The sequence below is a fragment of the Brevibacterium renqingii genome (assembly GCF_017808105.1).
Lineage (GTDB): Bacteria > Actinomycetota > Actinomycetes > Actinomycetales > Brevibacteriaceae > Brevibacterium > Brevibacterium renqingii.
On the sequence record NZ_JADBHF010000001.1, the window covers coordinates 1 to 57296 of the forward strand.

Below are 57296 nucleotides of genomic sequence, written 5' to 3' on the forward strand. Positions count from 1 at the left end.
GACCGGATGAGTTTCGCGGGCAAAACCATGTGAGGCATCGACTACTTTTCGCGGGCATATTGACATGAGGCATTACGTGGCGGTCGCCGCCTCAGCCCACCGCCGCAGTCTGCCGGATGGCGCGGGCCGACCAGCGCCGGTCGGCGTATCCGACCTCGATCGGGTGGTCGAAGGCGGCGGAGACCTGCTCCGAGGTGAGCACCTCGTCGATGGCCCCTGCTGCGGTCAGCCGCCCCTGGCAGATGAGCGCGGCGTGCGAGGTCGTCTCCGGAATCTCCTCGAGGTGGTGGGTGACCAGCAGCGTCGCGAGCTGGGGCGAACGCACGGACAGGGAGTCGATGGTCTCGAGGAGCTGTTCGCGGGCGGCCACGTCGAGGCCGGTGGTCGGTTCGTCGAAGAGCAGCAGCTGCGGATCGGCGATGAGCGCGCGGGCCACGAGCGCCCGACCCCGCTCCCCCTGGGACAGCACTTTCCAGCCCGCTTCGGCACGGGAGTTCAGCCCCACCTCGGCGATGAGAGCGTCGGCCTGCGCGATCTCGGCGGGCTCGGGTTCCCAGCGCAGCGGACGTTCGATGGTGCCGGTCAGTCCGGTGAGGACGACCTCGCGCACGCTCAGATCCGACCGCAGCGGATGACGCGGATTCACATGCCCGATGAGTCGTCGCAGCGCGGCGAGTTCGACCCGTCCCATCCGCTGTCCGAGGACATCGACGGTCCCCGAGGTCGGAAACACCTGCGCCGAGGCGAAGCTGAGCAGGGTCGACTTCCCCGCACCGTTGGGACCGATGAGCACCCAGTGCTCGCCGGCTCGCACATGCAGGTCGATGCCATGGAGGATCTGCGTCTGCCCGCGCCGGAATGTCACATCGCTGATCTCCAGGACCGCTTCGCCCACCTTGCCCGTCTCCGTTCTCGAGTCGATCACGCTTCGAGTCTAGGAGCCGGAGCCGTCCTGCTCCCTCTCGTCCGGACACTGTCGTTCCACATCATGGATCAGCACTGTGGATCAGCGGTCATTCGCCACGGTCCATAATGGAGTCATGCACAACGGCGCCGACCCCGACGAGGACCTCCGCGAAGAGCATCGCATCAGGATGCGCGGGAGGATCCTGCGCCGCTCCGCCTCGTTCAACGTCGCTCATGCCGTCGATTCGCTCGAACCCGGCACCGGCGCCCAGAGCATCCAACGCGCACTGACGCTGCTCAACCTCGTCGGCCTCATCGCCGGCGAACGCCGCGAGGGCGCGAGTCTGTCCGAGCTCGCCTCGATCAGCGGCCGTCCCAAGGCCAGCGTCCACCGGATGCTGCAGGCACTCATCGCCATGGGCTATGTCGAACGCCTCGAAGAGGGCGGCTACCGGCTGGGCGTGCAGTCGCAGATCCTCGGTCAGCTCGCACAGAAGTCCGTCGACCCCCTGGTCACCGAGTCCGAGTCGAGCCTGCTGCGTCTGGCCGAGCTCAGCCAGGACACCGTGTTCCTCACCCTGCGCACGGGCAGCTATTCGATCTGCGCCCGCCGCGAGGAGGGCTTCGGCGAGATCTTCAACAACGCCCTGTCCGTCGGCGACCGCCATCCGCTGGGCATCGGAGCAGGTTCTCTGGCGATCCTGTCCGAACTCTCCCCCGCCGAGGTGGACGCGCAGTTCGCCGCCAACGCTGAGATCCTGGCCGAACGGTACCCGAAGGTCTCGATCGAAGCGCTGCGCGACATCATCGAGCAGGCCCGCATCGACGGCTTCGTCCATAATCCCGGCCTGTTCGCCCAGGGCTCGTGGGCGGTGGCCGTGCCCCTGCGGATCCGCGGGTCCCGTCCTCGCGCGGCCCTGTCGATCGCCTCGATCGCCGACCGGGTCACCGGGCCCCGGGTCGAGCGCCTCGTAGCGCTGCTGCGGCGTGAGGCCAAGGCCATCGCCGAGGCGCTGAGCGAACACCCGAACCCCTGATGTCCCTAGGCGTCCAGACCGGCGCGGATCCGGCGGAGCGCATCGTCGAATGAGTCCTCGGTGGCTTCGGCGGCCGCTGACGCGTCTTCTGCGTCCACGGCTTCAATGAGTCGGCGCTGGTGCTTGAGCAGAGGAGCCTGGGCGTCGGCGGCGATCTCCTGCCTGGCGCCGACGAGTTTGTAAGCGCGGCAGCGCAGCCACAGGGTGCGGATCGTCTCGACGAGGACGGGATTTCCGGAGGCGGAGTAGATCGTCGCCAGCAGCTCCTCGTCGTGATCGAGGTAGCCTGCAGCATCTCCCGCCGCGAGGGCAGTCTCCATGGCCGCGAACTCTTCGTCCAGCCTGACCCGTCCTGCAGCGTCGAGCTTCTGCACGCCGTGCACGGTCGCTTCGACTTCGAGGATGCGGCGCACCGAATAGATCTGCAGCAGCTCCGCGGCGGTGAACGTCTTGACGACGGCGCCGCGGTGCGGACTGGTCTCGACGAGTCCGACCTCCTCGAGCCGGGCGAGCGATTCACGGACGGGCATGACACTCGTGCCCAGGGATGCGGCGAGCTGACGGATCCGCAGCCGCTGTCCGCTGGGGTACTCACCATTGAGGATGCTCGCCTGCATCGCCTCGAACACCTGGTCGCCGATGCGCGGGCCGACCTCCGCCTGGGTCTCGCTCATGACCGTCAGTCTAGCCTCGCGCCTGCGCTGGCTCCGGTGTGCGCTCCGCCCCGTAACCGGGATCAGCCCACCGCGGGCCGGCCTCGCAATCGCGGCACTCAGCGCAGCACGACCGTCCTCTTGCCGGAACGGGACCTGAATGTAACGCAGGGGCGGATCCACCTCGATATCGCGGACGATTTCGAGGTGGATCCGCCCCTGGGAGACGCGGCTCGGAAGTTCACGGCCGCGCGGTCTCGCCTACCTGCTCGAGACGCGTCCGAACAGGTTCGCGATCGGTGCCAGCAGCAGCGGCCTGGCGGCGAACCAGCCGGCCACCACCACGACCATCGCCACGAGGAACCAGATGAGACCGGCCCATCCCAGCGCATTCGTCCCGGCGAACATATAGCCGAGGTTCTGCCGCATCCCGGTCGCGAATACGAGGAACACATGGACGAGGATGAACATGACGAAGAACAGCATCGTCGGGAAGTGGAGCGCCCGAGCCAAGGGAGCCGGGTAGAACTTGTTGAGCTTGGCGGCGTCCTTCGGCCACCACTCGCTCATCCGCAGTCCCGTGATCGCAGCCACAGGGGCGGCGATGAACACGATGATGAAGTACATCAGCTGCTGCAGCGAGTTGTAATTCACCCACGCATCTTCCATCGGCCATTCGAGCGTCATGTACTGCAGCATCGCCGAGGCCGCGTTCGGGAAGACCTCCCAGCTGGTCGGCACGATGCGCGCCCAGTGCCCGGAGACGAAGAGCAGCACCACGAACACCACACCGTTGGCCAGCCACAGCAGGTCGAGCCCGGTATGCAGCCAGAGGTTGATGCTGACCTTCTTCCCGCCCTTCTTCGGGGTGTAGAACGCCGGCGGCTTCTGCTGGTGTCTCACCTGCAGACCCGAACGGATGATGAGCACCATGAAGAAGATGTTGAGGAAGTGCGTCCACCTCGCCCAGGCCGGGAATCCGGGGTCGACGAAGTCGGGCTGCTCATACTCGCCCGGGTAGCGTTCGAGGAACTCCGGAACGCCCGGCAGCGTCGTCACCCCACGTGCGGCGAGCACGATGATCCCGGCTGCGACGATGAGGCCGCCCAGGGACAGACCGACGAGCTTGGACCACTGGCCCAGCGACTTCGAACCGATCATGACCGGTTCCTTCTTCGCTGCGGGCTTCGCCGAGGCGGCTCCGCCCGAGCTCGTCGGCGCGGCCTTCGCGGCCGGTGCCGATTTCGCAGCCGGCTTGTCCGCGGTTCGGGCCGCTGGCTTCTCCGCTTCCTTTGCGGCGGGCTTGGCCATCGGCTTGCGCTGAGCGGGCCTGTCGGTGGCCTTGGCTGCGGGCTTGCCCATGGGCTTGCGCTGCGCGGGCTTCTTCTGCGCGTCGTCGGGCTTCTTCTCCGAGCTCGCGGCAGCGGCAGCACCTGCACCGGCTGCGACACCGGCACCTGCGGCTGCCGCTCCGGCTCCGACGCCGCCGATTCCGGTGCGCCGTCCCTGCGGCTTCTTCTCAGCTGCTGAGCTGCCGGAGGTCGTGGCTGCGGGCTTGGTGCCGTCAGTCGGTTCGGCGGTATCGGCTGGCTTGCCTGCGTCGGATGATGCGGTTTCAGCCGCTGGCTCGGAGGCCTGCGCACCGGTTGCCCCAACCGTGGAGGGCTTGACAGCCGATGCCGGGGCGAACCCTTCCGGCGGCCAGGGGTCACCGCCGGCCACACGCGGAAGACCACGGCGCAGCGGGACATCGGACAGCTCACCCGATCCGCTCGCGGCGACGGCCGCGGAGGGAGCGGCGGGCTCCTCAGCGGCAGATGCAGCGGAGGCCTCCCCTCCGCTCGTCTCGACAGGAGCAGATTCGGCAGAGACCGCAGCGGAAGTGCCCGGCGCCTTGGCTCCGGCGGGTGCGAAGCCCTCCGGCGGCCAGGGCTCTCCGCCGGCCACGCGCGGAAGTCCACGGCGCAGCGGAACCTCGCTCGCGGCCGAGGGCGCGGCCGCTGCGGCAGGTTCGGCTGCGGCAGCCGACTCGTCTTCGTCTGCGGCGGCACCTGCAGCGGCGCCGACGGCGACTCCCGCCCCGGCGGCTGCGGCAACCGGTGCAGCGGACGACGAGTCCTCGACCGCGCCCTCCGCTTCGGAAGAGTCTTCTGCCTCGACGGCAGGTGCCTCCGCCGATCCGCTCTCGGACGGTGCGGGAGCGCCGGCAGTCGCGCCGACGGCTTTCACTCCGGCGGGCGCGAGGCCCTCCGGCGGCCACGGCTCTCCGCCCTCCACACGCGGCAGACCACGGCGCAGAGGCACCTCGGCAGCGGCGGGCTCAGCGAATTCGACAGGCTCAGCGGAGTCCGCGATGTCCTCGGTCACATCAGGGGCGACGGTCTCCGTCGGCCCCTCGTCGACGACCTCGGCGGAGGAACCTGCATCCAGTTCCTCCGTGCCCGGCGAGGCACCCTCTTCCAAGGGTTCGCCGATGGTGCCCTCTGCCGGCCAGGGATCACCACCTGCGACCCGGGGCAGACCCGAGCGCAGTGAACTGGAATAGGTGGCCATATCAGGACTTGTTCTCTCTCAGGGACTCGATCGCCTGCGGAACGACCTTGAACAGGTCTCCCACGACACCGAAGTCGGCGATATCGAAGATCGGGGCCTCGCCGTCCTTGTTGACCGCGACGATGGTCTTCGAGGTCTGCATGCCGGCCTTGTGCTGGATGGCACCGGAGATGCCGAGTGCCACGTACAGCTGCGGGGAGACCGACACACCGGTCTGTCCGACCTGATGCGACTGGGCGATGTAGCCGGCATCGACTGCCGCGCGCGAGGCACCGAGGGCGGCACCGAGGACATCGGCGAACTCGCCCACGAGCTCGAAGGATTCCTCCGAGCCGACGCCGCGGCCGCCGGAGACGACCTTCTGCGCGCCGCGCAGCTCGGGCCGCGAGGAGGTCTCGACGATGGCCTCGAACGAATCGACCGATGCCGCGCGCTTGCCGGAGTCAGCGACCTCGAGGGCCTGGACGTTCGCCGTCTGCGCCTGAGCGCGGGTCTCGATCGAACCGAGGCGCACCGTGACGACGGGGGCGCCGAAGGTCGGGGCCGAGGAGGCTGTGTAGCCACCGCCGTAGACGGAATGATCGGCCACGATGCCTTCGGAGTCACGCTCGACGCCGACGGCGTCGACGCACACGGCCGAACCGCTGCGCACGGCGAAGCGGCCGGCGATGTCACGGCCGTCGAGGGTGTTGGGCACGAGCACGGCGTCGGGAGCGGTGAGTTCGGCGGCGGCGGCCACGGCGTCGACGGCGGAGGTGCCGAGGTTGTCCCCGGCCGACTCGACGGTCAGCGACGCGACGGCGCCGAGTTCGGCGGCCTTCTGCCCCGCGACATCGGCACCGCCGGAAGCGGCGAGCACGAGAGCGACGGGCGAGCCGATCTCCGAGGCGCCGCCGAGCAGCTCGGCGGCCGGCTTCTCCAGCTGACCTTCGGCATCGGCGGTGAGGACGACGAGAATGGAGTCCTGTGGGAATTCTGACATGACGATTCTCCTTAGGCCAGACGGTTCTTGGTGAGGTATTCGGCGAGTTCGACTCCGCCATTGCCTTCGTCGACGACCTTCTCGCCGGCCTCGCGCGGCGGCTTCTCGGCGACGGTGACCATGATCGAGCGAGCCACGGACTGGTCCTCGGCGTCGATGCCCAGATCGCTGAGAGAAATAACTTCGAAGGGCTTCTTCTTCGCGGCCATGATGCCCTTGAAGTTCGGGAAGCGAGCCTCGGGCAGGGCTTCGGTGATCGAGATGACGGCGGGCAGTTCGGCCGAGACCTGCTGCTGGCCGCCTTCGATCGGACGCGTGCCGGCGACCTTGCCGTCGGACAGCTCCACTGTCGACAGTCCGGTCACATGCGGGTAGTCGAGGTGCTCGGCGAGCATCGCCGGCATCATGCCGCCGTTGCCGTCGGTGGAGACGTTGCCGGTGACGATGAGATCGAATCCGCTGCGGCGGAGGGCCGCGGCCAGCACCTCGGCGGTGAGTCCGAGGTCCGCACCGGCCAGTGACTCATCGGCCACGTGCACGGCATCGTCGGCCCCCATTGCCAGACCCTTACGGATCGTGGCTGTCGCGGTGTCGGGCGACATCGAGATGACGGTCACCTCGGTCCCGCTGTCGCTGTCCTTGTGGGCCAGCGCGACTTCGAGCGCGCGCTCACCGATCTCATCGAGGACGGCTTCCGAGGCGCCGCGATCGGCCAGCCCGGTTTCCAAGTTCAGTTTCCGGTCACCGTAGGTATCCGGGACCTCTTTGACCAACACCGCGATCTTCAAGGATGACTCCTTAGTTTCGTGAAGCAGCTGCACCTGCAATGAGACTTCCGTCTCATAATCTACAGGTGGCTGATTGTCGTCCGTTAACCGGGTCCGTCTGAATCCGGCCATGTATCCAGTCACCAATGGTACGTGGTATGCACCACAGACATCTTCGCTACTTTACGAACGATCGACAGAATTTGTCCAATGCTCCGGATCCTCTCCCCGCGCCGCGTCCCGGATGGCTCCCCGCGCCGAGGCGGGGCCCTAGAATGGAGGCCAACCGACCGACCCTCCCGGCACACTGCGTCCGGGCAGGCAGGACGCCGACATCAACGATGAAGGAGCGCCCCGTGGCATTCGACCTCGACGACATCGACCGCAGCATCATCGCTGCCCTCGTCGAGGATTCCCGGCTGAGCGTGCGCCAGCTGGCCGAGCGCGTCCACATCTCCCGGTCGGCCGCGCACAAGCGCTTCACCGCTCTCATCGAATCCGGGGCGATCAGGAAATTCACCGCCGAGGTCGACCGTGAGGCGCTCGGCATGAGCGTGACCGCGGTCGTCGTCGTCAAAATCGGTGAACGCCCCTGGCCTCAGGTCCGCGATGATCTGGCCGCGCTGCCCTTCGTCGAGAAGGTGCAGGCCGTCAGCGGCGACATCGATGCGCTGGTGACGGTGAATGCGCCGGACAATACAGCCCTGTCGCAGGTGATCCTCCGGCGGATCCACGAGGTGCCGGGAGTCGTGTCCTCCCGTTCGCTGCTCATCCTCGACGAGGCCGAGGGCCACCGTCCCGGCGCCGGCTGAGGCCCGGCTCAGCCCTCCTGGTATTCGGTGATCGCCTTCTCGGCGAGGTCGAGCCCGTATTCCGCGTCCGCGTAGCCGGCGATCGTGGCCTTGCCGATGGGGTACACGTGCCCTTCCTTCACGGCAGGCAGCTCCTTGAATACGGCCGAGTCGAGGAGCGCCTTCGTCAGTTTGTCGTAGTCCCCCCGCAGATCCGAATTGACGAAGATGATGTCGGCATCGGACAGGCTCTTGTCGAGCACCTCGAGTGAGATCTGAGCTTCGGGTTCGACGGTGTCGGACTTGTTCCCGCCCTGATCGGCCTTGCCGTACTTCTTCACCATGGCGTCTTCGTCGGCCGACCAGTCGAAGCCGAGCGGCGACAGGACGGTGCCGAGCATGTTCTCGCTGCCCCACAGGTAGGCGGAGTTCTCCTCGAAAGAGGACACGACTCCGATCGTCGTCCCCTCGGTGACCTCCGCATACTTCTCGGCGAGCTTCTTCTGCCGGGCATGGAAGCCGCTGTCGCGCTCATCGAGCTCATCGGTTCTGTTGACGGCGTCGGCGACCTCCTTCACACGCTGCTGCCAGTTGGCGCGGTCGCCGCCGCGCAGGGTGAATTGGTAGACCGGGGCGATCTCCTCGAGCTGCTCGACCATCTCGGGCTCGAAGATGTTCGGGGACAGGATGAGATCCGGCTCCGCCTCGGCGAGCTTCTCCAGGTCGGGCTCCTGCTGGCTGACGACCGGGATGTCTTCGAGTTCATCGAGCCATTCCTCGGGCACCGCCGGGTCCTGGTACTCCCCCTGGACGATGGGAGGCGCATCGAGATCCATGAGGGTCTCGGTGGCGGCGTAGTGAAGGGTCGCGACGGCCTTCGGGTCCTCGGGCACCTCGACCTTCGCACCGGTGGCATCGGCTACGGTGCGGGTCTCGGAGGCATTTCCCGAGGCCGCTTCCTCGGAGACGCCTGCGCAGCCGGCGAGGAGGGCGAGGCCGGCGGTTGCGGCGATGACGGCTGTGCTCAGGCGTGTCAATGGCATGGTCTTCCTTATTCTCATCCTGCGTATTCAGTTCTGGGCGGGTCTTCGGACGGCTGCCGGGCGGGCTGGGGTCGGGTTCAGGAACGTGCGGCGATCACGGCCGAGCGGAAACGGCCGAAGCCCCATCCGATGTCCCTGATCTCGACGCGTGCGGCACCGAGTCCGCGCAGAGCCGCGGCGAGGCCGCCGGTGGTCAGGGACGGGTTCCCGGTGGTGGCCAGGGTCGTGATGAGCTCCTCCGCCTGATGGTCGTCGCTCTCGGCGTCATCGGTGAACGCTTCGACGAGGACCAGCGTCCGGCTCGCGGCGAGCATCCGACGAAGCAGTGAGTCCACCTCCGGTCGGGACCGTCCGGACAGACCGGCGATGACGAGGGTGCAGTCGACGCTCGGCCAGGCTCGTCGCCCGGCCAGGGCCTCCGAGCCGGGAGTGTGAACCGTCCGCCCGGCATCCGGGGCCTTCCGTGTCAGGGCGGCCGCCGTCTCGGCGTCGACGTCGCCGGCTACGGCGAGGTCCGCGGCCGTGGCCACGGGTTCGAGGTCGAGGATGGGGTCGAGGACGTACTGGAGGTGGTCGAGGCTGTGTCTGCGATGGGCGGCGTCGAGCTCGGGGTCGGCAGCACGCTGGGCATGCCAGGTGGAAGCCTCGATCGCCGAGGCCCGGGAGGTGCGGGCGGCGAATCCGCCGCGGAGTACGTCGACGAGATCGACGAGGGAGAAGAGGTCGAGCAGCGCCGGATCGCTCAGGTCGAGCCCGTCGGCGGCGCCGTCGCCGGTGAGGACCGCTCCGGTCGGGGTGTTGCGATAGGTGTCGTCCTTGCGGGCGAGGAGCCCGAGGGAGCACATGGCCGTCAGCACCGCCTGTGCGCGTTCGGAGTCGATGCCGAGTTCGGCGGCGATCGCCTCGGTGGTGGACGCTCCCCCGGCGACGAGGTCGTTGATGCCGAGGGTGACGGCGGTCCGGGTGATGATCGCGGGGAGCAGTTCGGTCATTTCGTGGACCTGATGGACGACATCGCGGGTGCTGGTCGGCTCGGCGGAGTCCTCGGCATCGGAGGCGGTCGCCGCGATCGGACTCGTCTCGGCGGGGCGCGCTTCGGCGGGTGTCTCCTCGGCAGGAGCGACGGGGCGCGTCGGCATCTTCCGCCAGTAGCCGACGACCTCGACGTCCTCCTTCGGCAGGCCGAGGTCACGTCGCAGGAAGCGGCGGATGGGCGCGATGGTCAGGGTCTCGCCCGCGCACCAGGCGAAGGTGCGGCCTGCGGGCAGCCTGAGGCTCTTCACGGCTTCGCGCATGAGGCGCGACTCGCCCGGAGCCGCAGAGCCGCGGACGAGCCAGTCGATCTCGACGTCGGCCTTCGTGGGGATTTCCTGGATGTCATCGGCGGTTGGGACCTCGACGATGATGTGGCCCCGGGTGCCGGCGGGCACCTCTTCGAGCCAGCGTCCGACCGCAGGCAGGGCCGTCTCGTCGGCGATGAGCAGATGGAAGTCGATTCCCTCGGCCAGGCCCGCGCAGGTCTTCGGTCCCGCGAAGCTGATGCGATCGCCGACCGCGACGTCGCAGGCCCAGTCGGAGGCGAGGCCGGAATCGTGGCGGACGACGTCGACGGCGAAGGAGTTCGTCGCAGGGTCGACGCTCCGGACGGTGTAATCACGGGCGCGGTCGAGCGCTTCGCGGTTCCACTTGAAGCGGAACTCCTCCTGCTCGCCGATGTCGAGGGAGGCGCCGTCGGACGGCGGGATCACGAGTTTCACATGATCGTCGAAACCCTCGGAGCGGAATGCAGGCCGTGGCATCCCGTCGACCTCACCGGCCGCCAGCTGATCGCCTGAGAGCGTCAGGCGTCGCATGTTCGGGGTGATGTCCGCGATGCCGGTGACTTCCGCCTCACGCAGGATGATCGGCAGCACCTGCATGGGCCTGGAAGTTCGCGGCATGGATTCAGCTCCGAGGATCTCTTGACGTATGAAACAGCGAGAAACAGAGAAGCCGGACCAGCCACTTCAAGCAGGTGTGTCAACTGCCTTAGGCAAGACCGATGTTCCCTATATCTCATAGGTGAGCCTAACCTGATATTCGAGACGGCGCAACAGATCCGCGCGATCTCTCCCGATACCGCCTCGGGCCGGCAGCCGCCTCATCAGCCAGGCGCGCACGCGCCGTCAGTCGTCGGCCTCAGCGGCGAGCGTCCTCCGTACCGCACGGAGAGTCAGCTCGAGTCCGTGCCGCCGCGGATCAGAGTCGGAGCCCTCTCCGACGACGCCGAAGAGGTGGCCCGATCCGATGGTGAGGAAGACGTACATCGCCGCCCACGTCAATGGCACCTCATTCGTGATCGAACCATCGGACTGCCCTCGGGCGATGATCCTCTCGAGGACGTCGTCGCCTCCCCTCTCCGCGGGTCCGCCCTCTGCCGGTGCGCCCTCCGCAGACTCGGCCCCCGCGGGTTCGGCCCGGCTCTCGCGACCCACCTCGGCGAAGACGTCATCGGTGATGATCGGTTCGTCCGCGAACATCAGGGTGAGGACCTCGGGGACCGTGAACAGCCGCTCGCACACCCGCTCGACGGCCTCGAGGCCCGAACCGACATCGGGGCGGGCGTCCATGACGGCCGCACCGAACATGCGCGCACCGAGGCGGGCCACCTCGGCGACGAGGGCCTCCCGATCCCCGAAGTGACGATAGAGAGTCGTCCGCCCGACGCCGATCGCCCGGGCGATCTCGAGCATCGAGGCCTGCGAGTTCTCGGCGAGGACCGACAGCGACTCCCTGAGCAGAGCCTCCCGACCGAGTCTCCGCATACCGGCGGCTTCGGACACGCGCGAATCATCTCCCTCATCAGCGAATACGCATCTAATGGAACAGTCATGTACCAGTTTGGTACGATTGTATCCCAGTCTCGGAAGCGAGGATCGACGTGAGCACGGACAATCATCACTCCGGCGCATCTGCCGGGCCCGCCGTCTTCAAACTCACCCGCACTGACGTCATCGTCATCGGCGTCGTCTGCGTGGGCCTGGGGATCGCCCTCGGCTTCCTCCTGCCCGCACTGGGCTCCTTGGCCGCGAAGTTCCCCATCCCCTTCGGCGATCCGATCGAGAAGCTCAGCAGCTTCGACCAGCCCTGGGTGGTGACCATCAGGCCGATCGTCGGGGCGGCCCTCGGAGTCATCGCCACCGCCGTCATCGCCGGCTCGAACACTCCCGTTCTCGTCGACGATGACGAGATCGTCATCGGCCGCGAGAACGACCACCCGCTGCGCATCTCCCGCACCTCCTTCTCCACCGCGTACTTCGCCGACGGCAAGCTGACCATCCTCACCGAGGGCGGCCATCAGGCCTTCAGAGGCGAGGTCGAGGGCAAGAAGGACTCGGTCGCCGCGGCCTTCACCTCGCGCGGGTATCGCTGGGGCGAGATCTGAAGGAGCCGGGAAACAACGCACCCGCGTCCGACAGCGCCCCTCACGCACCCGGGCCAAACGTCCATGCGACCCGCCTGAACCTGCCCCTTCGTCCCGAGTTGACGGCACGAATGGCCGCCCGTCCTCGACTGGCGCGCAGCCATGGATCAGTGACGTGCCTCACGTCACCATGGGGTCATGACCATCGACGTTCCCACCACAGGCCGCTCACTGCCCCAGCTGCAGCCGATCAGCTTCATCGACGCGGATGGCCGGCTCACCGACACTCCGACGGCAGGGCTGCGGATTCCCGGCGACCGCACTCTGACCGGTCTCTACCGGCAGATGGTCTTCGTCCGACGGTTCGAAGCGCAGGTCACGCACCTGACCCGACAGGGGCGGCTCGCGACCTACCCCTCGGCGGCCGGTCAGGAAGCCGCCGAGGTGGGGGCCACGACCGCGCTGGCCCCCGGCGATTGGCTCTTCCCCACCTACCGCGATTCGGCAGCGCTGCTGACCCGCGGTGTGCCGGTGGGCGAGATCCTCGCAGCCTTCCGCGGCGACTGGCACTGCGGCTTCGACCCGAACGAATACCACACCTCGCCAGCGGCGACACCGCTGGCGACGCAGACCCTGCACGCCACGGGCTTCGCCATGGCGGCGAAGCTGAAGGGAGCGGATGCGGCGACTCTGACCTTCCTCGGCGATGGTGCCAGCAGTGAGGGCGACGCCCACGAGGCCTTCAACTTCGCCTCCGTGTGGCAGACGCCGACCGTGTTCGTCCTCCAGAACAACCAGTACGCTATCTCGACCCCGCTGCGGGAGCAGACCAACGCGACCATGCTCGCCGACCGGGCCGCGGGCTACGGGATGCCGGGCCTGCGGGTCGACGGCAATGACGTCGCGGCCGTGTTCGCCGCCGTCACCGCCGCCCTCGAGCGCGGTCGCAACGGGGACGGGCCGACCCTCATCGAGTGCCTGACCTACCGGATGGAGTCGCATACGAACTCCGATGATCCGACGAAGTACCGCGAGGCCGAGGAGGTCGAGCACTGGAGGCAGTTCGATCCCATCGACCGTCTCGAGAAGTATCTGCGGTCGACCGGCGCCGTCGACGACGCCGGCATCGAGGAGATCGCCGCGGCCGCCGAGGCCCTGGCCGAGTCCGTCCGCGACGCGATGAACCGCGAGGCCGAGATCGACCCGCTCGAGCTCTTCGCCCACGTGTACGCGCAGCCGCGCACCGATCTCGCCGAACAGCAGCAGGTCCTCGAAGCCGAACTCGCAGCGGCAGGTCGGGCATGAGCGTCGAAGTCGACACGAGCACTCGGACCCCTTCGGCCCCCGCCGCGGAAGCGGTGACGATGGCGAAGGCGCTGAACCGGGCCCTGCGCGACAGCCTCGCCGAGGACGACACCGTGCTCATCTTCGGCGAGGACGTCGGCCGCCTCGGCGGGGTCTTCCGCGTCACCGAAGGTCTGCGGGCCGAATTCGGTTCGACCCGGGTGTGGGATTCGCCCCTGGCCGAGTCCGGGATCATCGGCACCGCCATCGGCATGGCCATGAACGGGATGCGCCCGGTCGTCGAGATGCAGTTCGACGCCTACGCCTACCCCGCGTTCGAGCAGATCGTGTCGCATGTGGCGAAGATGCGCAACCGGACGAAGGGCAGGGTCGCCCTGCCGATCACGATCCGGATCCCCTACGCCGGCGACATCGGCGGCGTCGAACACCACTCGGACTCCTCCGAGGCCTACTGGACCTCGACGCCAGGGCTGACCGTCGTCACCCCATCGAATCCGGCCGATGCCTATGCGCTGCTGCGCGAGTCGATCGCCTCCGACGATCCCGTGGTGTTCATGGAGCCGAAGTCGCGGTACTGGATGAAGGAGACCGTGAGCCTGCCCGTGGCCACGGGGCCGATGCACCGGGCACAGGTGCTCCGCGAAGGCACCGATGCCACGCTGCTCGCCTACGGTCCGACCGTGCGCACCGCGCTGGACTCCGCGGAAGCAGGCGCCGAGCACGGCCTGTCCGTCGAGGTCATCGACCTGCGCACGCTCTCACCGTTCGACGACGAGACCGTGTCCGCCTCGGTGCGCAAAACCTCGCGGGCGGCGATCATCCACGAGGCCGCCCGGTTCGGCGGCTACGGCGCCGAGGTGGCCGCCCGCCTCACCGAACGCAACTTCACCCATCTGTCGGCCCCGATCCTGCGGATCACCGGGTTCGACGTGCCCTACCCGTCCCCCAAGCTCGAGGAGTACTTCTTGCCCACCGTCGAACGCGTGCTCGATGCGCTCGAGTCCTGGGACTGGGAGCTGTGATGAGTGCGGATCTGGGCACCGGCACGCGCGAGTTCATCCTCCCCGACCTCGGCGAGGGGCTGACCGAGGCCGAACTGATCTCGTGGAAGGTCGCCGTCGGCGACGAGGTCCACGTCGATCAGATGGTCGTCGAGGTCGAATCCGCCAAGTCCGTCGTCGAACTCCCCTGCCCCTACGCCGGACGCATCATCAGCCTCCACGCCGCGGCCGGTGACACCGTCACCGCCGGTCAGGTCCTGTTCTCCGTCGCCGAGGCGGAGGCAGAGTCCGGCGGCGCGAACCTCATCGGCTACGGCACTTCCGAACCGAAGACCAGGTCGACGAGGAACCGCTCGTTCGGCGCGAAGAGAGCCCCCGAGCTTGTCTCCCCCGTGTCATCGCCTCTCGTGCGCAGGCTCGCGAAGGACCACGGGATCAGCGCCAAGCACCTGCCCGGCAGCGGTCCCGGCGGAGTCGTGACGAGGGCCGATGTCCTCGCCGCCATCGAATCCGGGACCTCCCAACCGCAGATGCCCACCGGATCGGGAACCGCCCCGGCGGGGGAGCCTGCAGCAGCAGTGGCCGGCGACCGCGACACCCGCACCCCGATCACGGGGCTGCGGAAGGTCGTCTCCGAACGCCTGGCGAAGTCGCGGCAGGAGATCCCCGAGGCGACGATCTGGCTCGACGTCGACGCCACCGAACTGCTGGCCACGAACCGCGTCCTCGAAGAGCGCACGGGCGAGAAGTACTCGCTGCTGTCCCTCGTCGCCCGCTTCGTCATCGCCGGCCTCAGGAAGTTCCCGATCCTCAACTCCTCGATCGACACCGCAGCCGGTGAGATCGTCACCCACGGCGACATCAACCTCGGCTTAGCCGCGCAGACGCCGCGCGGTCTCATGGTCCCCGTCGTCCACGGAGCCGATGGGATGAGCCTGCGGCAGCTGCGGGACTCCGTGGCCGCGACCGTGGACAAGGCCGGCACCGGCAGGTTCGATCCGGCCGAGCTGACCGGCGGCACGTTCACGCTCAACAACTACGGCGTCTTCGGCGTCGACGGATCCGCGCCGATCATCAACCTGCCCGAGGTCGCCATGCTCGGCCTGGGGCGGATCAAGGAGCGCCCGTGGGTCGTCGACGGTGAGCTCACCGTCCGCAGGGTCATGTACTTGAGCTTCGTCTTCGATCACCGCGCCTGCGACGGCGCCGAGCCGAGCGAGTTCCTCACCTTCGTCGCCGACTGCATCGAGAACCCGATCTCTCTGCTGCCCGAGCTCTGATCCGCTTCCGCAGCCCTCGGAAGCGGAACGGGAACCGTGATGCGCGAGGCGGCTCGGTGACGTCCACCTCGGCGTCGTGCTCGTCCATCAGGGTCACCGCCTGTCCGGATTCGACTCCGGCGAAGGTCATGAGGTCGATCGCGGCCATGCGCACGGCCAGATGAGTCTGTCTCCACATCGTCGCCTCGTCCTCCCCGGGGTCGAAATCGCGGAACGCGGCGAGCGCCCCCTCAGCCGCGTGCTGCCGGTTCTCCCGATCGCCGGGGTCGTGGGCAAGCTGCCTGATGACCTCGGCGATCCGGGTGACGACCGGGACGCAGTCGCTTCGCTTCTCAGCAGGCACGGCGAGCGCGGATCGAACGAGCAGGAGGACGCTGTTGTTGAGCAGGTCGAGCTGTCCGGCGTTCTCGCTCTCCTGCACGATCGGTTCCGAACGCCACCACCAGACCGGGGCGCGGCGCGCGGTGCGGCTGCTGTACTTGCGGGTGTCAGAGAGCTCGGTGAGTTTGTCCCGCAGGGAGCGCAGACCGCCGATCGCATCCTCGGCGGCACGGTCATCATCGTCCTCGAGTGCCTGGGACGCGCGTTCGACGGCTTCTGCCATCGCATCGAGCACATCGCGTTCGGCACGTCTGAGCAGGTCGAGGGGTTGGGCGGGGAACAGGAGCTGGCTGAAGACGAGGGCGATTCCTGCGCCGATGAGCGCATCGACGACGCGTTCGGGCCCGAACTCCGGTTTGCCTCCGGCGACCGTGAGGATCGCACCCACGGCTCCCTGCGCGATGACGAGTCGGCTTCCGTCGCCGGCCAGGGCGATCGTCGTCGCCACCAAGATGCCGATTCCCATGGCGGCGAAGCCGGTGCCGAGGACCTGCAGGGCGGTCTCACCGACGACGATGCCCAGCAGCACCCCGAAGACCAGATTCACTGCATTCGTGCCTCGCTTGCCCTGGTTCGCGTTGAGCGCGATGAAAGCTGCGATGGGGGCGAAGAAGGGATTGGGGTGACCCGCCAGATTCAATGCGATCCACCACGCGATGGTCGCCGCCAGCGCCCCTTGGAACAGCGGCCAGAAGGCCCGGCGCACGCGCGAGAGGGCCTGAGCACCGGCCCTGCGCAGCTGCTGCCAGGTCGACACGGGCGTGCCCCTTACTCTTGCCCGGACTTCTTCTGACCCGAAGCCTTCTGCCGCGACTTCGTCTTCTCGCCGGTCTCGGGGTCATGGCGGAAGCGTCTGAGCAGAGCCGCATCGACCTCTTCGAATTCGCGGTCCTTGGTCTCGGGCACATAGCGTCCGACGAACCACAGGCCGAAGGCGCAGATGATGCCGAAGATCCAGAACGTCTGCCCCTGTCCGATGGCATCGGCGACGCTGAGGAAGACCAGGCTGACGAAGAAGTTCGAACCCCAGTTGACGGCGGTCGAGACTCCCGAACCGTGGGCACGGGCGTCGGAGGGGAAGATCTCACCCACCAGCGTCCAGAAGATCGGACCGAGGCCGATGGCGAAGGCGGCGATGTAGATGACCATGAACACGAGCGAGATCAGCGGGGACCAGCCGAGAACGAATGACAGGCCGAGCAGACCCAAGGTCACCGCCATCGCCGACAGCGACACGATGAGCAGCTTGCGCCGCCCGCTGCGGTCGATGAGCCGATTGGCCACGATGGTCATGATCAAGTTGATCGCCCCGATGGCGATGGAGTAGAAGATCGCCTTCGAGGCGGTGAGCCCGGTGGACTCGATGATGGACGGGGCGTAGTAGATGATCGTGTTGATGCCCCCGAACTGCTGGATCGCGGCCAAGGTGAGTCCGACGACGAGAGCGGGCCTGACCCGTGAGAGCAGCAGGACCTTCCAGCCCTTGTCCACCTGTTCCTCGGACCGCTCACCGGAATCCTCACCGGATCCCTGCGCCTCGGCCGCGTCGCGCTTCTCGTTCTCCTCCTTCTCCTCTTCCTGCTGCTTCCGCTGCTCGGCGATCACGGCGTCGGCAGTCTCCTCATCGGAGATCGACACATAGAACCTGCGCGCTTCGTCCTCGCGTCCGTGGACGAGCTGCCATATCGGCGATTCGGGAAGGAACCACAGGGCCCCGGCGAGGAGGATCAGGGACGGAATCGCTCCGACGCCGATCATCGCCCGCCAGCCTTCGAATCCGGAGAAGGCGAGGTTGGTGAAGTAAGCGATGAGTATGCCGATGGTGATGAGCAGCTGATTGAGCGTGAGCATGCGACCGCGAATGGCCGTCGGTGCCACCTCCGAGAGATAGATCGGCACGGTCGCCGAGGCGGCCCCGACCGCAAGTCCGAGGATCAGCCGCGCGATCAGCAGCATCCAGTATCCGGTCGCGAGGACGGCGATCACGGTGCCGACGAGGAAGACGACGCCCTGGATCCCGAGGGCCTTCCGCCGCCCGAGCGGATCGGAGATGCGCCCGGCGCTCAGGGCACCGACCAGCGCACCGAGCAGCAGGATGCTCACGACCGAACCCTGTTCGAAGGAGCTGAGGGAGAAGTCCTTCTTGATGAACAGCAGGGCCCCGGAGATGACTCCCGTGTCGAAGCCGAACAGGAAGCCCCCGACCGCGATGACCACGCACCAGCGTCGGACCCTGCGCAGCCCTGCGGCGGGGACCTCGTCCAATGGTCCCGACGATTCGGTCGAAGTGGAATTGTCCTCTGCCACTGTTCTCCTCCGATCCTGCAGAGATCCGGCCGGATGTCGGATGCTTCGTGCCGTCGAGACTAACGAAGGCCCACGCCGAGCGACAGCATGTGTGGTGAATCAAGGGTGAGGTCCGCGGGTTCCGTTCCCATTCCACGATCCGGACCGTCCTGTACGGGGGCTGAGGCCCGTCGCTAGCCTGGCCCGGTCCGCTGACCGACCGGCAGGTGCCGGTGTGAACTGACCGGCGCTCTGCCGGTGTGAAAGAGGTTGTGCATGTCGCGCGCTCATGATCCGGCACCGCCGTCGAGTCCGCCTCGGCGGCGGTTCTCGCTTCTCCTCCTCATCGTCCCCGTCGTTCTCTACGTCCTCACGCCGGTCGTGGCGAACTCGGTCGAACCGCGCCTCTTCGGTCTGCCGTTCGTCATCACCTACACGATCATCGTCACGATCCTCACCTGGTTCTTCGTGTGGATGGCCGCTCGCGGCGATCGCTTCTACCGCCGGAATGCGCCCGAGCACATCCCCGCCGACATCGCTTTCGGCGAGGACCATGAGATCGAAGGCGATGAGAGCCGAGGGGCCTCCTCAGCGTTGGGAGAGGAGGCCGACACGTGAGCACTTCCGCGGTCATCGCCTGCATCATCTTCGGCCTCGCCATGCTCGCGACCATCGCCATCGGCGTCTGGTCCGGTCGCGGTCGCGAGAAGTCCCTCGACGAGTGGTCGGTCTCCGGGCGCGGGCTCGGCTTCGTCTTCATCCTCCTGCTCATGGCCGGTGAGACGTACACGTCCTTCTCGTTCCTCGGCACCGCCGGCTGGTCCTACTCCTACGGCGTGCCGATCCTCTACCTCATCGGCTACCTGAGCATCGGCCTCGTCGTCGCCTACCTCGTCGGTCCCCTGTTCTGGACCTATGCCGCCCGGCACAAGCTCGTCAGCCTCTCCGACATCGTCGAGCACCGGTTCCGCTCCCGTGGGCTGGCGATCCTCGTCGCCGTGCTCGCGACGATCTTCATCGTCCCCTACATCCAGCTGCAGATCCAGGGCATGGGCGCCGTGGTCAACGCGATGAGCTACGGAGCGATCGATCTCAAGCTCGCCGCGATCATCTCCTTCATCGTCGCCGAGGCTTTCATCCTGGTCTCGGGCCTGCGCGGTTCGGCATGGGTGAGCGTATTCAAGGACGGCCTCGTCATCCTCGCCGTCGCCTTCCTCGCGGTCTACGTGCCGCTGCACTACTTCGACGGGCTCGCTCCCCTGCTCGACCGGCTGGTGACCGAGAAGTCCGAGTGGCTGACGTTCCCCGGCGCCGGCGAGGGGATCTACGGCGGCGCCTGGTTCATTTCGACGATCGTCCTCAACGGCATCACGATCACGGTGTTCCCGACCTCGATCGCCGGTTACCTCTCGGGCACCTCGGCGAACGCCCTGCGTCGGAACTCGATCCTGCTGCCCTGGTATCAGCTGCTGCTGCTCGTGCCGATGATGGTCGGAGTGGCCGCGCTCTTCGTCGTCCCGGCCCTCAAGGACGCCGATCTCGCTCTGTTCTCCGTGGTCATCGACTCCCTGCCGGCGCCGATCGTCGCGCTCATCGGCGTCGCCGGTGCCCTGTCGGCGATCGTGCCGATGAGCGTGTACATGCTCTCGATCGGGTCGATGTGGGGACGGACCGTCCTCGGCGGCGGGCTCGCCGGACCGAAGAACGCGGCCTCGATGACGACCGACCAGCTGACTGCGCGGGGGCTGCGGCAGAAGACGCTGTCCCAGTGGGTGTGCCTGGCCGTCGGGGTGATTGCGCTGGTCATGAGTCTGCTCATGCCCGATGCGCTCGTCGAGCTCTCCGTGCTCAGTTATGAGGGCCTGGCGCAGGTCGTTCCTGCAGCCCTGCTCTCCCTCTACTGGCCGCGGATGTCCAAGCAGGCCGCGGCCGCCGGACTCATCACCGGCTCCGTGGTCATGGTCGGCCTCCACTACACGGGCCACGACCCGCTGCTGGGCGTCAATGGCGGCCTGTGGGCGATCGCGGCGAACCTCCTCGTCGTCGCCATCGTCACTCTGGCCAAGCCGGATCCCCGCTGGGTCCCGGTCGCGAAGCGGCGAGGCCACGCCGAGGTCCAGCACGTCGGCTGAGCGCCGCGTATCACCCGTCGAGCAGGGCCGCTGCGTACATCGGGCGAGCGGCATCGGCGCTCGGCGGGTGGAACAGGCCGGCCGCGGCGTCACGGTAGAGGCGGGAGAGTTCGTGTCTGTTGCCGAACCCGCCGCCGCTGGTGCACATGAGCGCGGTCTCCGCGTTCCGGCGAGCCGCCTCGGCGGCCTTGATCCTCGCTCCCACCAGCCGCAGCGGCCACCCGGCGCCGTGATCGACGAGCTCGTCGAAGTCGCGCGAATAGGCATCGATCATCGCGGTCACGGGCATGAAGTCGAGGTGGGCGTCGGCCAGACGCGTGCGGGCCTCGGGCACCTCGGCGAAGCTCGTGCCCGACTTCGCGGACTTCCGCCTGTGCAGTCCGGCGGCCCCGAGCTCGAGGGCACGGGCGGCGACTCCGGCGTAGACGGCGGCGATGAGCAGCTGGAAGTTCGATGTGATGGCGAAGGTGAGCAGATCGGGGTGCTTGCCGGCGGGAATGATGCGCGAGACCCGCTCGGGTCGCATCACCACTCCGTCGAGGACGGTGGCCCGTGACTGCGAGGCGCGCATGCCCAGCACATCCCACTCATCGGAGACGGTGATGCCCGCGGCGTCGCGGTCGATGAACCCGTAGACGAGTTCCCCTTCCGCCGGTTCGTCGGCGTCGGGCCCGGCGATCCCGTCGTCATCGGCAGTGATCGCGCCGTGGACGATGAGCCTGGTCCACACCGGGGACAGGGAGGTGAAGATCTTCACGCCGGTGAGTTCGAATCCCCCGTCGGCGGTGGGCACGGCCTCGGTGTTCGATCCCTGCAGCACCCAGTCATTGGACGGTTCGGAGATCCCGAAGGCGAAGATCTCTCCGGCCATGACCTCGTCGAAGACCCAGTTCAGCGAGTCGTCACCGCGGTCGTTCATGGCTTTGACGACGCCGGTGCACATGAGGTGCATGTTGATCGCCAGAGCCGTGGCCGGGGCGGCGGAGGCCAAACGCTGCTGCAGCCGAGAGACCTCGAAGAGGCTCAGCCCCGGTCCGCCGTGGGATTCGGGCACGAACAGCTCGAGGTAGCCGAGCGCCTTGAGCTCAGCGAGGTCCTCATCGAAGAACCGATTCTCACGATCAAAGATGTCGGCGCGCTCACGGAAGCGCTCGAGCACCTCGGCGGGCAGGTACGTCTCCCCCAGTTCATGCAGCTGGGTCTCACGGTCGGTCATGATGTCTCCTTCGGTGCGGGGTTAGGGTCGCAGGGGTGCGAGGATACAGGGCCTCGGCCGGGCATCAGGGCTTCGGCCGGCGCAGGACGAGGGCGCCGTTGTGTCCACCGAAGCCGAACGAAGTCGACAGCACGGTGTCGACCGTCAGCGAGGATCCCGGGCCGGAAGCGGTGCCGGTCAGTTCGCGGGCCTGGCCGGAGACGATGTCCCAGCCGTCGAATTCGCAGGTCTCGAGGTTGAGTGTCGGGGGCAGTGTCCGGTCCCTCATGCTCAGGCTCGCGATGATCGCCTCGACGACTCCCGAGGCGCCGAGGAGGTGCCCGGTGCTCGACTTCGTCGCGCTGATCGGGATCGTCCGGGCAGCCGCACCCAGGGAGGCGTCGAAGGCCGCGAGTTCGGCGGCGTCACCGGCGAGGGTGCCTGTCGCGTGGGCGTTGATGTGATCGATGTCGGCCGGTCCGAGCCCCGCATCGGCGAGCGCTTCGCGTACGGCCGCTGCCGCTCCACGGCCGTCAGGATGCGGGTTCGTCGGATGGTGGGCGTCGCTCGCGGCGCCGAAGCCGGCGAGTTCGACCAGCGGGACGGCGCCGCGGGCGGCGGCTCCGGCCTCGGATTCGAGGAGGATCGCCGCCGCTCCCTGGCTCATGACGAACCCGGAGCGCGACCGGTCGAAGGGGCGGCTCGCCGCGGTCGGATGGTCTTCGAACCCGGCGGCGAGTGCGCGCATGTTCGCGTTCGAGGAGAGGTTGACAGGGTTGAGGCAGTCCTCCATCCCGACGACGAGCACGGCGTCGGCGTAGCCGTGTCGGATCCTCCGCAGGCCCTCGCCGAGGCCGATCGCCCCGGAGGCGCAGGTCGCGGATACGCCTTGGGCGGGGCCGCGGAAGTCCCACCGCTGACTGAGCAGGGCGGCCGCGGAATCGGGGGCGCCGTGGATGGACAGCGTGAGCGGAACCGAGCGCGGTCCATCGGCGAGAAGGGAACGCGTCGCCGCCTGCATGGCGTCGACCGGTCCGGACCCGGTGGCGGCGATGACTCCGACGCGTTCGCGCTCCCACGGCAGGGCCTCGGCTCCATCTTCGCGTGCCCCGGACTCACGGATTCCGGCCTGCGCGAGCGCCTGATCCGCAGCCGCGATGGCCCAATGCTGGATCGGGCTGAGACGGCGGGCGAGCGCCCGAGGCAGCACGGCCTCGGCGTCGAAGCCTCTCACCTGACCGCCGATCCGCACGGCCAGATCGGCGAACTCCTCGCCTGAGAGCACATCGATGCCGCTGCGGCCGGAGCGCACCGCCTCCCACAGGGCCTCGGGGTCGTGACCGTTCGGAGTGATCGCCCCCATCCCGGTGATGACCACGCGTCGTTCTTCTCTCACAGTCGCTCCCCTTGTCCGTCCATGATGAGCCGGGCGGTTTCGGCGCGGCGGATCTTCCCACCCACCGTCCGCGGCAGCCGCTCGAGCACATAGATGCGTCGGGGCACGAACTGCGGCGCCAGCCGGGTCCTCGCGTGTTCGAGCAACGCCGCCTTGTCCGCGAGTGGTCCGGACGTGCCGTCCGCAGCCGGCTCTGCCTCGGCGCCGCCCTCTTCGATGACGAGGGCGATCAGGCTGCCGAGGTTCGCATCGTCGACCGCGACCGCGACCACCTCGCCGAGGCGGGGAAACGTGTCGAAGGCCCGTTCGACCTCCGGCAGCGACACCTTGTGGCCGCCGGTGACCGCGATATCGCCGGCTCGACCGGCGAGCTGGAGGAGTCCGTCGACGATGCGGCCCTGGTCGTCGACCGTCGCCCAGCCGTCGGGTCCGCGGAGCACGGCGTCGGTGGTGCCGGCGACGTAGCCGTCCGAGCAGGCGGCGGCGTCGATCCACAGCGTGCCGAGCTCGCCTTCGGCCACCTCGGCGCCGGTTTCGTCGCGGATCTGCGCACCGATCGTCGGGTAGATGCGGATCCAGGTGCCGTCGCCGTCGCGGCTGTCTCCGATGAAGCCGATCTCGGCGGCGCCGTAGTAGCTGATGAGGCGGGTGTCGGGGAGGACTGCGGCGAGCGCCGAGCGGATGCTCGCGGGAAGGTTGGCCCCGCCGGTGACGACGAGCTGAAGTCCGCGGAACCTCTCCGGGCTGCGTCCGGCCGCCTCGGCGAGGGCTCTGACGACGGCGGGGACGGCGACGATGCGGGTGATGGCCTCGGCGGCGATCCGGGAGCCGATCGCAAAGGGGTCGAACTCATCGGCGAGATGGACGCTGCCGCCGGTGGCGAGGCTTTCGATGACCGCGTAGAGCGTGAGGCTGTAGGAGACCGGGCCGGGGGCCAGGGACGCGACGCCCGGGAGGGGTTCGAGGTGCGCGGACGAGACGGCGACGTTGTCCCGGTACTGCTGCCGGGTCTTGATGAAGGCCTTCGGATTGCTCGTCGTGCCCGAGGAGAAGAGCATGAGGAAGGGTTCGGACCCGTCGCGGACGGTGGGGGCCGGGGCCTGGGCGCCTGCGCCGCGGATCTGCGACTCCCGTGCGGCGAATTCGGCCGGGGTGATCACGGTCCCGGTCCATCCGGTGGCGGCGAGCGCCTCGGAGAGGACAGGCGAATCGCTGATGACGAGGCCGATCCCCGTCGTGCGGATGACACCGATCTGATGGTCGAGCGGCCAGCGCGGATCAATCGTCGCGGAGACGGCACGATAGCCGGCGAGGCCGGCGATGAGGCGGGCGGTGAAGAACGCCGAGGTGGTGCTCACAGCCGTGATCGGGATCCCCTGCGCCTCGGCGGCCGGTGCCGGCGGCGCGGGCTGCGCCCGGTGGAGGGCGTCGACGACGGCGAACGCGACGCGGGAGTCCTCGACGAGCTCCCCATAGCTCAGCCGGGCCCCGTCCCCGACGAGCGCGAGCTGATCGGGACGTTCGAGTGCCACATCGAGGATCGTCGCAGTGATCGGCAATTCAGACCTCCAGGGTGTCGACCGTTCCCACAGTACAACGTCGTCCACGCCGTCTCACTGCCGCCCTCGGATTGAAATACTTTGGAGTATTCGGATACTTCAATGTATCCTGGATTCATGAGCGAAACACCCATCCCCCGCTTGACGCGCCAGGAGAGCCAGGAGCTCACGCGTCAGCGCCTCATCGAATCGGCGGCGAAGCTCTTCGCCGAACACGGGGTGCGCGGCACCACCCTCATCGCGGTTGCGGAGAACGCCGGATTCAGCCGCGGCGCAGTACATGGGAACTTCTCCGACAAGGACGAACTCGCCGCGGCGGTCGTGCAGTTCGTCGTCGAGGATCTCGGACCGGAGCTCGACGGGGCGCTGAGCTCGGCCGGGTCCGCGAACGACCGGCTAGCGGCCTACATCTCCACACACATCGACTACTGTCGCCGCGAACCCGCTCGGGCCGCAGCCATCATCGCAGCGGTGGGCTACCTCAGCCGGCCCGCTGCAGCGGCGCAGTCCTACGGCCAGCGTTCCGCCGATTCCATCGCCGATCTCGTGGCGCTCTTCGAGGACGGCCAGCGCCGAGGCGAAATGCGCAGCTTCGATCCCGCCACGATGGCTCTGTCGCTGCGCTCCGTCCTCGACGCGGCGGTGCCGACCCACCCCATCATCGAGGCGAGCGAGATCATCGCCCTGTTCGACCATGCCACCCGAGCCGAGGAGGCCCCACAATGACTTGGAATTTCCGCATCACCGTCCGCGGCCGCTTCACCGGACTCGACGCGGAACAGCGCCGCAGCCTCCGCGCGGCACAGGACGAGCACGACATGCTCTCCGCGCGCTTCTCCCCCGAGGGGACGTTCCTCTACACGCCCGAACTCGTGAACTATCAGCATCGATTCCTCATCACCAGCGACGAGGCGGACCGCGACGATGCCGAGACTCTGGCGAGCATCCGAGCCGAGGAGCTCTCCGCTGCCGACCTCGCCTCACGCGGTCTCGGCGGCAGGACCATGAACGTCTCGGCAGTCTGCGTCGAAGAGGTCAAGGTGCGTCCGAGGACACGCTCATGAACCGCGACACGACCGTCGGCCCCGGCCCTGACGCCGACTCCTGCGCCGCACCGAACCTCGAGGCCGCACTGGCTCTGGCCCGGGCGAAGAGTTCTCTTGACACCGCGATCGGCACTGCACTCTCGCGCGTGGGGCTCAGCCTGGACGACCTCCGCCGACTGCGCCTCATCGGTGTCCAGCCGCAGGGTTTGAACCGGGAGAACCTCGCCGAGGCGATGGGCGAGCCCCGGTCGCACGCGGTGCGCTCCAGCCTCCCGCTGGTCAAGCTCGGCTGGCTCTCGCGCGCGGAGTCCGGCGAGTTCGTCCTCACCGACAGCGGCCGGGCCCTCATCGACCAGGCCGAAGGTCTTGCCGAGAAGGCGGCGCATCGCTGGTTCAGCGACTCCGGACTCAGTCCGACAGAGGTGCTCGCGACCCTGGGATCGGGCCGCTCCCCTCACTCCCGGCCGAGGTGAAGCGCATGGACGAGTCCTGACTCCTCCCTCACAGACCGACCTCGTCGCCCGAGCTCAGACCGTCGCTGAGACCCTGTCGACGCCCCATGATTCGAAGGTCCGAGAGGCGATCCCGAAGCTCATCGTCATGCCGATGCCGGAAGTCACGGATACTGCCCGCGTGTGTTCGTCGATGTCTTCCATGAGCAGCGAGGTCTGCGGACTCGAGGCATACACTCCCTGCCACCTCTGCTGCAGGTGCAGGCGGGCACCGAGGATCCCTGAGATCTCCTCGATGATCCTGTCAGTGATCCATTCCTCCTGGAACGGCGGCATTGTGATGTCGTAGCTGTGGCTGTCGCCGAGGAGCACCGTGCCGTCCGGACGGAGAGTGAACATGATGTTCGCTCCGAGCTCGAGCAGCTCGGGACTCGTCCGGCTCAGCGCTTCGGTGAGCTGTTCGTGGCCCGGCATCGCCGTGAAACCGTCGTACCGGGTCAGGGAGGTTCCGGTCAGCACTGCCGCAGCGGTGGTGAATGTCCGCGGAGATGGCGCCATCGCCATCTGCAGCGAGCAGCGCGTCACCTCGTAACGACCGGCCACCTCGGGGTAGAGATAGTCGAGGTCGTGGCCGACGCAGACGACGATCTTCTCCGCGTCGAAGTCTCCCGCCGTCGTGTGCACACGACCGTCGCTGATGGCCCCGACCGTGACCCCGAAGCGGACATCGGCCCGGGGCTGGGCTGCGATCCACTCTGCGATCGATCCCACCGCTGTCCGGGGATCGACGCGCAGATCAGCAGGGAGGAACGCCCCGCCGAGGAATTCCGGTCCGCTGGCCCGGCCCAGGCGGGAGGCGACGGCCTCTCCGGTGAGCATCTCAACAGCCTCCGTGCCGCGTTCATCACGGAACTGTTCGACGACAGCCATCTCTTCGGGACTGCGCGCGACGACGACGGCCCCGGCCTCCGGTGCCCAGAACCCCACGTCCGCGGCGCAGTCGAGCCACCCGCTGCGCGAAGCGTAGGACATATCGATGATGTCGTTTCCCTGCCCGGTGATGCAGCAATGGCCGAAATTGCGGATCGACGCTCCGTTGGCTCGGTGATCACGTTCGATCACGCGCACGCTCAGGCCGCGACGGAGTGCCTCGTAAGCGTGGGCGAGACCGACGACGCCCGCACCGACCACGAGGAGGTCAGTGGCCGCGGCCTGGGCACGGGTGGAGTTCACGATGGTGGTATCGGCGATGGTGGTCATGGCTTCCTTTCTCGCTCCGCATCCTCACTGATGCGGATCCGCGGCTTCCGTGCCCGGCAGTTCAGGACGGCCAGCCGTCGAGTACTTTCAGATGTCGGCGGAACTCGAGTTCCAGCCTGCTGTGGACGAATCCCTTGGCGCTGAGCAGATAGACCTCTCGGGGCTCTGGGCGGGGGAAGACATGGACCTCTGCGAGGCTGCCGTTGTGCAGCTCCCGTCCGACCACGTGCTCGGAGATCAGTGTGATTCCGAGGCCCGCCCACACCCCTTCCTTGGCGGCTTCCGCCGTCCAGATCGTGCAGCGGGGAGCGTCGGCGATTCCCCAGGCCGCGAGCGCGCGCTCCTGGCCTTCCCGAGTCGACGAACCATGCTCGCGGACGAGGAAACGGCTCTTCGCCAGTTCCTGTGGTTCGATCTGTCGTCCCGCCAGAGGGTGATCGGGACTGACGACGATCCGCAGCCGTTCCGACAGCAGAGGCGTCACGTCGATCTCTTCGACGTCGACATCTCCGAAAGTCAGTCCCAAACCCGTCTGCCCCTCGATGATCCACTCGAGAACCTGTTCCGAATTTCCCACGAGCAGCTCGGTCTGCGCTTCGCGTTCGCGGCCCAGGAAGTCTCCGATCACCCGAGGAAGCAGATGCGAGCCGAGAGTCGTCGTTCCGGCCACCGAGAGCCGCCGGTCCATCGACCCCTTGACCGCCGCCATCTCGTCGTTGATTCCCGACAGCGTCTGCATGAGCTCCCGAGCCCGATGGGCGAAGAGCCGACCCGCCTCGGTGACATCCGCCCCCTGCGGGCCCCTCTCCAGGAGTCGGACGTCGAGAGAGCGTTCGAGGTTCCGGATGTGCGAGGACACCGAGGGCTGTGAGATGAAGAGGCTGCGCGCCGTCTTCGACAGCGAACCGGTCTCCACGACGGAGAGGTAGATCCGCAGACTGAGGACGTTGAGATCGATAGCCACGATCGCCATTGTGCCCGAGGACCGTCTTGGAGGGAGCCGCCGTCCTCAGAACGATATGCATGCCGATCTCAGCTCAGTGTAGAACTCCCAGGTGTCGGCCGAGCACTCCGGTGCACCGTACTGCGAGAGCTTCGCACCCATATGCGGCAGATGGGGCCAGGCGCCGACCCCGGGGCGATTGACGTGCAGCATCCCCGCTTCGAAGCGTTCGAGCGCATCGAAGATGTGCGGGCGGTTCTCGGTGAAGATCGTTCCCGACATGCCGTAGCGAACCGAGTTCGAAATCGCCATCGCATCATCGAAGTCCTCGGCATCGATGACAGACAGAACCGGCCCGAAGACCTCTTCCGTCGCGATCTCCGAATCCGCCGGCACCTCGCTGAGCACGGTCGGTTCCATATAGTGACCGCCGTGGGGATTCGCCGAATCCGCAACGGCATGTCCGCCGACGCGCACCCTGGCCCCGACGGCAAGTGCCCCTTCGACTCCCCTGATGCACGCGTCGAGGCGGCTCGAGTCGACGACCGGACCGAGATCGGTCTGCGCGTCGAACGGATCACCGAGCACCATATCGGACACTCGATCGACGATCCTGCTCACGAGATCCTCTCTCACGGCAGATTCGACGACGACTCTGCTCGTCGCGCTGCACCGCTGCCCCGCTTGGCCGAAGGCACCGTGCACGATCGCGTCGGCTGCCGCATCGAGATCGGCATCCGCGAGGACGATGACGGCGTTCTTTCCCCCGAGCTCGAGCTGAGTCCTCGCCAATCGGGGTGCCGCCGCCTGCTGGATGCTCCGGCCCACAGGGAGCGAACCCGTGAAGGAGATGCCCCTGACCTCGGGATTGGCGCTCAGCTCCTCGCCCGGTTCCCGATCGCCCTGCACGAGGTTGATCGCCCCGGGCGCGACCCCAGCCTCATTGAGGATGTCGACCATGATCGCCGTGCTCAGTGGTGCCAATGGAGATGGTTTGATCACCGCGGTGCAGCCCGAGAGCAGCGCCGGAGCCGCCTTCCACACGGGAATCGCCAGCGGGAAGTTCCATGGGGTGATCAATGCGACGACGCCGAGCGGGCGGTGCCAGGTCAGTGCCATCGAACGTGGCTCGTCAGCGGGCAGCGTCGATCCGGAGAGTCTGCGCCCCTCTCCGGCGATGAAGCGCAGGATCTCGATCGCCCGGCCGACCTCGGACCGGGCCTCGGTGAGCTTCTTGCCCTGTTCGGCAGTGATGACTCTCGCGAGCTCCTCCGTTCTGCGCTCCATCACCTCGGCGGCACGGAAGAGGATCTTTCCGCGTTCGATGCTGCCGAGCGCCTCCCACCCGGGAGCGGCCCGACCTGCCGCCGCGATGGCCGCTGCCGCGTCATCGGCTCCGGAATCGGCCACCTCGGCGATGATCTGGTCCGGATGGGCGGGATTGGCATTGGAGAAGGTCCGACCGCTTCGCGCCTCGACCCATTCGCCTGCGATGCAGTTCCTGCCCACGTGCGGCGGGAGCGAGAGGTCAGTGGGAACAGTGAGTCGACTGTCATCAGTCAGTGTTGTCATTGTGAGGCCTTTCTCAATCAAGTGGTTGCGGGACGCTTGTTCCAGGACGGGATGAGGATGATTGCGGCGATGAGTGCGGTGCCGGCGAAGATGTAGAAGACTGCCGCGCCGGGGATGAGACCGGGCAGAAGACCCCCGAGGATCGCGCCGATCGAGCCGCAGCCGTTGATGAAACCGGTGGCTCCGGCAGCGTACTTGCTCGTACCGAAGGCGACTGCGGCGATGCCGGACATCATCGCGTCGGCCGCATAGGCCGTGAGCCCGACCACGCCGAGGAGGATTGCGATCACCGTGATCGATCCCAGGGAGGTGGCCGGCTGCCACAGGGCCAGAGCGACTACGAGGCTGAGGAGGCTGATCACGCTCGGCGGGACGCGCCTGGCTTTGAAGATCGTGTCCGAGAGCCAGCCGATGGCGATAGGGGCGACGACCCCGGCGAGGCCGAATGTCACAGGCACCATGATCGCGGTGATCTTGTCGACACCGGGCATCGCATCGACGACCATGACCGGCCCCCAGAGGAGGATGGCGTAGCGAGCGGGTTTGATCATGAAGTAGACGATGCCCAGACGCAGCACCATCGAATCATGCCGTGCCGCCGCCAGCAGATCGCGGAAGCGGAATTTCTCCGCGGGAACCTTGACCACCGGCACCGGTGCCCTTGTGCCGGAGGGACGATGACGGTACTTCTCGTCGAAGCGGCACTGATCCTCGTCGATTCCGGGAAGCCCCACCTCTTCGGGTCTGTTCCTCTGGAAGATGAGGAAGAGAATGAGCGCGACGAACATCACGGCGGCCCCGGAGAAGAACGCCCACCGCCAGGATTCGAAGACCGTATAGGCGACCCATCCCATGAAGGGGACCGCGATGAGGCCGCCGAAGGCGTAGCTCGTGGAGAAGAAGCCCATTGCGCGACCGCGTTTGCCGACGGTGAAGAACGAGGCGATGTTCTTGCACAGCGACGACCAGCCTGTCGATTGGGCGAGACCCTGAACGATCATCAGAGGCATGAACAGCCAGAGCGCCGGGATGATGCCCATGACCAGCGCGGCGACGGCGGCGAAGAACATGCCGCCGGTGACGACCACGCGTTGGCCGTACCTCTCCGCCATGGCCCCCCAGATGAACTGGCCGACGGCATAGGCCGCCAAATAGGCGGAATCGAGGTAGCCGAGGCCCGCCCGGCTGATCACTCCGTCGTCGAGGATGCCCACCTTGGCAGCGGAGATCGCATTGCGAGGGAAGTAGTAGGCCGCATAGGCGAGCCAGCTGAGGGCGAATATGCGGATCTGCCATTTCAGCAGCACCTGCCGGTTCGTGGTCGCTCCTGCCGGGGCCGGCGATTCCGGCGGGAGCACGTCGGTGGTCTCTTGGGTCAGATTCTGTGGATCATTGGTCATTCGCGCCATTGCGATCTCCTGATGCCTGTCGTCTCCTGAGTGCGTATGGGGATGCGCGGAGATTGCTCGAGGGTGTGTCCGATCAGGCTCCGGTGGCGGCCGCGCTGGCCACGGGCGCGTGTGCGCTCACGTGTGTGGTCGCGATCCAGAAGGCGTCGTAGTTGTGCAGTGCGGCCTCCTCACCGTTCGGACCTCGGCTCTTCGTCTCCTCGGGGGTGGGGACTGCGCGGTTGATGAGGAACGGAATGTCGAGCTCCCCGAGGCCGCCGTGGGACCGCAGCGGCACGTCGAGGTTCTTCAGATCGTGCCATTCCGGGTATCTGCCGATCGCCGAGAACTTATCGGACAGAACCGTGATGTCCCCCATCCGGTCCAGTGGCATCGAGTAGAGCTCGGCTGCATCCTCCGAACGCAGGATCGCTGTCAGCCCTTCCTTGTCGGCCAGCCCCGCGATGACCTTCTCCCGGTCAGCTCCTTCGGGAAGATAGACATTGGCGAAGGAGCCCAGCGCACCGTGATGGACGGTGTAGGGATCCGTGATGGGAAGGATGACACGGCTTCCGGTCTCCCCCGCGCCGATTCCCAGAATGGAGTCGACTTCGCTCTCGAGGTAGACGACCCGTGGCGTTCCGTCGTCCTTGTGCTTGGGACTCATGCCATGGTCGGCGGTGATGGCGACGACGGCACCGAGTTCGTCCAGCTGTGCGGCGTAGGAGTCGAGCATCGCATAGAAGTCGTCGGCGACATCGGTGCCAGGAGCGTTCTTGTGCTGGATGTAGTCGGTCAGCGTGAGGTACATGATGTCCGGACGGCGATCGGCAAGGAGCCGGACACCGGCGGCGAGGACGAATTCGCTCAGTTCGGCCGAATAGACATCCGGCAGCGGCATGCCCACGTAATCGAGGACGCCGTCGATTCCATTGGCCTCCTTCGTCGCGGTGTCGGCCTTCTGCGCGGAGAAGCAGATGCCCGTCCGCCGTGGGCTGACCATCTCTCCGGATCCTGCAGGGTCGAGTGCGGGCTCGGTGACCCCACTGGCCAGCAGGGCCCGCAGCTTGTCCTTGGCGGTGACGACGGCGACATCGAGCCCGGCATCGACGGCGGCGGCGAATACTGTCGGGGCACGCAGGTACGAGCCCGAGATCGAACTCGAAGTTCCTGCAGTTCTCAGTCTTGGCTCGATCGTCGCCGGGAAGAAGCCCCGAAAGGCTGATATGGCTATCGAGTATTCCTATAATGCGAGGTCAGAAGGCGATTGAGCGGCAACCGCCCGGGGTCTGTGTCTGCCAAGGAGTGGCATCTGTCAAGAGCGTCCAAACGACTGTGGAGCGCCGAAACAACGGTGCGCACACCGTTGCCTCGACGCTCCACAGTTGTCTCGGCGAAAGCCGGGCAAAAGCTAAGCGAAAGCCGAGCGAAAGCCAGGCGGCCGAATCAGTCAGCCACGTAGTACATGCGCTTGTTGACGAACTCGTCCATGCCGTAGGGGCCGAGCTCGCGGCCGAAGCCCGAGCGCTTGGTGCCGCCGAACGGGATCTCCGCACCCTCACCCGCAGGGGTGTTGACGTTGGACATGCCGACGTCGAGGCGCTGCGCGAGCTTCGCGGCCCGGTCCTGATCCTTGGCGAACACGGCGCCGCCGAGGCCGAAGCGCGTGTCATTGGCGAGCTTGAGCGCTTCGTCGTCGCTGGTCACCTTGTACACGGTGGCGACGGGACCGAAGAGCTCCTCGCGGTAGGCGTCCATCTCCGAGGTGACTCCGGTCAGCACCGCCGGCGAGACGTAGGCCGAGCCGTCGGAGGCCAGCTCGCCGCCGACGAGGGTCGCACCCTGCTCGACCGCGCGGTCGAGCTGCTTGCGCAGGTTCTCGGCCGCCCCGCGAGAGGACAGCGGCGAGTACTTGCCGTCGCCCGCCTCGGCGGGGGTGCCCTTCTCCCATTCCTGGGCGCGCTTGGTCAGTCCGGACACGAAGTCGTCGTAGATGTCGTCCATGACGATCATGCGCTTGTTGGCATTGCAGACCTGGCCGGTGTTGTACAGGCGGGTGCCCCATGCGGTGTCGACGGCCTCGTCCATGTTCTCCGTGTCGAGGACGATGTAGGGATCGGAGCCGCCGAGCTCGAGCACGGCCTTCTTGAGGTTCTTGCCGGCGGTGGCGGCCACGGCCGAGCCCGCACGCTCGGAGCCGGTGAGCGAGACGCCCTCGATCCGGTCATCGGCGATGATGGTCTCGATCTGCTCATGCGTGGCGTAGACGTTGTTGTACACGCCCTCGGGAATTCCGGCTTCCTTCATGAGTTCGGCGATCTTCGCCGAGGAGCGGGGGCAGATCTCGGCGTGCTTGAGGATGATCGTGTTGCCGAGGACGAGGTTCGGTGCGGCGAAGCGTGCGACCTGGTAGTAGGGGAAGTTCCACGGCATGATGCCCAGCAGCGCGCCGACGGGACGGCGCTGGATGAAGGCCTTGCCGCCCGACATCGACTTGATGGGCTCATCGGCGGCGAACTCCGGACCGTTGTCGGCGTAGTAGTTGAAGATCTCCTCGCAGAATTCCGCTTCCTCGATGCCCTCGGCGACGGGCTTGCCCATCTCCTCGGCGATGATCTTCGCGAGCTCTTCCTTGTGCTCGCCGAAGAGGGAGGCGACCTTGTTGACGACGGCCGCGCGCTCTTCGATGGTCTTCTCGCGCCAGGTCAGGAAGCCCTGATGAGCGGCCTCGAGGACCTCCTCGATCTGCGCGTCGGTGGCGTTGTCGAACTTCTCGACGATTTCACCGGTGGCCGGATTCTCGACGCGGTAACCGCCTGCAGCACTGCCTACGTTGCTCATTCCAGACTCCTTCGACTCGGGCACCTGTTGGCGCCGGTTAAGCAATTGCACACCTGATCACCGCCTCAATCGACGGATTGCGTATGCCTGCATCACACGCTATCAACACGTGACGTGTGCAACAAGTGCCGGAACCTGGGGGAATCATCAGTACGAAGCGGCGATCGCCGGCCACACCGAAGCTGTGCGGATTCCGAAGCACATCCGACTGAATCCGCACAGGTGACTCTGCCGGAGCGCTCAGTCGAAGCGGCGCGAGGAGCCGATCTCGTCGCCTGCCTTCCATTCTGCCCAGCCGGGCTGATCGACCATGAACGACTCGATCGTGTCCTTGTCCGCGCGCAGCTGCGGATCGTGTTTGAGATAGTGCTTCGTCTCCCGTGCGATGAGACCGGAGAGGATGAGGATGCCGAGCAGGTTCGGCAGGGCCATGAGGCCGTTCATCACGTCCGAGAAGTTCCAGATCGGTTCGAGCTCGGTGGTGCAGCCGACGAACACGACGAGGGAGAAGAAGATCCGGAACGGCAGCACGCCGCGACGGCCGACGAGGCGTTCGACGTTGCGGTCGCCGTAGTACGACCAGCCGAGCAGGGTGGAGAAGGCGAAGAGGACGATGCCGAGGGTCACGACCCAGTGGCCCCAGTGCCCCGGCAGGCCGTGGGAGAAGGCCTCACCGGTCATCAGGGCCGCACTGATCTGCTCTCCGGTCTCCGGGTCGATCTCGTCCCAGGTGCCGGTGGCGATGATCGTCAGGCCCGTGAAGCTGACGACGATGATCGTGTCGATGAAGGTCTGCGTCATCGACACGAGCCCCTGGCGGACCGGATGCGAGGTCTTCGCGGCGGCCGCCGCGATCGGAGCCGAGCCGAGACCCGATTCGTTCGAGAACAGGCCGCGGGCGACGCCCATCTGGACGACGACGATGATCGCCGAGCCCGCGAACCCGCCCACCGCCGAGGTGCCGGTGAAGGCTTCGGTGAAGATCTGCGCGAAGGCCGCCGGCAGGGCGCCGATGTTCGCGATGAGGATGTAGATCGCGCCGAGGACGTAGAAGACGATCATGATCGGCACCAGGCCGGCCGTGACCCGACCGATGGATTTGATGCCGCCGACGAGCACGATGAGGGTGAGCACCGTGAGCACCGCGCCGGTGACCCAGGCGGGGATCGACCAGCTCGACTCCACATTCGCCGCGATCGAGTTGCCCTGCGTCATATTGCCGATGCCGAAGCAGGCGAGGACCGCGAAGATCGCGAACATCAGGCCCAGGACCTTGCCGAAGGGCCCCTTGATCCCCCGCTCGAGGTAGTACTGCGGGCCGCCGGACTTCTCACCGGCGTCATCGGTGCCGCGGAAGCGCACGGCGAGGAATCCCTCGGCGTACTTCGTGACCATGCCGAGCAGACCGGTCATCCACATCCAGAACAGCGCACCGGGCCCGCCGATGCCGATCGCGGTGGCCACACCGACGATGTTGCCGGTGCCGACCGTCGCCGCCAACGCCGTCGTCAGAGCCTGGAACTGCGAGATGTCACCCTCGGAACCGGCGTCCTTGCGCTTGAGGATGCCGAGGTTCAGCGCCGGCAGCAGCTTGGTGAACTGCAGACCGCCGAGGCGGATCGTCAGATAGAGGCCCGTGCCCAGCAGCAGGGGGATGAGCAGGAACGGACCCCAGACGAATCCGCTGATCGTATCGAAGAACTCGGCGACCGCATCCATGTCGTCACTTCACTTTCCAACGCCGGCGCACGACGTGACTCAGATCATTGTTCGGAACGTTTTCTGACTGTACCCCATGAATGTGCTGAGAGGACCCGGTACATGCTGCGTCTGTCGTCCGAAATCTCCCAGCACCACCGGGGGAGCATGCTCAGCGGCCCACGAGGTCGAGCGCATTGCCGACGATCGAGGCCGAATCGATCCCGTGGATCGCATAGGCCTCACTCACCGAGGAGGCCTGACCGAAATCGCTGACCCCGAGGTTGCGGGTGCGGTCCCCACGGATCCCGGCGAGGAACGCCAGGGTGTGCGGGTGCCCGTCGAGCACGGTCACCAGCGGGGCCGGATGCGCGGCCGGCAGCAGCTCCTCGGCGATCGCCGAGCGGCTGCTCGCACTCACCTTCGACCGCTCCTGGACGGCCCGGAAGATCTTCGACGGCGAGCTCAGGCACACGATCCCCGCGCGCACCCCGAAGGCCTCGAGCCGCGCCGCGGCCTCGATGACCTCGGTCATGATCGCCCCCGCGCCGACGAGCGTGACCTCGTCTTCGGCGGCCGGATGCCCGCTGAGCCGGTAGCCGCCGGCGATGACCTGCTCCCGGCGCCGGGATCGCAGCAGCGCATCCTCGGGCACCGCCGCGAGCTCCTGCCTCACCGGTCGCGTCGTCAGCCGGAAGTATGCGGAATCGCCGTCCGGATCGGCGAGTTCGCGCAGCGCTTCGAGCAGGGTCCATTCGAGGTCCTGCGCGAAGGCCGGCTCCCAGCTCGTCAGTCCCGGGATCTCGAGGGTCACCGAGGGCGTGTTGAAGGACTGGTGCGCCCCTCCCTCGGGAGCCAGCGTCACTCCGGAGGGCGTGCCGACCATGATCGAGCGCCCGCCCGCATAGAGGCCGAAGGTCCAGGGCTCGAGCGCGCGGTTGATGAACGGATCGTAGATCGTCGCGATCGGCAGCAGCGGCTGTCCCCAGCGCGACCCCGTCGCACCGAGCTCCCCAGCCAGGGAGACGAGGTTGACCTCGGCGATGCCGAGTTCGATGTGCTGTCCGCCCGCGCCCTCCTGCCAGCGCAGCACCCGCTCCCGATCGTCGGAGAACCAGTCCTCGCGCCCGGCCGGAGACCAGATCCCGGTCTTGTTGATCCACCCGCCGAGGTTGGTCGACGTCGCGACGTCCGGGGAGACGGTGACGACCCGGTGGGCCACCTCGGGGGCGACGTGCTTGAGGTCGGAGAGGAACCGGCCCAGCGCCGCCTGGGTGGAGATCACTGACTTCGGGGTGAAGCCGAGCTCGGCGGGCACCTCGGCGACGGCGTGGGTCTCGAAGTCCTCGCGCCGCAGGCGCTGCGCGGTCTCGGCGCACAGCCTCCCGGCGGCGGTGTCGGGGTCGAAGGCGACCCAGGGATTCTCGAGTTCCATCCCCGAGGCGGCCGCCAGGTCGCGCATCTGCGCTTCGGTCAGCTGCGCGGCATGGTTGCCCGGATGCCCTTCGGTGGCCAGTCCCTTGCCCTTGATCGTATAGGCGAAGACGACGCTCGGCCGCGAGTCGTCGATCGCCTCGAAGGTCGAGATGAGCTGGCCGAGGTCGTGGCCGCCGAGGTCGCGGATGAGGGTGGCGAGACCATCGGCGTCGAAGTCGTCGATGACGGTCCGCAGCGCGGCCGCCTCGGTCTCGGACAGGCCGGCGAGCAGGCGGTCGTGGACCTCGCTCGGATGAGCGCGCAGCAGCCGCTGGTACTCGGGGTTGGGCATCGAGACGAGCCGGTCCTCAAGCGCCTGTCCCCCGGGGGCGGCGAACACGGCCTCGAGCCGGCGGCCCCAGGGGCAGGTGAGCACCTGCCACCCGGCCGCGTCGAACATACCCTGGAGGCGCTTGATCTGCACATCGGGGATGACCCGGTCGAGCGACTGCCGGTTGAGGTCGACTATCCACACGATCTCTCCGAGCGTGCGCACCTCGGGATCGATGATCGCCTCCCACACGGCCCCCTCGTCCATCTCCGCATCCCCGAGCAGGGAGTAGAAGCGTCCGGCCTCGGGTGTCTCGGGGAAGCGATCGGAGACGTAGCGGTGGGACAGCGCGGCCCAGATCGGCGCGGTCGCGCCGATGCCCACGGATCCGGTGGAGAAGTCCACGGTGTCCGGGTCCTTCGTCCGCGACGGGTAGGGCTGGAGCCCGCCGCGCGAGCGCAGCGTATCGAGGTGGCCGACCTCGAGGTCGCCGAGGAGGTAGTTGATCGCGTGGAGCACCGGCGAGGCGTGCGGCTTGACCGAGACGCGATCATGCGAGCGCAGAGCCGTGAACCACAGCGCGGTCATGATGCCGGTCATCGACGCCGACGAGGACTGGTGCCCGCCGACCTTGACCCCGTCGGGGTTCGTCCGGCCGCGGTTGGCCCGATCGATGATCGACGTCGCCAGCCACAGCACCCGCTGCGCGATCTCGTCGAGGACCTCGTCCGTCCCCGAGGCCGATGCCCGCAGCGGACGATCGTTCCGTCCGGGCGGGCTGACCTGGGTCGACGTCTCGAACTGATGGAGCTCCTCATCCTCGGCGGGCTCGGTGTTGATCGTCATCGGTCCCTGCTCTCAGAAGATCGAGGAGTAGGCGTTGAGCGCGAGCTGTCCGCCGAGGTGGGCGTAGAGGACCGTGGAGTCCTTGTCGATCGTGCCGTCGCCGACGAGGTCGAGCAGACCGGCCATCGATTTGCCCTCGTAGACGGGGTCGAGGATGACGCCCTCGATCTGTGCGGTGGTGCGGATGGCGTTCACCGTCGACTCATCCGGGATGCCGTAGGCCGGGCCCTCCCAGCCCGAGCGGATGTCGACGTCGGCGTCGGTGATCTCGCGGCCGAGTCCGATGAGTTCGGCGGTGGTGTTCGCGATCCGCTTGACCTGGTCGCGGGTCTTGTCGATCGTCGCGGAGGCGTCGATGCCGATGACCTTGCGCTTGGGGCCCCCGGCCGCCTCGAGTGCGGCGAAGCCGGCGATCATGCCCGCATGGGTCGAACCCGTCACCGTGCACACGACGATGGTGTCGAAGAAGACGCCGAGCTCCTTCTCCTGGTCGGCGACCTCATAGGCCCAGTTCGCGAAGCCGAGGCCGCCGAATCTGTGCTCCGAGGCTCCGGCCGGGATCGGGTACGGCTTGCCTCCGGCTTCCTCGACCTCGGCCAGGGCGTTCTCCCAGCTCGAGCGGATGCCGATGTCGAATCCCGCCGAGTCGAGGCGGACGTCGGCCCCCATGATGCGCGAGAGCTCGATGTTGCCGACCTTGTCGTTGCCCGGGTCCTCCCAGTCGACCCAGCGCTCCTGCACGAGGCGGGCCTTGAGCCCGAGGTGGGCCGCCACGGCCGCGACCTGCCGGGTGTGGTTGGACTGGTAGCCGCCGATCGAGACGAGCGTGTCCGCCCCCGAGGCGAGGATGTCCGGAACGATGTACTCGAGTTTGCGCGTCTTGTTTCCGCCGAAGGCGAGACCGGAGTTGACGTCCTCGCGCTTGGCCCAGACCCGGGCCCCGCCGAGGTGGTCGCCCAGTCGCTTGAGTTCGTGCACGGGGCTGGGTCCGAAGGTGAGTGGGTAGCGCTCGAAGTCCGTGATGGCCATGGGGTCCTCTGTTCTCTTGACGATGTGGGTGGTTCTCAACGATGTGGGTGCCGGGGCAGGAGCGAAATCATGCTCTGGATCACTCCCTGCGATATGCAATATATTACATACCGGTGAGGACTACAATGGGTTCGACGCCGCGTCCCGGGCTTCGGGACCGTTCGAGAAGAGAGGGGCCGAGTGTGCCGATTCCGACTGATGCCCCGGTCCCGCACCGCACCCTGCTGCGCGATGACGTGTACCGGGCGATCCGCGATGCCATCGTCCGCGGTCAGCTGGCTCCCGGGGAGCAGCTGCGGGACCAGGAGCTCGGGGCGTGGCTGCAGGTCTCGCGCACTCCTGTGCGCGAAGCGCTGCAGCGCCTGGCCCAGGCCGGACTCGTCGTCGCCCAGCCGGGGAAGATGACCCGGGTCGCTCCCGAGAACCCCGAGCTCATCCGCAGCGCGCGCCAGATCGCCGCCGAACTCCATGCGCTGGCGATGGATCTCGCCTTCGACCGGCTCGACGAGGAGGCCGCCGCCGAGATGGGAGCCGCGAATGCCCGCCTGCGGCGCGCCCTGGAGTCCGGCGACGCCGAGGCGGCCATCGCCGCCGATGACGATTTCCACGAGACCGCCCTGGCCCGCAGCGGCAATCCGCTCATCCCCGATCACCTCGAGGTCGTCACCGCCACGCTGCGGCGCACCGAATATCTGCACTTCGATTCGGTCCGGGGCTCCGCCTCCCCCGACCAGCACGTCGACATCATCGCCGCCGTCCGCTCCGCGGATCGGGCTCGGGCCGTGGCGCTGACGAGGGAGAACTGGGCCGCCCTCGCCGGCTGAGCAGCGCTCAGGCGCTGAGCTCCCGCACCGCCGAGGCGAGGACCTCGATGCCCGCCCGGCAGTCCTCGGGGCTCGAGTACTCGCGGGGGTTGTGGCTGATGCCCTGATGCTGCCCGCGGACGAAGACCATGGCGGCCGGGGCGATCGCGGCGATCTCCTGGGCATCGTGTCCGGCTCCGGACATGATCCGCATCGAGTCATGGCCGCGCTCCTTGGCCGCGGCCTCGAGGGTGTCCTGCACGGCCTCACTGAAGGGCACGGCCTTCGTCCTGGCCATCCGTGCGGTCTCGATCCGCAGTCCGGGCTGGGTCCCGGGCAGGGTGTCGATGAAGGCGGCGAGGTCCGCTTCGGCGCGGGCCATGTCCTCATCATCGGGATTGCGCAGGTCGACGGTGATCTCGGCCCGGTCCGGGACGACGCTCGGCAGGCCCGGGGAGGTCTCGATGCGTCCGACGGTCGCACGCAGGCGTCCGTAGGCTCCGGAGTCGACCATGCGACGGGCCTCGACGACGATCTGTGCGGCGGCGAGACCGGCGTCGACGCGCAGCTCGGTGGGCGTGGTGCCGGCATGGGCGGCGCGGCCGTGGAGAGTGACCTTCTGCCAGGAGATCGACTGGACGCCGGTGACGATGCCGATTGGCCGATCCTCCTGAGCCAGCACGGGTCCCTGTTCGATATGGCATTCGACATAGGCGTGCGGCGGGTCGAGGCGCACGGGGCGCTCACCCTTGAATCCGATGCGGGCGAGCTCGTCGCCGAGACTGCGCCCCTCGGCATCGGTGAGTCCGTAGGCGTGGTCGAGGCTCAGCCGGCCGGCGGCGACGGCCGATCCGAGCATGTCAGTGCCGAACCGCACCCCTTCCTCCTCCGTCCAGGCCGCCACGACGATCGGACGGCGGGTGCGCAGCCCGATCGCGTCGAAGGCCCGCAGAACGGCGAGGCCGCCGAGCACGCCGAGGCAGCCGTCGAAGGCTCCTGCGGTGGCGACCGTGTCGATGTGCGAACCGATGAGCACCGGGGCGAGGCCGGGATCGGTGCCTTCCCGCCTGCCGAAGACGCTGCCCATCTCATCGATGGTGACCTCGAGTGCGAGCTCGGCCATCCACGAGATGAGCAGCTGCCTGCCCGCCCTGTCCGCATCTGTCAGGGACTGCCGGTCGACGCCTCTGAGCCCCGTGGCTTCGTCGTCATAGGCTCCGATCGTCGCGAGCTCCATGAGATCGGCCCACAGGCGGTCTCCGTCGATGCTCAGCTCTGCTGTCGGGGCGGTGGTCTCCGCGTCCATGAGTTCCTCTCCTCCGTACTGATCCTTCCGTGCCCCTGCGGCACCGGCCGTATGGCCTCGGATCGAGACTAGGGCGAGAAACACATGTGATCGATAGTATGAGAGTCATCATCACTCATGAATTTCCACCATGAGTCGGTTCGTCTGAACGATCGGAGTACGATGCTCAGCCTCACTCGGCTCCGCCTGCTGCGCGAGGTCAGTGTGCGCGGCAGCCTCGCGGCGGCCGCGGCTGCACTCGGCAATGACCCGTCCTCGGTCTCCCACCAGCTCAAAGCCCTCGAGTCGGAGGTCGGCGCACCTCTGCTCGAGCGGGTGGGCCGCGGTGTGCGGCTGACCGAGCAGGCGAAGATCCTCGTCGCCCACACCGAGAGGGTGCTCGGCGAGCTCGAGGCCGCAGAGGCCGAGATCGCCGCGGCCGGGCGGAAGGTCGTGGGCACGGTGCGCATCGCGGCCTTCCAGACGGCGCTGCATACGATCGTTCCCGGCGCCCTGGCGGCTCTGGCCCGCGACTGTCCCGAGCTGCGGGTGGAGACCTCCCACATCCCGGTCGAGGACGGCGTTCCCGCTCTGCTGGCACGCGACTTCGACCTCGTCCTCCTCGAGGACTATCCCGCTCGCCCGGGCGTCCGGACCGAAGGCGTCCAGGTCGAGCACCTCGGCGACGACGAGCTGTGCCTGATCACCCCGCAGGAAACGAGCGCAGGCATCGACCTCGGCCGGTGCGCCGACCACGTCTGGGCGATGGAGGCTCCCGGCACTCCCGCCCGGCAGTGGTCGCTGGCGGAGTGCCGGCGGGCCAGCTTCGAACCCGCCATCGAGTTCGAATCCTCCGATGTCCTCCTCCTCGTCCGCCTCGTCTCACTCGGACTCGCCTCGGCGCTGGTCCCGGACCTGGCCCTGCGTGCGGCGCGGGGCAGCACAGGCGCCCTGGCACCGCGGAGGACCCCGCTGCCGGGTTCCCCGTGCCGCCGGATCTCGACAGCGATCCGCACCGGCAGCGCCCGAACACCGAGCATCATCGCCGTCCGACACGCCCTGCGCGCGGAGTTCGAGCGTCTGCGCGGCTGAGGGCCGCTCAGTCCTCGACCTTCTCGCGATCCAGCTTCTTCCTCCGCAGCGCATCCCGCACCTCACGGAGCTTGTCGCGCTTGCGCTTCCGGCCCGCCTCGGCGGCCTTGATCTGCTCCAGGGTCGGCTCGTGGTCGCCCATGCCGACCTGGAGCTCGGCGGGGGTGATCTCCTTCATCACGCCGACATCGATCCTCTTGCGCAGGCGCAGGATCTCGAGGCGGAGGATGCGGGAGAGGAAATAGATGCCGAGCAGATTCGGGAAGGCCATGAGGAAGAAGATCGCATCGGAGAAGGCGATGACCGAGTCCAGCGACATCGACGCGCCGATGACCACGGCCACGATCCAGAAGATCTGATACGCCTTGTCCGCCTTCTTCGAATTCCCCGTCAGATACCCCAGGGCCTGCTGACCGTAGTAGCCGTAGGCGAGGATCGTCGAGAACGCCAAGAGGACGACGGCGATGGTGAGCAGGATCGGGAACCAGCCCGCGACGGTGGCGAAGGCCTCGGAGGTCAGGCCGATGCCGTCCTCGGTGCTCTCGCCGTAGAGGCCTGTGGTGATGATCGCCAGCGAGGTGAGGGTGCAGATGATGACGGAGTCGATGAGCGGCTCCCACATCGCGACGAACCCCTCGGTCGCGGGCTTCGTCGTCTTCGAAGCCGCATGCGCCATGCCTGCGGAGCCGACGCCGGCGGCATTGGAGAACAGGGCGCGCTGGATGCCGACGATGGCCACGCCCACGGCTCCGCCGGCGACGCCGCTGGGACTGAAGGCGCCTGCGAACATGAGTGCGAAGGCGTGCGGGATCTGATCGACGTTCATCACGAGGATGACGATGACGGAGAGGAAGTAGAGGACCGCCATCATCGGAGTCAGCTTCGACGTCCACTGGCCGATTTTCTTGATCCCGCCGAGGATGACCAGCGCGGTCAGCGCCGCGATGACCACACCGATGAGCCAGAGCTTGTCGGCGAAGAAGCTCGAGTCACCGCCCGTGGCGCTGACGAGGATCGCGGCGGCCTGGTTGGCCTGGAACAGATTGCCGGCGCCGATGACGCCGAGCACGGTGGTCAGAGCGTAGAAGACCGCGAGGAACCTGCCGAGCTTCGGGCGGCCGATCTCGGCGAGGCCGTCGCGCAGGTAGTACATCGGGCCGCCGGCGACGCTGCCGTCGGCGTTGATCTGCCGATACTTCACACCCAGCGTCGCCTCGGCCATCTTCACGGTCATCGCGAAGAAGCCGAAGATGATGATCCACAGGGCCGCGCCCGGCCCGCCGATCGTGATCGCCACGGCGACGCCGGCGATGTTGCCGAGTCCGACCGTGCCCGAGAGCTCGGTGGCGAGCGCCTGGAAGCTCGAGACCTCGCCGGGGTCGGTCTTGCGGGTGAAGCGCCCGCGGATGATTCCGACCGAGTACTTGAGGCCGGTGAGCGGCTGGAAGCGCAGATAGAAGGTGAGGAAGACCGCTGCGGCCATGAGCCACACGACGATGAGAGGGATTCCGAGCTCGCCGATCTGGAGCTCGAAGAAGACGATGTTGCTGAAGGCCTGGGCCGCGGGCCCGAGGAACGACTCGATGGCCGCATCGACGCCGGCGGCTCTGAGGCCCGCCTCGGCGGTGGTCTGGGCGAGATGTTCGGTTATGGGATTCATATCAGCAGGCGCAAGATAGCCATTCGTCCGGAGGGTTGGTCCGGGACCGGCACCTGTGATCAACCTAACAATTACCCAGGGGCTTGTCAGCTCCCGCTCAGTCGCCGTGGGAGTCGGTGAAGGTCCTGGTCACAAGGTGCCTTATGCCCCATTCGCAGGCGATCACAGCGCCTGCGGAGGGTCGGAACACTACAGCTTCAGTTGTGCGAAACTGTTGACGCGAAAACGCCGAAGCAGGTACTGTCCAGTAACACCCGTGAGTAACATAAGTCACAGCAGTTACGTCGACGCAGCAGTCGGCACCACAGGAGGATCAATGAAGTTCCCGAAGCTCAGCGGCATCCGCAAGCTCACCTCGTCCCATGCCGGGCGCATCGCCCTGGTGGCCATTCCCACCGGCATCGTCTCCGCCGGGCTCATGGGCGGAGTTGCTCAGGGTGCGGTGCCGGTCTCGTTCGCCGTGTCCGGCACTCAGTTCCAGATCACCTCCTCGCAGCTCGAGGGGACCGGCTTCTCCCAGTACAGCGGCATCGCCAAGGACGCCGAGGGCGGCAAGCACTCCGTCGTCACCGCCAACATCAAGGACGCCACACTCGAGAACCTCTGCCAGTCGGCCGTCACGGACACCCCCTTGGGCAAGGTCGGCGTTCTCATCAAGGCGGGCGGCAAGGGCACTCCCGCCTCCGCCAAGGACCTGCAGATCGGCATGACGGGGCTCAAGGGCGACGCGGAGTTCAAGAACATCCGGATCGGCGTCGACGCCTCCGACGTCAACACCAAGGCCAAGGGCTCCAAGGGCGACTTCGCTCAGGACTCCGACACGATTTCGATCAAGGACCTGGAACAGGACTCGTGGACGACCACGGCTTCGGTCTTCACCCTCAAGGACATGTCGCTGAAGCTCACTGACGGATCCGAGTCGTGCTTCTGATGAAGGACGCAGCAGCCAACGCGCAAGCGACGGGCGAAGCGGGAACCGCCGAACAGGGGGCCACCGTGGAGCAGACGAGCCTGCTCGCGCTGTCGCGGCGAAGCCGTCGGGCCAGCGAGCAGAAGAAGCACCGCGAATCGGACGCTGAGATGACAGGAGCCGATGCTGAGCCGACAGGAACCGACGCTGAGATGACCGAATCCGACGCCGAACCGACCGGCAGCGTCGAGCCCGGGAAGCGCCGCGCCTTCCGGCACTGGCGTCGGCAGCGCCCCTTCATCGGCGGAGTGCTGGTCGTGCTCGGAGGAATCGAACTCTTCTTCTCCGGACAGCTCGACACCGGGAACATGCAGATCCAGTTCGGCATCGAGGGGCTGCAGGCGACGGTCGTTCCGATCGCGCTCGCGGTACTCGGCCTCTCCGTGATCTTCCGCCCCACGCACCATATCTTCTATGGGATCATCGCCCTCGTTCTTTCGGTTTATTCGCTCATCGGGGTCAACCTCGGCGGGTTCATCCTCGGGATGCTGCTGTCGACCATCGGGGCGATCCTCGTGGTCGCGTGGATGGGGCCGCGGGGACCGAAGACCGGTGCTTCGGGCGCTCAGGCACCGCCTGCCGAGCGGAGGGGAGACTCGACAGGCGACGAGGAGACTGCATGAGGGCGCCCAGCCGCCGCACGGCGTCCCTCCTGGCGGCAGCTGTCCTCATCGTTCCCTCGACTCTCGGCGCAGCCACGACGACGGCCGCTCATTCGTCTCCGCTGTGCTCGACGACGGCCGGATGCGGCGATGCCGACGAGCCCGAGGCTCTCAGCACCCCCGGTCCCGCGGCGACGGTCTCACCCGACGTTCCCACGAAGCCGACGGATCCTCCTTCGCCCGGGCCCACGGATGAGCCGTCCGAGGAGCCCACGGATGAGCCCTCCGAGGAGCCTTCAGAGGAGCCGACGGAGCCGGCATCGCCGGAGCCGACCGAACCCGGAGGACTGGGGACCGAAGAGCCGAGCGACGAACCGACCGAGAAGCCCAACGGCAAGTTCCCGAAGGACGCTCAGCGTGATGAGAACGCGCCGATCTTCACGGAGAATCCGGCGGCCATGGGCTCCGACTCGCTGTCGTTCAAGGGCCTCAGCGGAATCTCTTTCGTCTCCGTGCCCACTGCTGACGGCGGCTCGATCGTCACGCTGAAGATCCAGGCCGAGGAGATCAAGATCTCCGGTTTCTCGCTCACCGTGCGTCCGCCCGAGGAGGACCACGGACTGGTGACCAAAGCCGACACGATGACGCTCAAGGGCGATGTCACGGTCTACATCGGTTCGATCACGGCGACGACGAAGGACGGGAAGTCGCTGACCCTCGGTCCGGAGACGCCGCCGCCCATGGACGACGTCGAGCCGGGACTGCTGAGAGTCACGATGGGATTGGTCGGCACCACGGCCGATTCGATCAACTACACGAACACGGATCAGAAGCTCAAGGAGGCCTGATCACCCGGCGACGCCCGCGTCGCGCAGGCACCGATACGGCCCGCCAGGAAATGCTGTGTTCCATCAGGAAGCGCTGCGCCCGGTTCCGCGCCGCGTCCGCAGGAAGTCCACGAAGCTGTGCGCGAGTCGCCGGTTGGTCTCCACCAGCTCTGCATCCGCCGCGGCGACTTCCGCCCGGATCGAGTCCTCGGTCTTTCCCTCCGGCAGCCGCAGCGGATCGGAGGCCAGCCACCGCTCGATCTGAGCGGCGTCGGTCTCGGGGTGGAACTGAGTGCCCCAAGCGAATTCGCCGAGGCGGAACGCCTGGACCGGGGCGTCCGAACCCGTGACCAGGAGTGCGGCATCGGTCGGAAGCGCCATCTCCTCCTGGTGGAAGAGCACCGCCGGGATCTCTGCGCCCGCGAGTGCGGAGAAGACCGGATCGCGCTCCCCCGCCGAGGTGGCCCGCAGCCCGTAGACCCCGATCTGCGGGCGCGTCCGGCGTGAGATCGCGGCACCGGCGGCCGCAGCGAGCAGCTCCCCGCCGAGGCAGATGTTGAGGCTCGGGAATCCGCCGGCCGCTGAACGTGTGAGCAGGTCCCTGACCGCGGGGAACCACGGGTTGTCGATGTCGTCGAGGGGGCCGGCTGAGCCGCCGAGGACGATGAGGGCATCGAACACTCCGTCACCCTCGAGTCCGGCGAAGCTCTCGGCCAGGTCCTCGCCCCGATAGGGCCTGACGACCTCCACCTCGGCGCCGGCCTCGGCCAGCCAAGTGCCGAAGCGCTCCGGGCCGGTTCCGTGTTCGTGCTCGACGGCGAGGATCCTCACACTGCTCATGACACCATTCTCACCGATTCATCGCCATGTGCTCGGCCGGTCACGACCTTCCGGCGCAGGGCGAGGAAGAACAGGACGAGACTGATGCTCAGAGCGATGTGGCCGAGACCCGCGATGCCGGCGATCATGGCATTCGACTCCTGGCCGAGGACGGTGAGCGAGCCGTGCCAGACCATCATGCCCGCGGTGAGGACGACGCCGATGTTGTAGGTGATGAAGAACCACGAGAAGAGTCCGGTCCCGGACAGTCCGAACACCTTGTCCAGCGCCAGGACGACGAGGAGGACGATGAAGCCGAGGGTGAGCAAGTGCGTGTGGACGACCGCGAGCTGGGTGAACTCCCCCTCCGGGAAGTCGTTGGCCTTGGTGAACTCCCGGTAGAACAGTCCGGCGAGGACGCCGATGATCATATATGCGAATGCCGCGTTGAATATCTTCTTCATGGTTCCACCTCATCAGGATCGACGTCTGAGTTCCTGACCCACAGGATTGAAGTCCGAACCCGACTTTCGATTGATGTCCGCCCCCCGCATCCGGGGCTAGCCTGAGGTCATGGCAATGGAGAAGCTGTTCTCAAGGATCGACCGTCTCGCGGGAGGCGGCAAGGCCGGCATCCTCGTGCCGTCCGCCGGCCTCGAGCTGCCGAAGACGAAGCGGGCCTTCACGTGGATCGCCTGGCTGCTCGTGATCGAACTCGCGCTCGGATTCGGTGCCGTGGTCTACGCCTTCGTCATCGCTCGAGCGGGCGAGCCCGTGCCCTTCGCCGTGTGGATGCGCACGGTCGTCGTCCTCTGCATGACCGCGACCCTGTTCTACTTCTTCTGGCGCGCGACGAAGGGCTTCTACTGGGGCTATCAGCGCCTGCGGCTCTTCACCCAGATCTTCCCCGTCATCACCCTCGTCATGGCGGCGATCCCCGGCCTCTACCCGGTATGGATGATCACCGAGCAGATCGTCTTCAGCCTCGTGATGATCGGCGTCGGCGACTTCCTCACCGGCGACCATATGCGCGAGGTCTTCCGGAAGCCGGAGAGCTGAGACCCCGGCACGCGACCGGCCTCCCTCACCCGGCGACGAGGCGGCGCGCCTCCTCCTGATGGGCCGCGATGAGGGCCTCCTTGTCGAGTTCGACTCCGTCCGCGCCGATGGCGTGGCCGTCCATGACCCGCCACTGGCCGCCGACCATCACCCTGTCGGCCTTCTCCGCTCCGCAGAGGACGAGGGCGGGAATCGGATCGTGCGAGCCGGAGAAGGACAGCCCGTCGAGGCGGAACATCGCCAGGTCCGCCTGCCGCCCGACCTCGATGGTGCCGATGTCGTCGCGGCCGAGCGCGGCCGCCGAACCCTTGGTCGCCCAGTCGAGGACGCGAGCACAGGTGACCGCCTCGGCGCCGTAGCGCAGGCGTTGGATGTAGAGGGCCTGCCTGACCTCCCGAATGATGTTCGAGGCGTCGTTCGAGGCCGAACCGTCGACGCCGAGGCCCACGTTCACGCCGGCGTCCTCGAGCTCGACGGCACGGGCGATGCCCGAGGCCAGGCGCATGTTCGAGGTCGGGCAGTGGGCCACCGAGACGCCCGCCTCGCCGAGGCGGCGGACCTCGTCATCGTCGAAGTGGACCCCGTGGGCCAGCCAGGCACGATCGCCCAGCCAGCCGACGGATTCGAGGTAGTCCACGGTGCGCAGGCCGAAGCGCTCGCGGCAGAAGTGCTCCTCATCGATGGTCTCGGCCAGGTGGGTGTGGAGTCGGACGTCGAGCTCATCGGCCAGGACAGCGCTCTCCCGCATGAGCTCGGTGGTCACGGAGAACGGGGAGCACGGGGCGAAGGCGATCTGCACCTGCGCTCCCGCACCACGCTCGTGGTAGGCCTCGACGAGGCGGCGGGAGTCGGCGAGGATCACCTCGGCGTCCTGCACGGTCCGCTGCGGCGGCAGACCTCCGTCCTTCTCCCCCAGCGACATCGACCCGCGGGTGAGCATCGCCCGCATGCCGAGCCGGCGGACGACGTCGACCTGGACGTCGATGGCCTCGTCCATCCCTGTCGGGAACAGGTAGTGGTGGTCGGCGGCCGTCGTGCACCCGGATTCGAGCAGCTCGGCCATGGCGACGGTCGTGGCGAGCTCGAGCGCCTGCGGGGTCAGACGCGCCCAGACCGGGTACAGGTTGATCAACCAGCCGAAAAGCGGCATATCCGCCACGGGCGCCCACGCGCGGGTGAGAGTCTGGTAGAAGTGATGGTGCGTGTTGACCAGGCCAGGAGTGATCACGTGCGCCGAAGCATCGACGACGGTCATCGCCTGCGCGGCCCGCGCGGTCTGCGCGCCGCCGGCCGCATCGCCGCCGGCCGCATCGCTGCCGCTCGGTTCTCCTCCTGCGGGGACGAGTTCGACGATGGTACCCGAGTCCCGGTCGATGACGATCCCCCGCGCCGCCGCTGCCGGATCGGCCCCGGCTCCGAGGTGGACTGCCAAGGGATCTTTGAGCCAGAGCCTGTTCGAGGCCGGGGTGGGTGTGGATGCCTGGGACATGTCGTCGCCTTTCTGATCGCGAACCTGTGACCGGTTCGGTCTTCGGTGAGTGACGACAGCGCTGGGGCCGACGCCACCAGCTCAGGTTTTTCGGCGTCTGCTGCTCCGCCGCCCGGTGACCTGCGACACAGACTCGAGTCGTCGGCACGGAAGATCCAAATGTACGATGGATCCGGAGCACTCAACTGAGCGAACGATCAGTAGATAAGAATTGCGTCTGACGAGCACACCGGCAGGACTGAACTCTAACATGTGGGGTGAGTCACGAAACCGGCTTGCAAGCCAAATGTGATTCACCTACTATTTTGCGATAAGGAAATTGCATTTCGCATGTCGGAAAAATAGAAACCGATTCCTCGGTCGAAGTGGAGCCTGCTCACTACCCATCTGGGGCGTCTGTGAGGGGCCGTCGCTCGGGGACGAGCTCAACGGAGAGATAGATGTCGGTATCCAAGCAATCACCACAGAACGATGCGCTGCGCGAAACGAAGAAGACGCAGCGTCCGGAGGACGAGCGACTGCCGATCGGCAGCTCATTCGCCTACGGTCTGCAGCATGTGCTGACCATGTACGGCGGCATCATCGCCGTACCGCTCATCATCGGCAAGGCCGCCGGACTCGATGACGGCGGGATCAGCGTGCTCATCGCCTCCTGTCTGTTCATGGGCGGTCTGGCGACCATCCTGCAGACGGTGGGCGTTCCCTTCTTCGGTTCGCAGCTCCCGCTGGTCCAGGGCGTGTCCTTCGCCGGCGTGGCGACGATGACGTCGATCCTCGCCGGCGGTGACGGCCTGCCCGAAGTCTTCGGCGCGGTGCTCGTGGCCTCGGCCATCGGCCTCCTCGTCGCTCCCGCCTTCGCGCTCATCGTGAAGTTCTTCCCACCTGTGGTCACCGGCACGGTGATCACGACGATCGGCCTCTCGCTCATGCCGGTCGCGGCCGGCTGGGCCATGGGCGGAGACGCCGAGGCCGCCGATTACGGCAGCATCCGCAACATCCTCATCACCGTTGCCACCCTCGCCATCGTCCTCATCCTCAGCCGCATCCCGGTCGCCATGGTCTCGCGTCTGTCGATCCTGCTGGCCATTGTGATCGGCACCGTCGGCTGCCTCATCTTCGGCTGGGCCGATTTCTCCCATGTCCTCGACCGCGGGATCTTCGCCATCCCCGAGCCCTTCGCGTTCGGCATGCCGACGTTCTCGGCCGCAGCGATCATCTCGATGTTCATCGTCGTCATCGTCACCTTCGCCGAGACCACCGCGGACATCATCGCCGTCGGCGAGATCGCTCGCACGAAGGTCGACTCCAAGCGGATCGCAGCCGGTCTGCGCGCGGACATGCTGTCCTCGGCGGTGTCTCCGATCTTCAACTCCTTCACGCAGTCGGCCTTCGCCCAGAACGTCGGTCTGGTCGCGATCACCGGTGTGAAGTCGCGCTTCGTCGTCACCGCCGGCGGTGCGATCCTCGTTGTCCTCGGCCTGCTGCCGGTCATGGGCGGAGTCGTAGCCGCCATTCCCATGCCGGTGCTCGGCGGTGCGGGCATCGTGCTCTTCGGCACGGTCGCCGCGTCCGGCATCCGCACCCTTTCGAAGGTCGAGTACGAGGGCAACCTCAACATGATCATCGTCGCGGTCTCGCTGGCCTTCGGCATCATCCCGGTCATCGAGCCCGACTTCTACAACGCCTTCCCCTCGTGGGTCGGCATCATCCTCCACTCGGGGATCTCCTCGGCCACGCTCATGGCCGTGCTGCTCAACCTCGTCTTCAACCACATCGGGGCCAACACCAAGGACCGCACGGATCGCTCGGTCTTCGTCGCCGGCACCGGACGGGTCATCCGCAAGGAGGAGCTGCAGCGCCTCATCGACCACGAGGCCATCCTCACCGAGGGCGATACCGTCAAGGACGGCAAAATCGTCGACTCCAACGGCGACGAGATTCCGGTCGTCACCGAGGAACAGCACGTCAAGGTCGTCGAGGCGGCCAAGAAGGGCGAGGTCAAGTGCCAGGAGGACATCCGCCGGATGATCCAGGAGGACGAGGTCTAGCCGCTGCCGGGTTCGGCCCGGCTGACGAGGTGATCAGAAAGGCGGAGGGTCGTCGGGGTCCCAGCGGACATCCCAGATCGATTCCTGTGCCTGCCTCGACCGTCGGGCCTTCCGGTCTTCATTCCCGGTCCTTCGCTTCTCTTCGGATTCCGAGGTGAAGCGGAGGACCGATCCGTCTGTGCCGGATGACTCCGGAGCCGTGTCCGATTGGGCACAGCTCTCCACCTGCCGTGCGTGTTCGGCGCTGATCGGATTGTCCGGGGGGTGCATCGTCGCCACCACACCATGGGCGAAGGCATACTCGACCGCCCCGTCATCCGTCATGCGGACGGAGAATCTCCGGTCGGTCTTCGCCTGGTGATGGGGTCGGCAGACGGGGTGGAGGTTGTCGAAGGTCGTCTGTCCGCCTCGTGCGGGGTCATCATGATCGAAGGGGATGATGTGGTCGACCTCCGAGGTCTCCGCCCGTCGTGTGCATCCGGGCGCAGAGCATGACTGCCATTTTCCGATCAGCGGCGCGCGCACATCTGCAGGGATGCAGTAGCTTCTCGAGCGTGCGTCGATCGGGGTCCCCGTCGCCGGGTCGGTGAGTATTCGGTGCCAGGTCGGACAGTCACCGGCGAGCGCCTTCGCCGCATCGGGCGGAAGCGGCGCACCGTCGGAGAACGTTCCCGGCAGTGCCGAACCGCCGACTGCGGTGAGGAAAGGCACCGTGACCATCATCTTCGCCTGCTCTCGCACCCACTGGCCGTGGGTGGGCATGGTGAGCTTGATGATCGTCTCGGCTCCGGCTCCGGCTCCGGCTCCGGCTCCGGCTCCGGCGGCAGCTTCGGCTTCGCGCTGTGCCGTCTGTGCTGCGCGGTCGACCTCTTCCGCGGTCACCAGTGCCGTGGGGTCGCCCTGTTCCTTCACCTCGAGCGGGATCTCCTCGGTGGAGGTCTCCCCGGTCGTCGTATCGTGTGTTGTCACGGCGATGGTCATCTGCGGCGTCGCACGCGTGGCGATATTGAACATGAGTGCGGCGATGCCGTCCTGCTCGCCCACCTCGATGCCGGCGATGTCCTCGTCGGTGAGCGCGGAGATGTTCCCGTTGCGAATCGCGCGGGCGAATGCTTCGATGCGCAGGTAGAAGGCCTTGAGCTCGACCGCAGGGCCCGAGAGCGTCACCGAGGCGGTCCCGTCTGGATAGGTCGTGATGTCGACGCGGCGACGTTTTGCGGCGACCTCGAGTCGATCGTCGACGGGCACGAGTGCCGCAATCTTCAGGTTCAGGGACTTCCGGAAAGTCTCCATGGTGATATCGGCCCGACGAGTGCCGAGGTAGTCGTCCAAGCGCGGAACGTATTCGAAGGCCACGTCCTTGACCGCCTGAGTCGCCGTCAGCACATGCTCGATCGTGAATTCGCCGTTGAGGCAGCGTTCCAGGAATTTCGGCAGCCCGAAGACGAGCGTGACGGCGTTCGCGATCTCGTTGTAGGCGCGGTCGGTGGTGGACCCGAGCACCGCGGTCAGTTCGGCGACGTCCTCCCGCGCGGCGAGGTCGTGCACCCAGGCGTTGAAAGTCCGGTTGAGCCGGAATTTCGGAAAGTTCGGAAGCGATTCCGATGGGGACGGCGACGAGTGGCAGGCTTCCGACGCCCGATCGCCCTCGGACGACTGGCCTTCAGCACTCGTGTCCACGTCGTCGGGGGCATCGCTCGCTCGATCGTCGAGAGCGGTTCCGAGCGCCGCCCAGGGATCCGCCGGCTCGACCTCATCGGTCTGCGACTTCGCTCGCGCAGCGAGGAATCGATCGACGGTCTGCGTGAATGTCGTGTGATGGTAAGTGTCCTCACCTGTGCCATAGCGGAGGCGATCGACCGCCTCTGCCAGGAAGAGGCCGGCAACAGCTTGGAACTCTGCAATGCGGGCACCCGTGCTCAACCGTGCGATGCTGACGACCGCAGCCATGGGTGAGTCGGGATCGACGTCGAGGCGCCGAGGCGAATCGGGGCCGACCAGAGGCTGCTGAGAGGAAGAGGAGGCGCCGTTCGAGGCAGGGTCGAGACCGTCTTCACCGGGATTCTGCGGTTCCCTCATCGTTCCCACCGCCCTTCACGTCGATGTGAATGCCTCAACACAATTGTACATCTGAAGAGACTCAAAGAATGTAACAATTCGATTACAAACAGAATGTGTTTGCATTGCGCTGCCATTTGATTATGTTTGCTGGTCAGAGGTGTTCTCCGAAAATTGAAACGGTCCCCCGAGACCTACTCCACGAGCAGATCCGGCAGCCGGTCCATTGCCGTGAAGGTCTCGGCGGCCCCGGCGGCCAGCAGCGTTTCGGCGCTCTGGTGCACCGGAGAGTCCGGGCAGAAACCGAGCACATGGGATCGTGCGGCGGCGCCGGCGATCACTCCGGTCGGCGAATCCTCGATCACGGCCGCCTCGGCGGGGTCGGCCCCCAGGAAATCGGCTGCGGCCAGGTAGACGTCTGGGGCGGGCTTCGAGCTCGGCTGTTCCATTCCGGAGAAGATGCGGTCGGCGAAGACGTCGAAGAGCCCGATCTTCTTCAGCTGGAGTTCGATCTTCGGCCGATCCGCGCCCGAGGCGCAGGCGATCCTACCGGGATAGAGCTCGGCGGTGCGGCGGACGGCGTCGACGACACCGGGGATCGCCTGCAGGGAGGACTCGAGCTCGGCGTTGCGGCGGCGCCGGAATTCGTTCATCCACTCCTCGTCGATGCGGAATCCGGTGTGCTCCTCGATGACATCGGCCTCGTCACGGAGCATCTTGCCGACGAATCGCGCGATGGATTCCTCGGGCGTCAGCTGCCAGCCCAGCTCCCGCAGCATCAGATGCAGGACGCCGTTCGTGATGCTCTCGGAGTCAACGAGGACTCCATCGCAGTCGAAGAGAACAGCGGAGAACTTCGGATGCGCAGCCATGGTTCGATTCTGCCATCCGCCGCTGACACGAGAGCACAGCAGTACGGCCGACGAACCAGCAGGGCGGCGGGAACCGTCCTGGTCCCAGCCTCCCGGTCAGACCGCTCCGAGCGACACCGCCGTGTACAGGACGCGCGCCGAGGCGAGCGCGCAGGAGATGATCACCAGCGCGAACAGCGTCAGCCAGGCTCCGGAGGGCAGACTCGAGCCCTGAGCGAGGATATAGGCGTCGGACTGCTGCACGTGACGTCGGCGCGTGTGGACGCGGATGACCTTGACGAGGTCCTTGAGGGAGCCGATCGCCAGCCCCGTGCCGAGTGCGGCGACGAAGACCGAGATCCACTCGAGCGGGAGGAACACGACGATGAGCTGGGCCGCGACCGCTGTGACCACGGCGATGACCGCACCCGCAAGGTTCCGGATGAAGAGGAGAGCGACCAGCAGGACGAGTGCTCCCACCGACAGCGCCAAAGGCGCCCAGCCGAAGACCGCCGAGGTGATGAGCACGAGTCCGAGCAGGCCCGGTGCCGGGTACCCCCAGAATCCCGCCCAGGTGGCAGAGAAGCCGACCCTGCCGAAGGAGTTCATCTGCCCCGAATGGTCGAAGTTCAGTGAGATGCCCTTGACCACCCGTCCCGTCGTGAGGGCGGCGAAAGCGTGGCCGAGCTCGTGGACGAAGGTCACGAAGAGACCGAAGAAGCGCCAGATTCCCGGGGTCAGCGTCACGACCAGGGGCACCCCGAAGACGAGCACGAGCCGGAGGGCATCGAGCTCCAGGCCGTCCTGCCGTCCGAATCCCGAGGTGATCGCGTCCCACCACGTCGCCGTTGCCTGCTTGAAGTCCATAGCCGCTCAGTCTACGAACCGAGCCTGAGCCACGTCCTCAGACGATCGTCAGCCTCCGTCACGATCGATCACAGCGCTTCGACCTCGACCCAGGTTCTCTGCTCCGCCGAGCGGAGGACGGCCTCGGTGACGAGTGCGGCGCGGAGACCGTCGGCGAGCATCGGCACACCTTCGCGTCTCTGCCCGGCGAAGACCGCATAGGAGTCGGCGATGAAGGCGTTGAAGGCGTCCTGGTAGCCCTGCGGATGCCCGGCCGGGACCTCGCAGAGGCGGGCCGCATCGGGTGCGAGGACGTCAGGGTCGCGGACGAGGAGCTGGCTGCCGCTGCGGCGGCCGACCCACAGCTCCTCCGGCTGCTCCTGGGCGAATCGCAGACTCTCCTCGGACCCCGCCACCTCGACGACGAGGTTGTTCTTGCGCCCCGGCGCCAGCTGGGAGACGAGGATCGACCCGATCCCGCCGCCGCTCATCTCGACCGTCATCGCGACGGTGTCCTCCGTCGTCACCGCGCCACCGCCTCGGCGGGGGTGGACCGTCCGCGTCGCTGCCGACAGGGCGACGATGCGTTCGTCGGTGATGAACTCGATGAGATCGACGAGGTGGGAGCCGATGTCGGCGAACGCACGAGAGGGGCCGCCGGATGCGGAGTCCACGCGCCAGTTGTCGTCCTCGGCGTCCAGCAGCCAGTCCTGGAGATAGCGGGCGTCGACGGTGAGCACGGCCCCGGCGTCCCCGCGTCGGATCCGTGCCCGCGCCTCACGCACCATCGGGTGGTACCGGTACACGAAGGGAACGGTCCCGCCCAGGCCTCTGGCCTCCGCCCTGTCGAGGATGGCCCGTGCGGCGGATGAATCGGTGGCCAGCGGCTTCTCGCAGATGATGTGGGAGCCGGAGTCCAGCGCATTGAGACAGTGGTCGAGGTGCGTGCTGTTCGGCGAGCAGACATGGACGACGTCGAGCCGTTCTTCGAAGAAGTCCGCCCCGACCGCGGAGGTCTCGTAACCGAGTTCGGCCGCGGCCGTCCGGCTGCTCGCCGGCCCCGATGTCCCGACCACGCCGAGCACGGCTCCGGCGAGACGAGCGGCCCGCGTGTGGGTGCGAGCCATGAATCCACCGCCCAACATGCCGATGCGCGGCGGTGGGCTGATGACCTGGGCGACTGTGTCCATGACCTATTCTGATGCCGACCTGCTCACTTCAGTCAATATTCCTTCGACTGCCCGCAGCCCTCGCCCGCCGGCAGCACTCCTGAACTCTGCGACGCGGCGCGCCCTCGTCCCGGCATCGGCGCCGCATCCCTTTACCATAGGAAGAGCGCACCCCTCAAAGAACGGCGCCCTTTCAACGAAGGAGTCCCCTCTTGCCCCGTGATCG

At 67.2% G+C, this 57296-nt stretch carries 50 protein-coding genes (1 of these 50 running past the window's edge); 19 read left to right on the forward strand and 31 right to left on the reverse strand.

What is annotated here, in order from left to right; genetic code table 11:
* Window positions 1-91: 91 nt before the first annotated feature.
* Window positions 92-925, reverse strand: a complete 834-nt coding sequence (locus IHE57_RS00005; protein WP_366933802.1) for an ABC transporter ATP-binding protein — start codon at window positions 923-925, stop codon at window positions 92-94.
* A gap of 115 nt (window positions 926-1040) precedes the next feature.
* Here IHE57_RS00005 and IHE57_RS00010 point away from each other — a divergent pair, with 115 nt between their 5' ends.
* Window positions 1041-1943, forward strand: a complete 903-nt coding sequence (locus IHE57_RS00010; protein WP_209369933.1) for an IclR family transcriptional regulator — start codon at window positions 1041-1043, stop codon at window positions 1941-1943.
* Window positions 1944-1948: 5 nt separating this feature from the next.
* Here the strand turns inward: IHE57_RS00010 and IHE57_RS00015 are convergent, their stop codons facing one another.
* The 4 genes from IHE57_RS00015 to IHE57_RS00030 all read right to left on the reverse strand — a co-directional run bounded on the left by IHE57_RS00015 (window position 1949) and on the right by IHE57_RS00030 (window position 6919).
* On the reverse strand, window positions 1949-2617 hold the full coding sequence (locus tag IHE57_RS00015) for a GntR family transcriptional regulator (protein WP_209369935.1): 669 nt from the start codon (window positions 2615-2617) through the stop codon (window positions 1949-1951).
* 240 nt (window positions 2618-2857) lie between these two features.
* Window positions 2858-5149 carry a cytochrome b/b6 domain-containing protein gene (locus IHE57_RS00020; protein WP_209369938.1) on the reverse strand — a complete coding sequence of 764 codons (2292 nt, stop codon included), beginning with the start codon at window positions 5147-5149 and terminating at the stop codon, window positions 2858-2860.
* A 1-nt stretch (window position 5150) separates the two neighbouring features.
* The gene (locus tag IHE57_RS00025) at window positions 5151-6131 is read right to left on the reverse strand and encodes an electron transfer flavoprotein subunit alpha/FixB family protein (RefSeq protein ID WP_209369940.1); all 981 of its coding nucleotides are present in this window, start codon (window positions 6129-6131) and stop codon (window positions 5151-5153) included.
* Window positions 6132-6142: 11 nt separating this feature from the next.
* Window positions 6143-6919 (reverse strand): electron transfer flavoprotein subunit beta/FixA family protein, encoded by a 777-nt coding sequence (locus IHE57_RS00030; RefSeq protein WP_209324527.1) that lies wholly within the window; start codon window positions 6917-6919, stop codon window positions 6143-6145.
* 335 nt (window positions 6920-7254) lie between these two features.
* On the opposite strand from IHE57_RS00030, the gene IHE57_RS00035 reads away from it, so the two are divergent.
* Window positions 7255-7710 (forward strand): Lrp/AsnC family transcriptional regulator, encoded by a 456-nt coding sequence (locus IHE57_RS00035; RefSeq protein WP_209369942.1) that lies wholly within the window; start codon window positions 7255-7257, stop codon window positions 7708-7710.
* Between the two features lie 8 nt (window positions 7711-7718).
* Here the strand turns inward: IHE57_RS00035 and IHE57_RS00040 are convergent, their stop codons facing one another.
* The 3 genes from IHE57_RS00040 to IHE57_RS00050 all read right to left on the reverse strand — a co-directional run bounded on the left by IHE57_RS00040 (window position 7719) and on the right by IHE57_RS00050 (window position 11554).
* Window positions 7719-8732, reverse strand: a complete 1014-nt coding sequence (locus tag IHE57_RS00040) for an ABC transporter substrate-binding protein (protein ID WP_209369944.1) — start codon at window positions 8730-8732, stop codon at window positions 7719-7721.
* Between the two features lie 77 nt (window positions 8733-8809).
* A complete protein-coding gene (locus tag IHE57_RS00045; protein ID WP_209369947.1) occupies window positions 8810-10672 on the reverse strand; it encodes a siderophore-interacting protein in 1863 nt (620 codons plus the stop codon).
* Window positions 10673-10897: 225 nt separating this feature from the next.
* The gene (locus IHE57_RS00050) at window positions 10898-11554 is read right to left on the reverse strand and encodes a TetR/AcrR family transcriptional regulator (protein ID WP_366933803.1); all 657 of its coding nucleotides are present in this window, start codon (window positions 11552-11554) and stop codon (window positions 10898-10900) included.
* Between the two features lie 98 nt (window positions 11555-11652).
* Between IHE57_RS00050 and IHE57_RS00055 the strand changes: the two genes are divergently transcribed.
* The 4 genes from IHE57_RS00055 to IHE57_RS00070 all read left to right on the forward strand — a co-directional run bounded on the left by IHE57_RS00055 (window position 11653) and on the right by IHE57_RS00070 (window position 15721).
* Window positions 11653-12156 carry a YqeB family protein gene (locus tag IHE57_RS00055; RefSeq protein WP_209369949.1) on the forward strand — a complete coding sequence of 168 codons (504 nt, stop codon included), beginning with the start codon at window positions 11653-11655 and terminating at the stop codon, window positions 12154-12156.
* A gap of 177 nt (window positions 12157-12333) precedes the next feature.
* Window positions 12334-13440 carry a pyruvate dehydrogenase (acetyl-transferring) E1 component subunit alpha gene (pdhA, locus tag IHE57_RS00060; RefSeq protein WP_209369951.1) on the forward strand — a complete coding sequence of 369 codons (1107 nt, stop codon included), beginning with the start codon at window positions 12334-12336 and terminating at the stop codon, window positions 13438-13440.
* A complete protein-coding gene (locus IHE57_RS00065; protein ID WP_209369954.1) occupies window positions 13437-14462 on the forward strand; it encodes an alpha-ketoacid dehydrogenase subunit beta in 1026 nt (341 codons plus the stop codon). The genes pdhA and IHE57_RS00065 overlap by 4 nt, the downstream gene beginning before the upstream one ends.
* Entirely contained in the window at window positions 14462-15721 is a 1260-nt protein-coding gene (locus tag IHE57_RS00070) for a dihydrolipoamide acetyltransferase family protein (RefSeq protein ID WP_209369956.1), read from the forward strand. The genes IHE57_RS00065 and IHE57_RS00070 overlap by 1 nt, the downstream gene beginning before the upstream one ends.
* On the opposite strand, the gene IHE57_RS00075 is transcribed toward IHE57_RS00070, so the two are convergent.
* Window positions 15666-16859, reverse strand: a complete 1194-nt coding sequence (locus tag IHE57_RS00075; protein WP_209369958.1) for an FUSC family protein — start codon at window positions 16857-16859, stop codon at window positions 15666-15668. The two genes, IHE57_RS00070 and IHE57_RS00075, sit on opposite strands and share 56 nt — an antisense overlap.
* 11 nt (window positions 16860-16870) lie before the next feature.
* On the reverse strand, window positions 16871-18409 hold the full coding sequence (locus IHE57_RS00080) for a sugar porter family MFS transporter (RefSeq protein WP_209369960.1): 1539 nt from the start codon (window positions 18407-18409) through the stop codon (window positions 16871-16873).
* A 255-nt stretch (window positions 18410-18664) separates the two neighbouring features.
* On the opposite strand from IHE57_RS00080, the gene IHE57_RS00085 reads away from it, so the two are divergent.
* Both IHE57_RS00085 and IHE57_RS00090 read left to right on the forward strand, forming a co-directional pair.
* Entirely contained in the window at window positions 18665-19006 is a 342-nt protein-coding gene (locus tag IHE57_RS00085) for a DUF3311 domain-containing protein (RefSeq protein ID WP_209369962.1), read from the forward strand.
* Window positions 19003-20520 carry a sodium:solute symporter family protein gene (locus tag IHE57_RS00090; protein ID WP_209369964.1) on the forward strand — a complete coding sequence of 506 codons (1518 nt, stop codon included), beginning with the start codon at window positions 19003-19005 and terminating at the stop codon, window positions 20518-20520. Before IHE57_RS00085 ends, IHE57_RS00090 begins: the two co-directional genes overlap by 4 nt.
* Window positions 20521-20530: 10 nt before the next feature.
* Here IHE57_RS00090 and IHE57_RS00095 read toward each other — a convergent pair whose 3' ends face one another.
* The 3 genes from IHE57_RS00095 to IHE57_RS00105 all read right to left on the reverse strand — a co-directional run bounded on the left by IHE57_RS00095 (window position 20531) and on the right by IHE57_RS00105 (window position 24670).
* Complete coding sequence (locus IHE57_RS00095; RefSeq protein WP_209369966.1) at window positions 20531-21736, reverse strand: acyl-CoA dehydrogenase family protein; 1206 nt, start codon at window positions 21734-21736, stop codon at window positions 20531-20533.
* A gap of 64 nt (window positions 21737-21800) precedes the next feature.
* On the reverse strand, window positions 21801-23111 hold the full coding sequence (locus tag IHE57_RS00100) for a beta-ketoacyl-[acyl-carrier-protein] synthase family protein (protein ID WP_209369968.1): 1311 nt from the start codon (window positions 23109-23111) through the stop codon (window positions 21801-21803).
* On the reverse strand, window positions 23108-24670 hold the full coding sequence (locus IHE57_RS00105; protein WP_209369970.1) for a class I adenylate-forming enzyme family protein: 1563 nt from the start codon (window positions 24668-24670) through the stop codon (window positions 23108-23110). The genes IHE57_RS00100 and IHE57_RS00105 overlap by 4 nt, the downstream gene beginning before the upstream one ends.
* A gap of 117 nt (window positions 24671-24787) precedes the next feature.
* On the opposite strand from IHE57_RS00105, the gene IHE57_RS00110 reads away from it, so the two are divergent.
* The 3 genes from IHE57_RS00110 to IHE57_RS00120 are packed head-to-tail and all read left to right on the forward strand — an operon-like array spanning window position 24788 to window position 26189.
* On the forward strand, window positions 24788-25396 hold the full coding sequence (locus IHE57_RS00110) for a TetR/AcrR family transcriptional regulator (protein WP_209369972.1): 609 nt from the start codon (window positions 24788-24790) through the stop codon (window positions 25394-25396).
* Complete coding sequence (locus IHE57_RS00115) at window positions 25393-25734, forward strand: DUF6204 family protein (protein ID WP_209324511.1); 342 nt, start codon at window positions 25393-25395, stop codon at window positions 25732-25734. Before IHE57_RS00110 ends, IHE57_RS00115 begins: the two co-directional genes overlap by 4 nt.
* Complete coding sequence (locus tag IHE57_RS00120; RefSeq protein WP_209369973.1) at window positions 25731-26189, forward strand: winged helix DNA-binding protein; 459 nt, start codon at window positions 25731-25733, stop codon at window positions 26187-26189. Before IHE57_RS00115 ends, IHE57_RS00120 begins: the two co-directional genes overlap by 4 nt.
* A 54-nt stretch (window positions 26190-26243) precedes the next feature.
* Here IHE57_RS00120 and IHE57_RS00125 read toward each other — a convergent pair whose 3' ends face one another.
* The 9 genes from IHE57_RS00125 to IHE57_RS00165 form a co-directional block, all read right to left on the reverse strand.
* Window positions 26244-27428 carry a TIGR03364 family FAD-dependent oxidoreductase gene (locus IHE57_RS00125; protein WP_209369975.1) on the reverse strand — a complete coding sequence of 395 codons (1185 nt, stop codon included), beginning with the start codon at window positions 27426-27428 and terminating at the stop codon, window positions 26244-26246.
* 61 nt (window positions 27429-27489) lie between these two features.
* Window positions 27490-28392, reverse strand: a complete 903-nt coding sequence (locus tag IHE57_RS00130; RefSeq protein WP_209369977.1) for a LysR family transcriptional regulator — start codon at window positions 28390-28392, stop codon at window positions 27490-27492.
* Window positions 28393-28437: 45 nt separating this feature from the next.
* Window positions 28438-29943: an aldehyde dehydrogenase family protein gene (locus IHE57_RS00135; protein ID WP_209369979.1), complete on the reverse strand. Its 1506-nt coding sequence runs from the start codon at window positions 29941-29943 to the stop codon at window positions 28438-28440.
* Between the two features lie 17 nt (window positions 29944-29960).
* A complete protein-coding gene (locus tag IHE57_RS00140; RefSeq protein ID WP_209369981.1) occupies window positions 29961-31343 on the reverse strand; it encodes an MFS transporter in 1383 nt (460 codons plus the stop codon).
* 82 nt (window positions 31344-31425) lie between these two features.
* The gene (locus IHE57_RS00145; RefSeq protein ID WP_209369983.1) at window positions 31426-32334 is read right to left on the reverse strand and encodes an alkaline phosphatase family protein; all 909 of its coding nucleotides are present in this window, start codon (window positions 32332-32334) and stop codon (window positions 31426-31428) included.
* 443 nt (window positions 32335-32777) lie between these two features.
* A complete protein-coding gene (locus IHE57_RS00150; RefSeq protein ID WP_209369985.1) occupies window positions 32778-34172 on the reverse strand; it encodes an NAD-dependent succinate-semialdehyde dehydrogenase in 1395 nt (464 codons plus the stop codon).
* Between the two features lie 240 nt (window positions 34173-34412).
* A complete protein-coding gene (locus IHE57_RS00155; protein WP_209369987.1) occupies window positions 34413-35891 on the reverse strand; it encodes an alanine/glycine:cation symporter family protein in 1479 nt (492 codons plus the stop codon).
* 151 nt (window positions 35892-36042) lie between these two features.
* Window positions 36043-38463 (reverse strand): thiamine pyrophosphate-binding protein, encoded by a 2421-nt coding sequence (locus tag IHE57_RS00160; protein ID WP_209369989.1) that lies wholly within the window; start codon window positions 38461-38463, stop codon window positions 36043-36045.
* Between the two features lie 12 nt (window positions 38464-38475).
* The gene (locus IHE57_RS00165) at window positions 38476-39492 is read right to left on the reverse strand and encodes a 1-aminocyclopropane-1-carboxylate deaminase (RefSeq protein WP_209369991.1); all 1017 of its coding nucleotides are present in this window, start codon (window positions 39490-39492) and stop codon (window positions 38476-38478) included.
* Window positions 39493-39674: 182 nt separating this feature from the next.
* Between IHE57_RS00165 and IHE57_RS00170 the strand changes: the two genes are divergently transcribed.
* The gene (locus tag IHE57_RS00170) at window positions 39675-40316 is read left to right on the forward strand and encodes a GntR family transcriptional regulator (protein ID WP_209369994.1); all 642 of its coding nucleotides are present in this window, start codon (window positions 39675-39677) and stop codon (window positions 40314-40316) included.
* A gap of 7 nt (window positions 40317-40323) precedes the next feature.
* On the opposite strand, the gene IHE57_RS00175 is transcribed toward IHE57_RS00170, so the two are convergent.
* Window positions 40324-41601 carry a M20 family metallo-hydrolase gene (locus IHE57_RS00175; RefSeq protein WP_209369996.1) on the reverse strand — a complete coding sequence of 426 codons (1278 nt, stop codon included), beginning with the start codon at window positions 41599-41601 and terminating at the stop codon, window positions 40324-40326.
* Window positions 41602-41763: 162 nt separating this feature from the next.
* Here IHE57_RS00175 and IHE57_RS00180 point away from each other — a divergent pair, with 162 nt between their 5' ends.
* Window positions 41764-42672: a LysR family transcriptional regulator gene (locus IHE57_RS00180; protein ID WP_209369998.1), complete on the forward strand. Its 909-nt coding sequence runs from the start codon at window positions 41764-41766 to the stop codon at window positions 42670-42672.
* Between the two features lie 7 nt (window positions 42673-42679).
* On the opposite strand, the gene IHE57_RS00185 is transcribed toward IHE57_RS00180, so the two are convergent.
* Window positions 42680-44332: an alanine/glycine:cation symporter family protein gene (locus IHE57_RS00185; RefSeq protein ID WP_209370000.1), complete on the reverse strand. Its 1653-nt coding sequence runs from the start codon at window positions 44330-44332 to the stop codon at window positions 42680-42682.
* 316 nt (window positions 44333-44648) lie between these two features.
* Here IHE57_RS00185 and IHE57_RS00190 point away from each other — a divergent pair, with 316 nt between their 5' ends.
* The 3 genes from IHE57_RS00190 to IHE57_RS00200 are packed head-to-tail and all read left to right on the forward strand — an operon-like array spanning window position 44649 to window position 46752.
* Window positions 44649-45263, forward strand: a complete 615-nt coding sequence (locus tag IHE57_RS00190; protein ID WP_209324494.1) for a DUF6230 family protein — start codon at window positions 44649-44651, stop codon at window positions 45261-45263.
* Window positions 45263-45925: a DUF6114 domain-containing protein gene (locus tag IHE57_RS00195; RefSeq protein ID WP_253719835.1), complete on the forward strand. Its 663-nt coding sequence runs from the start codon at window positions 45263-45265 to the stop codon at window positions 45923-45925. Before IHE57_RS00190 ends, IHE57_RS00195 begins: the two co-directional genes overlap by 1 nt.
* A complete protein-coding gene (locus IHE57_RS00200; RefSeq protein WP_209370004.1) occupies window positions 45922-46752 on the forward strand; it encodes a hypothetical protein in 831 nt (276 codons plus the stop codon). Before IHE57_RS00195 ends, IHE57_RS00200 begins: the two co-directional genes overlap by 4 nt.
* A gap of 63 nt (window positions 46753-46815) precedes the next feature.
* Here IHE57_RS00200 and IHE57_RS00205 read toward each other — a convergent pair whose 3' ends face one another.
* Together IHE57_RS00205 and IHE57_RS00210 are read right to left on the reverse strand one after the other, a co-directional pair.
* Complete coding sequence (locus tag IHE57_RS00205) at window positions 46816-47571, reverse strand: type 1 glutamine amidotransferase (protein ID WP_209370007.1); 756 nt, start codon at window positions 47569-47571, stop codon at window positions 46816-46818.
* The gene (locus IHE57_RS00210; RefSeq protein ID WP_209370009.1) at window positions 47568-48014 is read right to left on the reverse strand and encodes a DUF2871 domain-containing protein; all 447 of its coding nucleotides are present in this window, start codon (window positions 48012-48014) and stop codon (window positions 47568-47570) included. Before IHE57_RS00210 ends, IHE57_RS00205 begins: the two co-directional genes overlap by 4 nt.
* A 109-nt stretch (window positions 48015-48123) precedes the next feature.
* Here IHE57_RS00210 and IHE57_RS00215 point away from each other — a divergent pair, with 109 nt between their 5' ends.
* Window positions 48124-48609, forward strand: a complete 486-nt coding sequence (locus tag IHE57_RS00215) for a hypothetical protein (protein ID WP_209370011.1) — start codon at window positions 48124-48126, stop codon at window positions 48607-48609.
* A gap of 25 nt (window positions 48610-48634) precedes the next feature.
* On the opposite strand, the gene IHE57_RS00220 is transcribed toward IHE57_RS00215, so the two are convergent.
* Window positions 48635-50098: an 8-oxoguanine deaminase gene (locus tag IHE57_RS00220; RefSeq protein ID WP_209370013.1), complete on the reverse strand. Its 1464-nt coding sequence runs from the start codon at window positions 50096-50098 to the stop codon at window positions 48635-48637.
* Between the two features lie 440 nt (window positions 50099-50538).
* Here IHE57_RS00220 and IHE57_RS00225 point away from each other — a divergent pair, with 440 nt between their 5' ends.
* Window positions 50539-52146: a nucleobase:cation symporter-2 family protein gene (locus IHE57_RS00225; protein WP_209324487.1), complete on the forward strand. Its 1608-nt coding sequence runs from the start codon at window positions 50539-50541 to the stop codon at window positions 52144-52146.
* Window positions 52147-52179: 33 nt separating this feature from the next.
* Here the strand turns inward: IHE57_RS00225 and IHE57_RS00230 are convergent, their stop codons facing one another.
* From IHE57_RS00230 to IHE57_RS00245, 4 genes are all read right to left on the reverse strand, one after another.
* The gene (locus tag IHE57_RS00230) at window positions 52180-54225 is read right to left on the reverse strand and encodes an HNH endonuclease signature motif containing protein (RefSeq protein ID WP_209370015.1); all 2046 of its coding nucleotides are present in this window, start codon (window positions 54223-54225) and stop codon (window positions 52180-52182) included.
* Between the two features lie 173 nt (window positions 54226-54398).
* Entirely contained in the window at window positions 54399-55076 is a 678-nt protein-coding gene (locus IHE57_RS00235; protein WP_209370017.1) for an HAD family hydrolase, read from the reverse strand.
* Window positions 55077-55172: 96 nt separating this feature from the next.
* A complete protein-coding gene (locus tag IHE57_RS00240; protein ID WP_209370019.1) occupies window positions 55173-55922 on the reverse strand; it encodes a M50 family metallopeptidase in 750 nt (249 codons plus the stop codon).
* A gap of 68 nt (window positions 55923-55990) precedes the next feature.
* Entirely contained in the window at window positions 55991-57091 is a 1101-nt protein-coding gene (locus IHE57_RS00245) for a Gfo/Idh/MocA family protein (protein WP_209370021.1), read from the reverse strand.
* Between the two features lie 191 nt (window positions 57092-57282).
* On the opposite strand from IHE57_RS00245, the gene IHE57_RS00250 reads away from it, so the two are divergent.
* On the forward strand, window positions 57283-57296 hold the 5' portion of the coding sequence (locus IHE57_RS00250; protein WP_209370023.1) for a PhzF family phenazine biosynthesis protein. Its footprint extends 826 nt past the window's final position; 14 of the gene's 840 nt are visible here — the first part of the coding sequence; it begins with the start codon at window positions 57283-57285; its stop codon lies beyond the right edge, outside the window.

Bases quoted from the DNA above. Each gene is read 5' to 3' on its own strand.
- IHE57_RS00180 (WP_209369998.1), top strand. From the start codon at position 41,764: ATGCTCAGCCTCACTCGGCTCCGCCTGCTGCGCGAGGTCAGTGTGCGC.
- IHE57_RS00165 (WP_209369991.1), bottom strand. From the start codon at position 39,492: ATGGCCATCACGGACTTCGAGCGCTACCCACTCACCTTCGGACCCAGC.
- IHE57_RS00120 (WP_209369973.1), top strand. From the start codon at position 25,731: ATGAACCGCGACACGACCGTCGGCCCCGGCCCTGACGCCGACTCCTGC.
- IHE57_RS00015 (WP_209369935.1), bottom strand. From the start codon at position 2,617: ATGAGCGAGACCCAGGCGGAGGTCGGCCCGCGCATCGGCGACCAGGTG.
- IHE57_RS00125 (WP_209369975.1), bottom strand. From the start codon at position 27,428: ATGACCACCATCGCCGATACCACCATCGTGAACTCCACCCGTGCCCAG.
- IHE57_RS00220 (WP_209370013.1), bottom strand. From the start codon at position 50,098: ATGTCCCAGGCATCCACACCCACCCCGGCCTCGAACAGGCTCTGGCTC.
- IHE57_RS00245 (WP_209370021.1), bottom strand. From the start codon at position 57,091: ATGGACACAGTCGCCCAGGTCATCAGCCCACCGCCGCGCATCGGCATG.
- IHE57_RS00095 (WP_209369966.1), bottom strand. From the start codon at position 21,736: ATGACCGACCGTGAGACCCAGCTGCATGAACTGGGGGAGACGTACCTG.
- IHE57_RS00240 (WP_209370019.1), bottom strand. From the start codon at position 55,922: ATGGACTTCAAGCAGGCAACGGCGACGTGGTGGGACGCGATCACCTCG.
- IHE57_RS00225 (WP_209324487.1), top strand. From the start codon at position 50,539: ATGTCGGTATCCAAGCAATCACCACAGAACGATGCGCTGCGCGAAACG.
- IHE57_RS00210 (WP_209370009.1), bottom strand. From the start codon at position 48,014: ATGAAGAAGATATTCAACGCGGCATTCGCATATATGATCATCGGCGTC.
- IHE57_RS00025 (WP_209369940.1), bottom strand. From the start codon at position 6,131: ATGTCAGAATTCCCACAGGACTCCATTCTCGTCGTCCTCACCGCCGAT.
- IHE57_RS00085 (WP_209369962.1), top strand. From the start codon at position 18,665: ATGTCGCGCGCTCATGATCCGGCACCGCCGTCGAGTCCGCCTCGGCGG.
- IHE57_RS00140 (WP_209369981.1), bottom strand. From the start codon at position 31,343: ATGACCAATGATCCACAGAATCTGACCCAAGAGACCACCGACGTGCTC.
- IHE57_RS00160 (WP_209369989.1), bottom strand. From the start codon at position 38,463: ATGACGATCAACACCGAGCCCGCCGAGGATGAGGAGCTCCATCAGTTC.
- IHE57_RS00155 (WP_209369987.1), bottom strand. From the start codon at position 35,891: ATGGATGCGGTCGCCGAGTTCTTCGATACGATCAGCGGATTCGTCTGG.
- IHE57_RS00115 (WP_209324511.1), top strand. From the start codon at position 25,393: ATGACTTGGAATTTCCGCATCACCGTCCGCGGCCGCTTCACCGGACTC.
- IHE57_RS00135 (WP_209369979.1), bottom strand. From the start codon at position 29,943: ATGACAACACTGACTGATGACAGTCGACTCACTGTTCCCACTGACCTC.
- pdhA (WP_209369951.1), top strand. From the start codon at position 12,334: ATGACCATCGACGTTCCCACCACAGGCCGCTCACTGCCCCAGCTGCAG.
- IHE57_RS00065 (WP_209369954.1), top strand. From the start codon at position 13,437: ATGAGCGTCGAAGTCGACACGAGCACTCGGACCCCTTCGGCCCCCGCC.
- IHE57_RS00045 (WP_209369947.1), bottom strand. From the start codon at position 10,672: ATGCCGCGAACTTCCAGGCCCATGCAGGTGCTGCCGATCATCCTGCGT.
- IHE57_RS00195 (WP_253719835.1), top strand. From the start codon at position 45,263: ATGAAGGACGCAGCAGCCAACGCGCAAGCGACGGGCGAAGCGGGAACC.
- IHE57_RS00205 (WP_209370007.1), bottom strand. From the start codon at position 47,571: ATGAGCAGTGTGAGGATCCTCGCCGTCGAGCACGAACACGGAACCGGC.
- IHE57_RS00020 (WP_209369938.1), bottom strand. From the start codon at position 5,149: ATGGCCACCTATTCCAGTTCACTGCGCTCGGGTCTGCCCCGGGTCGCA.
- IHE57_RS00175 (WP_209369996.1), bottom strand. From the start codon at position 41,601: ATGGACGCGGAGACCACCGCCCCGACAGCAGAGCTGAGCATCGACGGA.
- IHE57_RS00235 (WP_209370017.1), bottom strand. From the start codon at position 55,076: ATGGCTGCGCATCCGAAGTTCTCCGCTGTTCTCTTCGACTGCGATGGA.
- IHE57_RS00150 (WP_209369985.1), bottom strand. From the start codon at position 34,172: ATGAGCAACGTAGGCAGTGCTGCAGGCGGTTACCGCGTCGAGAATCCG.
- IHE57_RS00145 (WP_209369983.1), bottom strand. From the start codon at position 32,334: ATGGTCAGCCCACGGCGGACGGGCATCTGCTTCTCCGCGCAGAAGGCC.
- IHE57_RS00010 (WP_209369933.1), top strand. From the start codon at position 1,041: ATGCACAACGGCGCCGACCCCGACGAGGACCTCCGCGAAGAGCATCGC.
- IHE57_RS00040 (WP_209369944.1), bottom strand. From the start codon at position 8,732: ATGCCATTGACACGCCTGAGCACAGCCGTCATCGCCGCAACCGCCGGC.
- IHE57_RS00215 (WP_209370011.1), top strand. From the start codon at position 48,124: ATGGCAATGGAGAAGCTGTTCTCAAGGATCGACCGTCTCGCGGGAGGC.
- IHE57_RS00190 (WP_209324494.1), top strand. From the start codon at position 44,649: ATGAAGTTCCCGAAGCTCAGCGGCATCCGCAAGCTCACCTCGTCCCAT.
- IHE57_RS00070 (WP_209369956.1), top strand. From the start codon at position 14,462: ATGAGTGCGGATCTGGGCACCGGCACGCGCGAGTTCATCCTCCCCGAC.
- IHE57_RS00230 (WP_209370015.1), bottom strand. From the start codon at position 54,225: ATGAGGGAACCGCAGAATCCCGGTGAAGACGGTCTCGACCCTGCCTCG.
- IHE57_RS00200 (WP_209370004.1), top strand. From the start codon at position 45,922: ATGAGGGCGCCCAGCCGCCGCACGGCGTCCCTCCTGGCGGCAGCTGTC.
- IHE57_RS00110 (WP_209369972.1), top strand. From the start codon at position 24,788: ATGAGCGAAACACCCATCCCCCGCTTGACGCGCCAGGAGAGCCAGGAG.
- IHE57_RS00185 (WP_209370000.1), bottom strand. From the start codon at position 44,332: ATGAATCCCATAACCGAACATCTCGCCCAGACCACCGCCGAGGCGGGC.